The sequence below is a fragment of the Tenacibaculum jejuense genome, assembly GCF_900198195.1.
Classification (GTDB): domain Bacteria; phylum Bacteroidota; class Bacteroidia; order Flavobacteriales; family Flavobacteriaceae; genus Polaribacter; species Polaribacter jejuensis.
This window is the reverse complement of the sequence record NZ_LT899436.1, coordinates 4559730-4614879: the sequence shown is the minus strand read 5'-3', so window position 1 is coordinate 4614879 and position 55150 is coordinate 4559730. Positions and strand designations below refer to the sequence as shown.

The following is a 55150-nucleotide window of genomic DNA, read 5'->3' as shown; positions in this document are numbered from 1 at the left end:
CAAAGAATTATCCACGGATAATATTTCTTAAAAAAATCTTAAGAAAAATGTAACATCTCTTAAATTTTCTCGTCTTTATATAAACTAACTACTACAAAGTGAAAAACTTACGTAAAATAATAATCTTCTTTCTTGTAATATTCATTACAGGAATTATTATTGCTGCAGTAAGTATAAATACAACACTAAGTAAAAAAGATTCCTCAACAGTTGTTTCTTCAAAAAAAGACATTCCTTACTTAATCAAAATTTCTTAGCTGAGTTTTCCTTATTAACAACTTATATTATTATTAATTGTTTTATTTAAAATTTTAAAAAAAAGACAACTGATTATAATAGTGTGTTAATTTGTGGAATTGTTTTCTGAATTTAAATTTGGTTTTATCACTTATTAAATGAAATTAACAATTTGTGAGTATAAAAATAGATTGAAAATCAACTATAAAACATAGTTATTAACAATCAGCTTGAATAGAAATACACTTCTTTTTATGAATAGTTAATTTCTTGTTCACTGTAAATAAATTGTAAATTTTATGTTGATAAATTCAAATTAAAAAACTAAAAAAAAAGTTGCATAATTCATGTAGACCGCTGTATTGTAAAAAAAACTAAGAAAGACAAAAATTCTTTTGATAAACTTCTTAGTAGTTCTTAACAATTTAGAAATATTGGTAAATCGTTTATTTTAAGTTGTTTATTACCCTTTTCAAAAAAAGCATTGTTAATTACTGTTGATAACCGTTAATAACACTATTTTTGTGGCCAACAACACAATTAAAATCAAGAAATTATGACTATTGCTATTGGTAATGATCACGCAGGAACAGAATATAAGTTTGAAATCATCAAATTATTAGAAGAATTAGGTCATACTGTAGTTAATTTTGGAACAGATGATAATGGTAGTATGGATTATCCAGACACAATTCATCCAACAGCTAATGCAGTTGAAAATAATGAAGTCGATTTAGGTATTATTTTATGCGGAAGTGGTAACGGAGCACAAATGACTGCAAATAAACATCAAGGAATTAGAGCTGCATTATGTTGGAACAACGAATTGGTTGCTCTGTCAAGACAACATAATAATGCGAACATATTAACAATTCCGGCTCGTTTTGTTTCATTACAACAAGCATTAGGCTTTGTAAAAATTTTCTTAGCTACAGAATTCGAAGGTGGTCGTCACCAAAATAGAGTAGCTAAAATCGCTTGTAGTTCATAATTAGTTAACCAATGGAATTTTTAGTAAAATCTTTTAATGAGCTCTCTTTAATGGAGCTTTATAGCTTATTACAATTACGTTCAGAAGTATTTGTTGTTGAACAAGATTGTGTGTATCAAGATATCGATGGTAAAGATGAAAAAGCTTTACATGTTTTAGGTGTTAAGAATAATGAAATTATAGCGTATACGCGTTTATTTAAACCATCTGATTATTTTGAAGAAGCTAGTATAGGTAGAGTTATTGTAAAACAATCGGAACGTAAATATGGTTACGGTCACGATTTAATGAAATTCTCTATTGATACTGTTATTAACAAGTTTTCTACAAATACTATTAAAATAGGTGCACAAACCTATTTACAGAAGTTTTACGAATCTCACGGTTTTCAACAAGTTGGTGATGGTTACATTGAAGATGGAATTCCTCATATTCATATGATAAAAAACTAAATAACTTAAAAAGGCTGTGTAATTTACACAGCCTTTATTTTTAAAATATAATTTCCTTACAACTACACAGGTAATTGTCAAAGTAAAAACCACCAGGACAGTCTATTTCAATTTTACATCGTTTTGAAGAGAAACCACCATTAATTTGTTGTTGTGTTTCCTTGTTTAGTACTTTACCAAAATTTAAGATTGAGTTTTTCATATAAATTAGATTTTTGAGAAGTGAAAATCTATTTTTCTATTAATAAAGTCAATGATTATCTCAGAAGCGTATTACTTTTTTTCAAAACTGATTTTGTAAGTCAAAAGAATCTTTTAAATTAATTTTGAAACTTCTTTAACACCTCCAGATGGTAAATCGTTTAAATGTATATTTCCTATTCGAACTCGAACTAAACGTAGTGTTGGAAAACCAACAGCAGAAGTCATTTTACGAACCTGACGATATTTCCCTTCTTGTAATATAATTGAAATCCAAGATGTTGGTCCGTGTCTATCGTCTCTAATTTTCATGGAACGTTCTGGAAAATTAGGAGGATCAATATGCTTAACTTTACAAGGTTTGGTTAAATATTTTTCACCTTTAATTCCAATTTTAACACCAGTTTTTAACAATTCAATTTCTTTGTTAGTAATTGCACCATCTACTTGCACATAGTATTCTTTTTCTACTTTACCACGTGTCGTAATAAAATCACTTACTTTTCCATCTGTTGTTAACAATAATAAACCTTCAGATTTTACATCTAAACGTCCAATAGCCATTGTTCCTTCAGGAAAATCATATAATTCTCCTAACATTTTTTTCTGTCTCTTAGTTTGATTGTTGATAAACTGAGAAAGAAATCCGAAAGGTTTATGAATAATAAAATGACGATGTTCCATAATAAATAGTTAATCTGAAAAAGGAATCAAAATTACACTACTTTTTTCATAACTTAGCATATCTTATTTTATAATAATTTTTACCAATTTTATGGCAACAGATAAAGAAAAAGAAGCGAAATTAAAAGCGCTTCAACTCACTCTAGATAAATTAGATAAGTCTTACGGAAAGGGAACTGTAATGAAATTAGGAGACAAAGTAATCGACGATGTAGATGCGATTTCTTCTGGTTCTTTAGGTTTAGATTTAGCGTTAGGTGTAGGTGGATATCCTAGAGGAAGAATTATTGAAATATACGGACCAGAATCTTCTGGTAAAACAACCTTAACTATACATGCCATTGCTGAAGCTCAAAAAGCTGGTGGAATTGCAGCATTTATCGATGCAGAACATGCTTTCGATCGTTTTTATGCTGAAAGTTTAGGTGTAGATGTTGATAACTTAATTATATCACAACCAGATCATGGTGAACAAGCATTAGAAATTGCGGATAACTTAATTCGTTCTGGAGCTATTGATATTGTTGTTGTCGATTCTGTAGCAGCTTTAACACCAAAATCTGAGATTGAAGGTGAAATGGGTGATTCTAAAATGGGATTACATGCACGTTTAATGTCTCAGGCATTACGTAAGTTAACAGCTACTATTAGTAAAACTAACTGTACAGTAATCTTTATTAACCAATTACGTGAAAAGATTGGTGTTATGTTTGGAAATCCAGAAACTACAACGGGTGGTAATGCATTAAAATTCTATGCTTCTGTTCGTTTAGATATTCGTAGAAGAACGCAAATTAAAGATGGAGATCGTGTTATTGGTAACAGTACAAAAGTGAAAATTGTTAAAAACAAAGTAGCACCACCTTTCCAAACAGCAGAATTTGATATTATGTATGGATTAGGTATTTCTAAAGTTGGTGAAATTTTAGATATCGGTGTAGAACTTGGTATTGTTAAAAAGAGTGGATCTTGGTTTAGTTACGGAGACACAAAATTAGGTCAGGGTAGAGATGCTGTAAAAGGTATTATTAAAGATAATCCTGAATTAATGGAAGAGCTTGAAAATAAAATTAAGGAAGCTATAGAAAATCAAGAATAAACATTAGAAAGAATCTTGTTTAATATAGAAACAGTTGTAGTTTAACTACAGCTGTTTTTTTATTTTTAAAAGAAAAAAGTGATTATAATAAATGAGCAACTAAGTCTAGTTCCTATAACTTCGAGTGATACTGCAATTCTATTCAATTTAATGAACGAAGTATATCCACAAGCGTATGATTATTTTTGGAAAGATGATGGAAACTGGTATGTAAATAGTCAATATTCTAAAGAAAATATAGTAAAAGAGTTGTCAGAGCTGAATTCAGATTATTATTTTGTAGTTGTTGATGGAGAAAAAGTTGGTAACTTAAAAATTAACTGGAATAGTGAATTAGAAAACTTTACTGAGAAAAGAAAAGCAGTAAAACTACATCGAATTTACTTACATTCTAAAACACAAGGTAAAGGTGTTGGAAAACAATTATTACTATGGTTAGAAAATGAAGCAAAGAAAAAACAATATGAAATGATTTGGTTAGATGCTATGGATGAAAAACCACAGGCTTTTGAGTTTTATAAAAAACTAGGCTACCAATACCATTCACATTGCTTTTTACCTTTTGATTTATTGTATGATAAATACAGGAAAATGAGTCAGGTGTATAAAATACTAAATTAAACTCCAGTACTTCCAAACCCACCAGCACCTCTTTCTGTTTCATTTAAAACAGAAACTTCTTGCCAGTTTACACGTTCGTGTTTAGCTATTACTAATTGTGCAATTCGCTCACCATCGTTCACAGTAAATTCATCATTAGAAAGATTTACTAAAATCACTCCAATTTCACCTCTATAATCTGCATCTACAGTACCAGGAGAATTTAAAACAGTAATTCCTTTTTTAGCTGCTAAACCACTTCTTGGTCTTACTTGTGCTTCATATCCTTGAGGCAATGCAATAAATAATCCTGTTTTAATAATTGCTCTTTCTAAAGGTTTTAGAACAACAGGTTCATTTAAATTAGCTCTTAAGTCCATTCCCGCAGAACCTTCTGTTTCATAAGTAGGAATTTGATGCTTAGATTTATTAATTATTTCAACGTTCATTTCACATTTTTTAGCGTTTCAAAGATAAATAATACTAACAATTACGCACTAGATTATAGTTTTATTAATTTAGCATCGTAAAACAAACAACATAAATGAGCGAATTTGAAAAAATAGCCGTTATTGGTGGAGGAAGTTGGGCTACTGCAATTGTTAAAATGCTTTCAGAAAATAAAGCCAAAATCGGTTGGTATATGAGAAGCATATATGCTATAGAACATATTAAGAGAAACAAGCATAATCCGAATTATTTAAGTTCTGCAGAATTACACCCAGAACAATTAGATTTAACAAACGATATCAATACTTTAGTAGAAAATTATGATGTTTTAATTTTCGCTATTCCTTCAGCTTTTTTAAATTCAGAGTTAGAAAAATTAACTATAGGATTAGATAATAAAATTATCTTTTCAGCAATAAAAGGTATTGTTCCAGAAACAGGGTTAATTGTTGGTGAACATTTTCATAAAAACTATAATGTATCTTATGAAAATATTGGAGTAATTGCTGGACCTTGTCATGCAGAAGAAGTTGCTATGGAACGTTTATCGTATTTAACAATTGCTTCTCAAGATGAAAAGAAAGCAAAGGAGCTTAGTAAATGTATTAAAGGAAGATATATAAAAACAAAAGTATCAGACGATATTTTTGGAACAGAATATTCTGCCATGTTGAAGAATATTTATGCAATTGCTGCAGGTATAGCTCATGGATTAGGATATGGTGATAATTTTCAGTCGGTGTTAATGAGTAATGCTATTCGTGAAATGAAACGATACATTAAAAAAGTACACCGAATGAAACGAAATATTAATAACTCTGCCTATTTAGGAGATTTACTAGTAACAGGTTACTCTGTTTTCAGTAGAAATAGAATGTTTGGAAACATGATTGGTAAAGGATATACAGTAAAGTCTGCGATGTTAGAAATGAATATGGTTGCAGAGGGATATTATGCTACAAAAAGTGCCTACAAGATTAATGAAGAAAATGGTGCTAAAACGCCTATTATAGATGCTATTTACAGCATTTTATATGGAAAAAAAGAGGCGAAAGAAGTGTTTGAGAAACTAACAAATATGTTAGATTAATTTTTCAAATTAAAAGTATAAAAACCCTTCAAATAATACCTACAAAATGAAATCAAACATCATCTAACGCCTAAAATTTTACGCCACAAAAGTAAACGAAAAAAAAATTTTAGCAATACAAATAGGTTATTAAATATTTTGGAAAAAGTTAAATAAAAATTAACAAATTTTAATATTTTTACAACAACTAGTATATTTTTAAACAACGATGAAAACAATTCAAGAAGCTGTTGAAATTACTATAAGAAAAACCCCATTTATTGAAGAAGCCTTAAACGAAAAGTTAATCAATGTTTCCTCATTAGCCAGGTTAATTTTACCTGAAGTAGCCCAACAACTTAAAAAAGAAGTAAAAGTTGGAGCTGTAATGATGGCAATTAATAGATTGTCGCCAGCTAATGAATTACGTATTCGAAAGAATATTAAGAAGCTAGCTTTAGATTTAGGAGATGTAATTGTGCGTTCGGATTTATGTGATTTTACTTTTAAAAATTCTCCTACTTTATTTAAAAAGATAGCCATTATTTTAGGAGAATCTGCAGAGAATAACGATTTATTTTTAACCATATCTCAAGGTATTTTTGAAACAAATATTGTAGCCAGTAAAAGCTTACAACCTTTAATTCAAGAAACTTTTTTGAAAGAGATTCTAATTAATAATGTAGACAATTTAGCTTCTATTACTATAAAATTACCAAAAGAAAACTTAGAACAATCTGGAATTTATTATTTCATCTTAAAACAATTTGCTTGGGCAAACATTGCTGTTCAAGAAGTAATTTCAACAACACATGAAATGACAATTGTTGTAAAAGAGAATGATGTAAATGAAACGTTTTCAATCCTAATGGATTTGAAATTAAGCTAACACTTTATGCAAAAACAAGATCCCTACGCGTCTTTACGAATTAAAGAGTTTAATATTTTTTTATTGGTAAGGTTTTTACTTGTATTTGCTTGGTCTATGCAATTTATAATAATTGAGTGGCAAGTATATTCGATAACTAAAGATCCATGGAGTTTAGGTTTAATAGGAGCATTCGAATTCTTACCAGCTTTTTCTATGGCTTTATTTGCTGGTCATATTGTGGATCAGAAAGAGAAGAGGAATCTTTTTGCATTATGTATTGGTTTATTTTCATTAATAAGTTTTGGACTATATTTTTTAACTAATCCAGATTTTATCTCTGGTTGGAGTTCTAATACCGTTTTATATTCAATTTATGCATTAGTGTTTTTTGGAGGATTATTACGTTCTTTCTTCGGACCAACAATTTTTTCTTTAATAGCTTTAATTGTACCAAAAAAATTATATCCAAATGCAGCAACATGGAGTAGTTCCACTTGGCAAATGGCAAGTGTTTTAGGACCAGCTTTTGCAGGATATACTATATATTTAATAGGTGTAAATTTATCTTTATGTATTGTTTTTAGTCTAGTTTTACTTTCTTCTTTTTTAGTATTTCTTATAAAGAGAAAACCAATTATGAATCCTAAAAAAGGTGAGCCTGTTTCTAAAAGTTTAAAAGAAGGTATTTCATTTGTTTTTAAAACAAAAGCTATACTAGGTGCTATAACTTTAGATATGATTTCTGTTCTTTTTGGAGGTGCAATAGCTTTATTACCTGTTTTTGCTCAAGATATTTTACAAGTAGGTTCTAAAGGATTTGGTTTTTTAAGAGCTGCACCTGCCGTAGGAGCTTTTCTTACGATGTTAACTACCGCGTATATACCAATTAGTAAAAATGCAGGAATGAAATTATTAGCTGCGATTTTTGGATTTGGTTTATGTATTATAATTTTTGGTTTATCAACAAGTTTTTGGATATCACTTATTGCTTTATTTTTTAGTGGTGTTACTGATGGAGTTTCTATGGTTATCAGACAAACCATTTTACAGTTAAAAACACCAGACCATATGCGAGGTAGAGTAGCTTCAGTAAACTCAATGTTTGTAGGATCATCTAATGAATTAGGAGCTTTAGAAAGTGGATTAACAGCTAAATTAATGGGAACAGTTACGGCTGTTGTTTTTGGAGGAACAATGACTTTATTAACTGTGATTAGTACAGGAATATTAAATCCAACCTTGAGAAGGCTGGATTTAACTAAAGATATGCAAGAACAGGAAGAAAAAGCTAATTAGTAATTTTCGACCAGTTCTTATCTGCTTGCTCTTTTAATTTTTTAGGATCTTCTTTTAGCCATAATTTTAAGGTATTAGTTCCCCAAGAATTATAGAAAAGATATAATTTTCCGTCTCTTATTTCAAAAGTTTTCGGATTTATGTCTACTTTTTTACCATTAACACCAATAGCGTAAGCACAGTATCCGCCATATTGTGGTGAATATTTATCTGGATTCTTTTTAAAGGCTACTAAATTTCCTTCAGAAGAGAAACGGTAAGTTGCACCGTTATGATTTATACTTAATTGTTTTTTCCCTTTAACGGCAGTGTTATTAAAATAAGCCACAACATCATAACCTTTCGCTACAACTCCTTTTTTAGTGTTAAGATGCTCTTTTTGTCCAAACACAGTAGCTGTTACAAATAGTAAAACGAATAAAAAACGATTCATGTTATTTATTTTGAATTTTTTATCTCTTCCCAGTTTTTATCTCCTTTAGCTTGTAAAGCTTTAGTATCTCCTTCTTGCCAGTCATTTAATTTATTCGCAAAAAAGGAGTTATAAAAAAGATATAATTTACCATCTCTTATTTCATAAACTTCTGGATCTACACCCATTTTAATCTTCTTTTCAGCGACAGCATAAGCACAATATCCCCCATACTGAGGAATATATTTATTAGGGTTATTCGTAAATTCTTCTAAACTTTCTTTATTAGAAAAATAGTACGTTTTTCCATCAATATCTGTGGTAAATGTTTCATTTCCTTTTACAGGTCCATCAGTTGAATAGTAAGAAACTACATCGTAACCACCAACAGCTACTTTATCATCTGTTTTTGGTCCGCATTGATAAAATGTAATAGATGCAAAAATTGTAAATAGAAGAAAGATTGTTTTTTTCATTGGTAAACTATTTTAAATCAGTTTATAAATATATTTATTTGTCTCTTAAAATACCATTAAATTACAACCACGGATATCAGAATTATCAAAACGACCAATAATTTCAAAAGAATTATCGTCGTAAATCTTTCCTAAATCTTGTGTTGCAATAAAAGAGCAAGAATTATAATTGGCTAAATCAATAACGTTTATTCCGCCAGTTTTTTTTGTTTTTGTGATAGTTAATGGATCTTCTGTATCTCTGGTAAGAATTTTCATCCAAGGAGGACAATTAAAAATTCCATCTCCTGTAGAATAACCTTGACTTAAAAGTTCTGTCATACCATATTCAGAATGAATTTTATCAACACCAAATCCACTTTTTAAAATATGGTGAAGTTCTGTTCTAATCAACTCTTTTCTTCTACCTTTCATACCACCAGTTTCCATAATAATGGTATTTTTAAAATTAAATTGATGCATTTCAACTAAATCTAAAAGAGCAAAAGAAACACCAATTAAAAGTACTTTTTTATGTCCATTATCTAAAGAAGTTAGTTTATCAGCAAGTTCATTTAAGTTGTTTAAATAAAACCCACTGTCGGCGTTTTTAGATCTTTTTATAAGGTCGTTCACCATATATATTAAAGATGAACCTTTTCTTTCCAAATAGTTTGGTAAAAGCGCTAAAACAACATAATCTTCTATATTTCCATAAAAATGTTCAAAACCTTCTAAATAACTCTTTTCATATAAAGAAATATCAGAAACATAATGTTTACTAGTAACACTTCCAGTGGTTCCAGAACTACTAAAAGTTTCTTGAATAGGAGCTGTTCCACTTATAACTTCATGTGATTTAAAGAATTGGATAGGTAAAAAAGGAATTTCATGTATTTCTTTTATATCACTAGGATGTGTATATAATAGATCACAAAAAGATCGATATACACGATTATTTTCGAATTGATATGCAAAAGTTTGTAAAGCCTTTGCTTCAAATTCATCAGTAGAATTAATATTTGTGAAACAATTTTCCATAATACATACAAAAATACAAGTTACTCACGCAACCTTTACAAAAAAAGCCCATCTATTAGGTAAATAAAAGAATTAAAAATTAAAGTTAATAGTTAAATTATGAGAAGGGTCTTTTACAGTTTATTCATTAGTCTTTCATTTATGTCTTGCTTGAAAGACGAAAATATTACAAATTTTAATCCAACAAATCCTTTAGAAAGTTTGCAATGGCTAAAAGAGAAAAAGGAAAATTTTGAAAGATTAATGAATTCTGTAAAAGTAGAAATAATTCAATTCAGGTATGAAGATGAGAATGTGTTTTTAATCAATGATTGTATTGATTGCACCGATGCTTTAACAAAAGTGTATAACAGTTTTGGAGATGTAATTTGTGAGTTTGGAGGTATTGCAGGAGTAAATACGTGTACAAATTTTCAAGAAGAAGCAAAGTTAGTTGGAGTAATTTGGAGAAATTATAATCAGTTGATTATTGATAAAGAAAGATATGACTCTACGGATACTAGTAACTATACTATAACTTCGGCTTCTGTAGAAAATAATATTTTAACGCTCGAAATAACTTCTTCAGGTTGTAGTGGAGATAGTTGGATTATGAATTTAATTGATTCGGAACAAATTCTAGAATCTTTTCCTATTCAAAGAAATTTAAGATTAAAGTTTATTAATGAAGAAGCATGTTTAGCAATAGTAACCAGAGAGGTAAAATTTAATATTTCAAAATTACGATCAGCACAGTATGATGAAATGATATTAAATTTAGATCAGTGGAATTCACCAATAAATTATAATTATTAAGAAATAATGAAAAGTAAAGTTTATATAACAGCAATTTTAGTACTTATTTTTAGTTTGGCAGCCTGTAGTGAAGACGAAACTAATGATGAAGTACAGAATGTACTAGAAGGAAGTTGGAATATGGTAATGATAGAAGGAAGTTTGGCGCAACCTACAACCTATACTAAAGGAGAAATAGAATGGTCTTTTAACTTTAAAAATAATACAATAACTATAAATAATTCTGTAGACATTCAAGTAGGTATTCAACCTTTTTTTAGTCAAAATCATACAGGAGTCTATAAATTTACTATCGAAACAGAAAATGGAAACGATATTTTAGTTGTTGAGGATAGGAAAGGAGTTATAGTAATGAATGATAATAAAATTACTATTGATTATGGCATTGCTTTCGATGATGTTCGATATACTTTAATTAGATAAAAATAGCCTTACATGAAAAGTTTTAAATTTATTTTCATTTTATTTTTAGCGTTTATTTCTTGTAAGGATAACGCATCAGATTTAGAAAGAGATCAAGAACAATTACAAGAAATGTTTAATGAAATTAAAGCGTTAGCAAGTAGTAAATCTTGTACAGATGCATCAGAATGGTCATTTACTTCTTATGGTGTAAAACCATGTGGAGGACCTTGGGGATATATAGCATATCCAACGACGATTGATGTAAGTTTATTTTTACAAAAAGTAGCTGATTTTAATGAACTTAATACCGAATTAAATAAGAAAACAGGAGCAATTTCTGATTGTAGTTTAATTACTCAACCAGTTAGTGTAGCATGTGAAGATGGAAAAGCTGTTCTAATTTATTATACAACAAATAATAAATAACTCAATTATTAAAATACATAAACTCATAGAAGAATGTAAGCGCAATAATTTACAAGCGCAATCTCAGATTTATCAAATCTTTGCTGGGAAACTCTTTGCTTTGAGTTTAAAATACTGTAGAAATTATCAAGATGCAGAAGATGTTCTTCAAGATAGTTTTTTAAAAGCTTTTGATAAAATTAATCAATACAAAAACAAAGGATCTTTTGAAGGATGGTTACGAAGAGTTGTGATTACAACAGCACTTCAAAAATACAAAGATAAAACACAACTTTACTTAGTAAAAGAAGAAATAGATGTAAAGGAAGAGGAGGTAAGTTTAGATGAAAGTAACATTGATATTGATGTATTACTAAGTTTAATTCAAGAACTTCCAGACCGTTACCGTTTGGTTTTCAATCTTTATGTATTAGATAATTTTTCTCATAAAGAAATAGCAGACTTATTAAACATTTCTGAAGGAACATCTAAATCAAATCTATCTAGAGCAAAGAAAATTTTGAAGAGTAAATTAGAAGCATATCAGTTAAAATTAGAAAAGGCATAATGATGGAAGATAAAAACATAGACAGATTATTTCAAGAAAAGTTGAAAGACTTTGAAGTAATGCCAAACCCAGAATTATGGCAGAATATTGAAAATAAACTTTCAAAGAAAAAAAAGAAAAGAATCATACCTTTTTGGTGGTTATCTTCTGGAGCCGCAGCAATTTTATTAATTACTTTACTAATTACAAATCCTTTTAAAGACGACTCTAATATTGATTTTTCTACACCAATAAATGATCATTTCCCTGTTGTTGAAACGCAACAAATGAATATTGACACAATAATTTCAACGACAAAAGAAAAAATATCAAAAGAAGAGGTTGTAACCGAGATGGTAAACAATAACATAAATCAAAAGAAAAATAATAGTGTAACAAGCACAAAAATTGAAATTGCTAAATCTGAAACGAATAAAAGTTTCAAAGAGAAATTAAAAACTAAAACTAATTCATCTAAAAAAGAGACAAATAAAATTTTAAAAAAGAAACAAGTAAATGAACTTAAAAACAATGTTTTAATAGCAGATAATAAAGTAGAAAAAACAAAAAGTAAAAAAGATAAAATATCTAAGAAAACAAAAGAAAAAAAACAAGCATTAGTAGCTTTAGTTGATGAAAATTTTAAGGAAGAAGAGAAAATCAAAATTTCAAAAAAATGGAGTGTTACACCCATTGTTGGAGTTACAGGGTCAAGTGCATTTTCTGGTGGATCTTCAATAGATAAAAGCTTAAACTCCAATTCTATTTCAACAGATGGAACTTTAGCATATGGAATAAAAGTAGGATATCAATTAAATGAGAAATGGTCAATTAGAACAGGTTTGCAGTTTCAAAAAAATATTATAAATACAGAGAACGTAGGTTTATTTTCTAGTACAACTTCTGATAATAATTTAAAAGCAGTTAATTTTTCAATTAATGATACATTTACCTTTATTAGTTTAGAACCTACCGAAAAAGACGGTTTATCATTAGGACCAGATAGTCAAGGTACTAATACTGCTCAAATAGGAAATATCGCACAAACATATAGTTATTTTGAAATACCTGTAGAAGTTCAATACCAATTCTATGAAAACAAAACATTTAAAACTCAGTTTGTAACAGGGTTTAGTACTTTGTTTTTAAATGAAAACTCCGTAGCGTTAAACTCAAGTATTTTAAATCAACCTATAGGAGAAGCAAATAATTTAAATGCATTAAATTTCAGTGGAAACTTAGGAATTAATATTGATGTTCAATTATCTAAAAAATTGAATTTAAACTTTAATCCAATGTTAAAAGCGCAGTTAAATACATTTTCAGAAAACTCTAATGGATTTAGTCCTTTTATTTTCGGAATATATTCTGGAGTAACATTTGATTTTTAAAAGTTCGTTTCACATGGAACATTTAATAAAAAAACAATCAAACAAAAAGAGCTATGGTTTATCATAGTTCTTTAGAAGTATAACTAATACTAAAATTTTACTCTTTATAAATTTTCACTTCAGTTTCACCTTTAGCGTTCATAGAAGCTCTATACATTCCTGCGGTATTAAATTCAAAAACCATATTTCCATTTTTATCAACAGCAATAATTCCACCTGTACCACCTAATTTGGTAAGTTTATTCTGAATAACTTCTTTTGCAGCTTCTTTTAACGATAAACCTTTATAATCCATCAAAGCAGAAATATCGTGAGCTACTTGAGCTCTTATAAAATATTCACCCCAACCTGTAGAAGAAACACCACAAGTAGCATTATTTGCATAAGTTCCAGAACCAATAATTGGAGCATCACCAATTCTATTCCAACGTTTGTTAGTCATTCCACCAGTAGAAGTTCCGGCAGTAATATTTCCATCTTTATCTAAAGCAACGCAACCCACGGTTCCGAATTTAGAATCTTTAATAATAGGGTCGTAAAAAGCAGTTTTAGCATCGTGATCTAATTCAGCTTTCATTTTTTCTTTAACACGTTGTAAAGATTTAAATCTATTTTCTGTGTAAAAGTAACTAGAGTCAACAATTTCAATACCTTGAGATTTAGCAAAAACAGAAGCTCCTTTGCCAGAAAGCATTACATGTTCAGAGTTTTCCATTACTTTTCTTGCTAGAGAAATTGGGTTTTTAATATCAGTAACACCAGCTATAGCACCAGCATTTAAATCATTTCCAGTCATTATAGAAGCGTCTAATTCATTAGTTTCTTCATGAGTAAAAACAGCTCCTTTTCCAGCATTAAATAATGGAGAATTTTCTAAAACATGAATAGTTTGCTCAACGGCATCAATACTTTTACCACCATTTTTAAGTATGTCATATCCTACTTTTATTGCTTCTTTCAATTTGTCTTGATATGCTTTTTCTTTTTCAGGAGTCATGTTTTTCTTTAGAATAGTTCCAGCTCCACCATGGATTACAATAGCAAATTCATTAATTTTTTCATTTTGGATTTCTTTTTTTTCTGGTTCTGTTTTACAACTAATTAAAAGAAATACTAAAGATAAACTGGTTAATAAGGTTTTCATGGTAAGTTATATTTTAAACAAAAATTATAGGTTTTGTTTAATTTTAATAATAGTGATTTATTTGTAAATTTGACTTCAATTTAAACAACTAAAACGTAACTACAAAATGACAGATTTTGGTATTAAAGAAGCATTAAAAACCTTAGGGGTTAATGATATAAATGAAGGAACATCTACAGGTTCTAAGTGGTTTTCTAATGGAGAACTTATTGAAAGTTATTCTCCAGTAGATGGAAAACTAATTGCTAAAGTAAAAGCTTCTACTAAAGAAGATTATGAGAATGTAATGACTGCCGCTACTGAAGCATTTAAAACTTGGAGAGTAATGCCAGCTCCTCAACGTGGTGAAATTGTACGTCAGTTTGGAGAGAAATTGAGAGAAAAGAAAGAAGCTTTAGGTAAATTAGTTTCTTATGAAATGGGTAAAAGTTACCAAGAAGGTTTAGGTGAGGTTCAAGAAATGATTGATATCTGTGATTTTGCTGTCGGATTATCGCGTCAGTTACATGGGTTAACAATGCATTCTGAAAGACCAGGACATAGAATGTATGAACAATATCATCCGTTAGGAGTTGTAGGAATTATTTCTGCATTTAACTTTCCAGTAGCTGTTTGGTCTTGGAACACAGCTTTAGCTTGGATTTGTGGTGATGTTTGTGTTTGGAAACCTTCTGAGAAAACTCCATTATGTGGTGTAGCTTGTCAGAACATAATTACTGAGGTTTTACAAGAAAACAATTTACCAGAAGGAATTTCTTGTTTAGTAAATGGAGATTATGTAGTTGGAGAGTTTATTTCTAAAGATACTAGAATTCCTTTAGTTTCTGCTACAGGTTCTACTCGTATGGGTAAAATTGTTGCTAGTGAAGTTGCAGGTCGTTTAGGTAAAAGTTTATTAGAATTAGGAGGAAATAATGCAATTATTGTTACTCCGGATGCTGATATTAAAATGACAGTAATTGGAGCTGTTTTTGGAGCTGTAGGAACAGCAGGACAACGTTGTACTTCTACACGAAGATTAATTATTCATGATTCTATTTACGATAAAGTAAAAAATGCAGTTGTAGATGCTTATAAACAATTACGTATTGGTAATCCTTTAGATGAAAACAATCATGTGGGACCGTTAATCGATAAAGATGCAGTTGCAATGTATAACAAAGCTTTAGAGAAAGTTGTAGCTGAAGGTGGAAACATTATTGTAGAAGGAGGAGTTTTAGAAGGTGAAGGATATGAAAGTGGTTGTTATGTAAAACCTGCTATTGCAGAAGCTGCAAATGATTATGAAATCGTTCAACATGAAACATTTGCTCCAGTTTTATATTTATTAAAGTATTCAGGTGATGTAGAGAATGCAATTAATTTGCAAAATGGTGTTGCACAAGGTTTATCTTCTGCAATTATGACCAACAATTTGCGTGAAGCTGAACGTTTCTTATCGCACGCTGGATCAGATTGTGGTATTGCAAATGTAAACATAGGAACTTCTGGAGCTGAAATTGGTGGAGCTTTTGGTGGTGAGAAAGAAACTGGAGGAGGAAGAGAATCTGGTTCAGATGCTTGGAAAATTTATATGCGTCGTCAAACAAATACAATTAATTATACTACAGAATTACCTTTAGCACAAGGAATTAAGTTCGATTTATAGTATAAAAAGATATTGAAAAAATAAAAAGCCGTCTCATTGAGACGGCTTTATGTGTCTAAATAACTATAGTCCCCCCGAACTATAAACCTTAAATTTTGTTATTCAGAAACTCATTTACTACTTTCTTTCCACTTTAAATTTACTATTAATTCTACTTTTTTTGTTTTAACTATCGACGAATGGTAATTTTATAGAGTTCATAAAGGTTTCAATGTAGATTAACGATAAAAAATAGATTTTTCTAATTGCTAACGTGCTACTCTTTGTTTTATATAAGATTTAGTTACTTATTTTGTTTCACAAATAGTTTATTAGAAATAAAAATGCCACCTATTAACTAAGGTGGCAAAGCACTATAATCTGTATAATCCCCCTTCGAATCATACTATTTATAGTATATATCAAAATTATGAATGATTGTTTTTCTAAGTTTAAAATTATCGATGAATAGCAGTTATATGTAGTTTGAAAACATTGAATTTAGAGATGAAGAATTATTGTTGAATCATAGATAAAAATAGTAGTAAACAAAGAAGTCACCTCAGTAATAAAGGTGACTTCTTTGATTATAAATGATAACGCCCCCCCGAGCTATTATTATCTATATTTTGTTTATATGAAATACTAACTAACACTGTAAAATTAGGAAAAAGAGAAGATTGATCTTTTAAATTATCGATGAATCGTAGTTATATGTAGTTTGAAAACATTGAATTTAGGATAAAGATTATATTTGAATCATAGATTAAAAATAGTAGTAAACAAAGAAGTCACCTCAGTAATAAAGGTGACTTCTTTGTTTATAAATGATAACTCCCCCCCGAGCTATTATTATCTATATTTTGTTTATATGAAATACTAACTAACACTGTAAAATTAGGAAAAATGGAAGATTGATCTTTTGAATTATCGATGAACGGAACTTTATGTAAGTTGATAAATATTTGACTATAGATAAATATCAAAAAAGCATGAAAATCGATGCTTCTTTTATAGATTTGCATTTATAAATTAATGTTTATGATGAATTTTCTTTCCTTAGTTGGTAGAATTTTTGGCCAAAAACAAGAATCAGAAGAAGATATTATGAAGAAATTTTTAATTGTAGGTCTAGGAAATATTGGTGAAAAGTATGATAATACTAGACATAATATAGGCTTTAAAATTGTAGATGCTTTTGTAAAAGAAAACGAAGCTTCTTTTTCTACAGAGAAATTAGGTGATTTAGCACAATTAAAAGTAAAAGGAAAAACTGTTTTTGTATTAAAACCAAACACTTATATGAATTTAAGTGGAAAAGCTGTTTTGTACTGGATGAAGAAAGAAAATATTCAAATTGAAAATGTATTAATTATTACGGATGATTTGAATATAGATTTTGGAAAACTAAGAATAAAAAGTAGAGGTAGCGCAGGTGGACACAATGGTTTAAAGGATATTCAAGAAAAATTAAATACAGGTTCTTATCCTAGATTCCGTTTTGGTGTAGGTTCAGAATATAAAAAAGGAAGACAAGTAGACTTCGTTTTAGGACAATGGAGCGATGAAGAAGAGAGTCAGCTTATAGAGAGAATACCAAAAAGTGTAAACGCGATTACATCGTTTATAAATGCTGGAATTTCAAATACTATGAATGAGTTTAATGGTAAGTAAAAAACAAAAGAGTTCATAAACTAAAAAAGCAGACAATTATTTGTCTGCTTTTTTAATATGATTTAGTAACTAATTTCTATTGTCTCTCAAAAGTAATAGTTATTTCTTCAGTTGTTGTAATTTGATTGTCTGTAGCTTCTGCTTCTTTAGAAAGTACTAAAGTATTCGCACTAAAAGAAGTAATTTCAAAAATTCCATTAATTACACCAATATTAGTATCTGTAAAAGTAACTCTTCTATTTAAAGAATCTAAAGTATAGGTTCCAGAACTATTTTCAGTTTCAATACTAGTTTCTTGTACAGGCGCAGATCCATTATTTAGCTTAGTAACTGCAACTTCTCTATATTCTCCAGAATAGGTAAACGATCCGTTAGCAGAAAGCACTAAATCAACTTGAAATGTATCTCCTTCATAAGATTCAGTAGAAATATCTACAGTTTGACCAGAAGCCGTTGTTGAAGTTTTGTTGGTACCTCTTAATTTTGTTACAGCATAAGTTCCTGCAAAGTTTTCTGTAGTTAATTCGAATACAGGTGCATCGTCATCACCACCACAACTCGCTAATGTTGCAAAAGCAACAAATAAAATAAATGACTTTAATAATTTCATGGCTTATATCTTTTTTAAGTTTTATTGAATATATCTTTTATATATCTAAAGAAAAAAAGAACTAAATATTGTCTGATGCAAACCATTCTGCATAACAACTTTCAGTTTCTTGTAACTTTAATGAATGTAAACGAATTCCTTCTGGTAAATTTCCAGATATTTTTTTAGCAAAATCAATGACCATCATTTCGCTTGACGGCTGATAATCCACTAAAAGAATATGATGTCCAAGTTCCTTAAGATATTCAGCTAATTCGAGATGAGGTGTATTTTTATTGAATAAAGTCGAGTGATCAAACTCATCAACGATTTCTTTATTTACGATCTTTTTTAAATCACCAAAATCAATTACCATTCCGTATTTTGGGTTATTGGTATCAGATATTGGTTCACCGATTACAGTAACAAATAACTTGTAACTGTGTCCATGAATATTTTTACACTTTCCGTCATACCCATATAAAGCATGAGCTGTTTCGAAAGTGAACTTTTTTGTTATTCTAATCTTACTCACTACCTTCTAAATTTTTTATTATTTCTATACTTGTTAACAAAGTATACAACGCCAACAGCTAATGCTAATCCAAGAAATAAAATATTTTCTCCCATAATTTCAATTAAAATATTCCGCAAAAATACAATTTTAATTCACTCGCATTGCATACGTTAATTTAAAAAATTAAAGAGTTAATAATGTAGTGATATAAAAGTTAGAAGATATTTTTAAATTCTTTTTTCAAAACAAATACTTTCTTCTAAACCAGAATACTGTCCGTAATTTTCTATGATTTTATAATTGTTTTTTTTGTAAAGATGAACTGCTTCAACTTGTCTAATTCCAGTTTCTAAAATACATCGATTAAAAGAAAGTTCTTTTGCCCAAATTTCTAATGCTTTTAGTATTTGTGAAGCCAAACCTTTACCTCTTGCTTTTTCAGAAGTAAACATTCTTTTAATTTCCATTGTAGTTGTATCGTATTGTTTAATGGCTCCACAAGCTAAAGGTTCGTTATCAACATAAATAAGAACAACATGTTTGATAAGATCGAGTTTGTTGTATTGATTGTAAAAATCATGATCATCACCATCTGTAACAGCTAAAAAAGCATCCAATTGTTTTACTAAAGCTCTAAAATCTTTGTTTTCTGAATCGGTTCTAACAAGAGATATCATAATTCAATACGATTTAAAACAATCCAAATAACTTTTTACGTTTAGCAATATTAGGTCTAGTTAAATTCAAAACATCAGAAATATTGTGTTTATCAAAACCATTAAAAAGAGATTCAACACCTTTGGTCATTTTAAGATCTAACTCTTCTTGATATAAAGGAATTAATGTGTAAAAATCTATAGATTTATTTTCTAAAGTTAACGTGTGAAATTGTTCATTAAAAACAATAGAAGGTAATAAAACAACAGAACTTAGTTTAGTTTTAGCATCAAAAGGTTGCGCAGGATCTCCATTTGGCATAGTATGTCCGTAAGCTAACCATGTGTTGTATTCATTAGGAAAACATGCTAAAAATTTTAACCATCGAATTGGCCAGTAATTGCTTTCATCTTTAAAATCTTCTTCAGAAATTTTCCAATCTTCAGGTAAACAAATGCTTAATTCTGCATAATTACAACCTTCAATACCTTCTGGAGTATTCATAGGTTTATCGCTCATACCAGAAGTAACTAAAGTGTGAAAAGGTTTTGTTGCAGTTGGTTTAACCCAATGTACATCAATATGTACTTGATCAGAAACAATTTCATGAAAAACCATATCGATTTCTCCTACGTGTTTTTCTATATGATCTGAAATAGCTTCCAGAGAAGATTCTCCAGAAGCTATTTCAAATTTATTTTTATTGTTTTCGTCGTATCTGTAAATTGGCGATCCTGATTTAGACTTTTCCATAGTTTTGTTTCTTATTATTTTTTGAATTTAGCTAGTGCATTTTTAGTAAACTCAGAAAGTACTAATCTTCCTGTAATTTTTGCTCTTTCAACTAATAATTCACTCCAGTTTTCAGTTCCTTCCCAAAGTGTTTTTTTCATTTCAAATAAAGCATCAGGATTATAAGAAGCTAATTTTTCAGCTAACAAGTTCACTTCTTTATCTAATTCAGAAAGAGAATCGAAAACTTTAGCATATAAACCTTTGTCTTTTGCCCAATATGCATTTTTCCAGCTTGTAGCATCTAAAGTTAATTCTGCCAAACCACTTACTCCAATTTTTCGTTCTACTGCAGGAGCAATAACAAAAGGTCCGATACCAATAGTAAATTCAGAAAGTTTAATACTTGCCGCTTCAGTAGCTAACACATAATCACAGGCAGCTGCTAAACCAACACCTCCACCTACAACTTTTCCTTGAACTCTACCGATAACTAATTTCGAACAAGTACGAATCGCATTAATTACATTAGCAAATCCGGAAAAGAATTTTTTTCCATTATCTAAATTATCAATTGCAACTAATTCATCAAAAGAAGCACCAGCACAAAAAGCACGTTCTCCTTCAGATTTTAAAACAATAATATTTACAGTGTTGTTGTTTGATAATGTATTCAATTCTTTTGTCAAGCGATCTAATAATTCACTAGGAAAAGAATTACTGGCAGGATGCCCAAATTCTATTGTAGCTATTTTATTCTCTATATGTGTATATAAACTTCCGTTAAGTCTTGTTGTTGTCATTTATTTAGTTGTTTGTTCAAAAATAGTCTTAATTTTATTTTTTCTGAAAAAAAGAAGCATGAAAAGCATAAAAATGGTAATTATTGAAGGTATTCCTAAAGATACTATTTTAAAGGAACTTTTGCACTTGTATCAAACAATTTTCGATGATGCAAAGCCTGATTTTTTTATTGATAGAATTACAACTAAAACAGATATAATAATTGTATTGACTTATTTTGAAAATTCACCAGTTGGATTTAAAATAGGATATCGATATAATGAAACTACTTTTTACAGTTGGGTTGGGGGAGTGTTACCTGATTTCAGAAGAAAAGGAATTGCACAAGAACTAGCTAAGAAACAAGAAGAATTAGTAAAAAAGAAAGGATATAAAAAGCTTCGAACAAAATCGATGAATCGTTTTAAACCAATGCTGATTTTAAATATTAAAAACGGATTTGATATTGTTCAAGTATACACCAATACTAGCGGACAACAAAAGATTGTTTTTGAGAAAGAGTTATAATTCGTCTTTAGACAATCTTAAAAACTTACTTCTAAACTTAAGAATTAGTGGTAATCCACGAGCAATAATCCAAGCGAAGAAAGCGATCCAAATAGCGTATAATTTATAGTCTAAATAATCGAAAAAAAGCAATGTTGGAATAAATACTAATCCTGTCGATAACAATAATAAATTTCGCAAATATTCCATTTCTCCCATACCTTTAAACATTCCGTCATAAATAAACGCCAAAGAACAGAAAGGTTGCATTAGTAAAATCACCCAAAACACTTCGTAGAAGCTCGTTAAAACTTCGGTTTCTTGTGTAAATAACCTTCCGATAGGTTGATATAAAATAAAACTAATAATTGCCAAAGCTATTCCTAATAAAAACCCATATAAAATCAAACGATTTCCTAGTTCTACTAAAGTTTTATAAGCTTTTGCACCTAATAATTTTCCTGATAAAATATTTCCTGCAGAAGAATATCCGTCCATTATAAATGCACCCATCAACCATAAGTTGAGTCCAATTGTATAGGCAGCGATATATTCGTTTCCGTAAGCTGTAGCATAAGAAGTTCCGAAATACAAAGCTAAATTTAAAGCTATAGTTCTAACAAATAGATTAAGAACCATAGAAATAAATCTCGGAATTTCTTGATTAAATGGTAGTTTAAAACGTAAAGAAATTGAAGTCTTTTTGTATAATAAAACCAAAGCAATTACAGCCATTACAATTTGTGCAATAACACTTGCATAGGCAGCTCCTTCGATATGCATGGCAGGAATATATCCTTCAATTCCGTAAACAAAAGCTAAGTCTAAAACAATGTTTACAACAGTTCCTATAATTGCAATAACCATAGGATAAAACGTGTTTTGTAAACCTCTAAAAGTTCCGTAAACAGCGATTGTAAATAAAGTAAAAGGAAAACCAAAAGCTCTGATTTTATAATAATCAACAGAATACTCTAAAACTTGTCCGGATGCATTATAAAACTGAAAAATTTCTTTTGCAAACGGATAACTTAATCCTAAAATTAGTAAACTAACACCAACAATTATTACTGTGGCTTGTGCAGGTAAATTTTTAATTTCATCGATACGCTGTGCGCCAACATATTGAGAAACAATAGAAGAAATTCCACTACGAGTTTGGCCAAATACCCAGATTAGCATAGATAAAAAAGCACCAACAATTCCAATAGCAGCAATACTTTCGGTAGCATTTTCTTTAATGTTTCCAACAATGGCTAAATCTGTTGTAGATAGCAAAGGTTCTGCAACACCAGTTATTAAAGCAGGAATAGCTAATTTATTAATATATTTAAAACTAATATCGTGTTGCATAACAGTCAGCAAAAATAGTTATTATTGAATCTTGAAAATGAAATTTTAATAAATTGTTTCTATGTTAGAATTTATAGGAAGCATTATATAGATATTCGGTTCTATAGCTTTAGATATACAAGAATTTCTTTTCAGAAGAAAGAGAGAAAAAAGAAGAGCATATGAAAAAGCCAATAATTTACCACCAAAGAAAATGAGATCACCTTATGAAAGAGTTGGTATTTTATTAGGTGTACTTATGGGAGTTATTATTGTACTGAAAATTATATTTTTTTTCTCTGGAAATAGTTTGAATGAAAGCGTGACTAAAAATAAAGTTGTTGAAATAAAAGCGCTCTTAGAAAAGGAAAAAGAAGTTTTTGGTAAATATCCTGATGAGTTAAATATAATCAAAAGAAACAATCCGCTTCGCAACTATTTACTAGCCGATGGTTGGGGAACAACTTTCTCTTATAAAGTTATTGAAGACACATATTTTTTATCCTCAGCAGGAAGTGATAAAGAGATAAATACTAAAGATGATTTAAACTTTAATTAATCGTTACAATTGTCGCAAGTACCAGTTATAAAAATAGCAGTATTATCGATGGTGTAATTTGGAATGTTTGGAATTGAAACTTCTACTGGTAAACAGATTACTTTTTTACATTTTTTACATTCGAAATGCGGATGAATGTCATTATGATGGTCAGAAGTACAGTTATTTTTACATTTTGCATACCATTTTAAACCATTTTTTCCAACGAAAGAATGTACAATACCTTCATCTTCTAAACGATCTAATGCTCGATAAACCGTAGTTTTATTCATTTCATTTTTTAATCGTTCTACTAAATCAACAGCTAAAATTGCTGAGAATTCATTCTCGAATAAATCAAGTAAAATTTTTACTGCTTTTGTTTTCCTAATGATTCCCATATCACAAAATTAAAGCAACGGTGTTGCGAAAGAATAAATTACCGTATTTTTGTCAACCAAATTACAAAATTAAAAAAATAGATGTTATTAAACCAAAAATCAGATGCTTTAGGCGCATTATCGAGCGGTTTATGTTTAATCCACTGTGTTTTTACACCTTTTTTATTTGTTATTCAATCTCATGGAGCATGTTGTGAAGGGACAACTGCACCAATTTGGTGGAAGAGTATTGATTATATTTTTTTAGTAATTTCTTTTTTTGCTATTTTTAAGTCAGTAAGCCAAACATCAAAAGAATGGATGAAATATGCTTTATTTTCGAGTTGGGTATTATTAGCATTCATTATTATAAATGAGAAAATTGCGTTATTCGCTATTCCAGAAGCAGCTATATATGTAGTTTCTTTAAGCTTAGTAGGATTACATTTATATAATAGTAAATATTGCCAGTGCTCAAATGAAACATGTTGTACAGTAAGCTAAAAATCTAATATTCATGGAAAAACACGATCACATAGGAGATAATCATATACTTACAAACATTAAAACCCCAATGGTTCCTAATGCTTTTGATAAGTCTGATGATGAAAAAATAGCTAACATTCAGGTTCATTTTAAAAAGATCATGGAAGAGTTAGGTTTAGATTTAACAGATGATAGTTTATCTGGTACTCCATATCGCTTTGCAAAAATGTATGTGAAAGAGTTATTCTATGGATTAAATCCTGCGAACAAGCCTAAGATTTCTACTTTTGAAAATAAGTACGGATATCAAAAGATGTTAGTCGAGCAAAATATTACGATAGATTCTTCTTGTGAACATCATTTTTTACCAATTACAGGATACGCACACGTAGGCTATATTCCGAAGGATAAAGTTGTGGGATTATCTAAAATAAATCGATTGGTAGACTATTATTCGCATCGTCCACAAGTACAAGAGCGATTGTGTATTCAAATTTTAAAAGATCTTCAAGAAACTTTAGGAACAGAAGATGTAATTGTGGTGGTAAATGCCAAACATTTATGTGTTTCATCAAGAGGAATTAAAGACAAGGAAAGCTTCACTACTACTGTAGAATACGGAGGTCGTTATAACGAAGCAAGTATTCGAAATGAATTTTTTAAGATTTGTGACTTTAAGAATGTAGAGTAAATAACGTCGACCTGAATTTATTTCAGGTTCTCATGAATATTTGTAATCAAGCTTTTTCCTCAAAAATCTTCTTTGGTAATGACAGTATTATTAACCTGTTGCACCCATTTTAAAAAATTAACTTCTGTAACAAACCAATTTTCATCTACTAACTCGTTATTTGAATAACTAAAAATCCATGTTGATCTAGAGTTTTCAAAAGTTACTTTTTCTACAGTATCTATTTTATGGGCAGTTGCAGTTGTTTTGTTTTCAATAGAATAAAAAAAATCTGTTATTTCATCAGTAAACTTTTTAGAAGTTTTGAATAGATTTAGAAAGAAGAAAAATTCTTTAAAAGCATTTTCATCGTCATTTAAATTTCTATTGTGAATTTGCCAATACCAACCTCCAGTTTCGCCAAAATGTTTTGGTAAATGACCGAGTAACCAAACATTAAAAAAGGAAAAATCGTTAAACTCCTCGCTATACCAATGACTATCATCTGCAGTACAACTATAGCCGTTAATAAAAGCATCAAGAGAATTAAAAGAATAATGATTACCTAAATACAAGGCTTTTCTTTTTTCAAGATAATCTAATATTTGATATATGTTTAGTTTTTTGATTGACATGATAATGAGATGCTGAAATGAATTCAGCATGACGATAATATAGAGTTTACTAATAACTGATAATTAATCACCAATAACAGAAAACTGAAATTATTTTTTTACCAACATTCGCTTAATTTCGTTCAATTTCATCAAGGCTTCAATAGGTGTTAACGTGTCGATATCTGTAGCTAAAATCTCTTCTCTTAAATCTTCTAACAAAGGATCATCTAATTGGAAGAAGCTCATTTGCATGTCGTTATTTTGAACATCTTTTAACGTGTCTTCCACATTTTTGTTAGCATGACTTTCTTCTAACTGTTTTAAGATCTTATTCGCTTTTCTAATCACCACATTTGGCATTCCAGCCAATTTAGCAACGTGAATTCCGAAACTATGATTACTTCCACCAGCAACGAGTTTACGTAAAAAGATAATGCTGTCTTCTAATTCTTTTACAGAAACATTAAAGTTTTTAATTCGCTCAAACGTAGTTGTCATTTCATTTAATTCATGATAATGCGTAGCAAACAATGTTTTCGCTTTTGAAGGATGTTCATGTAAATATTCGGTAATTGCCCAGGCAATAGAAATTCCATCGTAAGTAGAAGTACCTCTTCCAATTTCATCTAATAAAACTAAACTACGTTCTGAGATGTTATTTAAGATCGAAGCAGTTTCATTCATTTCTACCATAAATGTAGATTCTCCCATAGAAATGTTGTCGCTAGCACCCACACGAGTAAATATTTTATCTACAATTCCAATTTTCGCTTCAGTTGCAGGAACATAACTTCCCATTTGTGCTAATAAAACGATTAATGCAGTTTGACGTAAAATCGCAGATTTACCCGACATATTCGGACCAGTAATCATTATGATTTGTTGGTTTTCGCGATTTAAAACCACATCGTTTGCCACATATTCTTCACCAATTGGTAATTGTTTTTCAATTACAGGATGACGACCATTTTTTATTTCTAGTATTGTAGAATTGTCAACAACAGGACGCACATAATCGTTTTCTTTTGCCAAGTTTGCAAAAGACAATAAACAATCGAGTTGCGCAATTAATTGCGCGTTGCTTTGTACATCTTGAACATCTTTTACGATGTATTGAATTAGTTCGATAAATAAATCAGCTTCTAACGACTGAATTTTATCTTCTGCACCTAAAATTTTTGCTTCGTATTCTTTAAGTTCTTCAGTAATATAACGTTCAGCATTTACTAAAGTCTGTTTACGAATCCAATCTTCAGGAACTTTATCTTTATGTGTATTTCGAACTTCAATATAGTATCCGAAAACATTATTAAAAGCTATTTTTAAACTCGGAATTCCTGTACGTTCAGTCTCACGAGCCAACATATTGTCTAAATACTCTTTTCCAGAATTTGCTATATTTCTTAATTCATCTAGCTCTTCTGAAACACCATCAGCAATAGCATTTCCTTTATTAATATTTACAGGAGCATCTTCAAATAAAGTTGTGTTTATTTTTTCAATTAAATCATTACAATCTTTCAGTAAAGAACCAATCATTTTTACTGTAGCATTTTTAGTGCTTTCAGCAGCAGATTTTATCGGATGAATCGCTTTTAATGAGTTTTTTAATAAAACAACTTCTCTAGGAGAAACTTTACCTGTAGCAACTTTAGAAATTAAACGTTCTAAATCGGAAATCTGTTTTAGTTGATAGGTAACCGTATCAAAAAATGATTCGTTATCAATTAAAAACTGAACCTGTTCTTGTCGTTGCTGAATTGGTTTTAAATCTTTCAACGGTAAAGCCAACCAACGTTTTAATAAACGTCCTCCCATAGGAGAAATGGTTTTGTCGATAATGTCTAATAAACAAACCGAGTTTACAGAATTACCACCGTACAATTCTAAATTCTTAACCGTAAAACGATCCATCCAAACATATAGATCTTCAGCAATTCGTCCTACAGATTGAATATGTTCTATTTTATTTAGTTGTGTTTCAGATAAATAATACATTACTGCACCAGCAGCAATAATACCATCTGTAATTTCTTCAACACCAAAACCTTTTAAATTCTGAACTTTAAAATGATTGATTAATGTTTCGTAACCATAATCTTTTTGAAAAACCCAATCTTCTAAATAAAAGGTGTGAAAATCGTTAGTAAACGCTTCTAAAAAACGTTGTTTATTTTGTTTTTGCACCAAGATTTCACTTGGCGAAAAGTTTTGTAATAATTTATCGATGTAAGCTTCATCTCCATGAGCTACTAAAAATTCACCTGTAGAAACATCTAAAAAAGAAACGCCTAATCGTTTTTTTCCGAAGTGAATTGCAGCTAAGAAATTATTAGTTTTCGATTGTAATACCTCATCATTTAAAGAAACTCCTGGAGTTACCAATTCTGTTACACCACGTTTTACAATCTTTTTGGTCATTTTCGGGTCTTCTAATTGATCGCAAATTGCAACACGAAGTCCAGATTTTACTAACTTAGGTAAATAGGTATTTAACGAATGATGCGGAAAGCCAGCCAAGGCCGTTTCACTTTCACTTCCATTTCCACGTTTGGTTAATACAATACCTAAAACTTCTGAGGCTTTAATAGCATCTTCACCAAAGGTTTCGTAGAAATCACCCACACGAAATAATAACATGGCATCCGGATATTTCGCTTTAATTCCGTTGTACTGTTGCATTAATGGGGTTACCTTTTTTGCCTTCGTTTTTGCCAAGTTTATCTATTTTAAGTTAGTTTTGCGAAGATAGAAAAAATACTTAGTGCTCACTTTACAATGAACAATTATCAGTAAGTAATAAAAGAGTAATTTTGAAGGCTGATAATTGATATTTGATCACTGATTATTGTTAATCGAAGAAATGAGAAAATTAAGAAATAGCGAGTTAGGAAGAATTTCCGTTGAGGAATTTAAAACAGCGGCAAAGACACCAATTATTGTGGTGTTAGATAATATTAGAAGTTTAAATAATATCGGATCTGTATTTAGAACTTCGGATGCTTTTCTTATTGAAAAAATATATTTATGTGGAATTACAGCAACTCCGCCAAGTAAAGAAATTCATAAAACAGCTTTAGGTTCTACAGAATCTGTGTCTTGGGAATATGTTGAAGATACTTTAGAGTTAGTAGAAAGATTAAAATCTGAAAATGTAAAAGTATTGTCAATTGAACAAGCAGAAAACAGCACCATGCTGAATGAATTTACACCAGAAACAAATCAGAAGTATGCTGTAGTTTTTGGAAATGAAGTAAAAGGAGTACAGCAAGAAGTAGTTTCTGCATCAGATAAATGTATTGAAATTCCTCAGTTAGGAACCAAACACTCATTAAATATATCGGTAAGTTGCGGTGTTGTTTTATGGGATTTGTTTAGCAAAATGAGTAATTAATAAATACGCTTAAAATATAATGAAAACCGTTACTTTTTAGTAGCGGTTTTTTGTTTTCCTTTCGAGAACCTCAGGGAACGATAATGAGATGCTGAAACCAGTTCAGCATGACGAATAAAAATAACAAGTAACGTCATTCTGAATTTATTTCAGAATCTCACAAAATTATAGTTTGAATAATTCGGTGGCTGAGCACAGTCGAAGCCAGAATTATGATAATATATATTACTACCCGTTGTGCATTTAGAAGCATAAATAATCTTAAACTGTCAGTTCGAGTGCTTTTGAGGTACGAAAAAGTGTATCGAGAACTATGTTTTGGTGTTCAAAATTGCCTTTCTCGATACAATTTTCTATCGAAAATCACTCGAATTGACAATTTTGAGAATTTCAATTAATAATAATGAGATGCTGAAACCAGTTCAGCATGACGAATAAAAATAACAGGTAACGTCATTCTGAATTTATTTGAGAATCACACAAAACTATAGTTAGAATAATTCGGTGGCTGAGCCAAGTCGAAGCCAGAATTATTTTATGAATTATCGTTACATTTTATTTGTAAAAGTGTTTATTTTTGTCACTAATCTTATGTGAAAAGGACATTTATCGTTGTAAATACGAAGTTCAACGATATAAAAGCTATAAAAAATAAAAGAATAATATCTTAGGAGTAGCATTTTTCACAATGAAAAAGATGCAGTTAGCCAAAAAATCTAGTAAACCTTGTATTACCTTGCAGAATTACAATAAAAGAGCTAATTTTAAAACGCTAACAATATATTATTTTACTAATTTAAAAAAGACAGTGTATGAAAATTTTTACTCAAACTCAGATTTTAGAAAACATTAAATTCCCAGGAGGAGATAGCGATACCGATGGAGGTGGAGGAACTGTTGGCGGAGGCGGTGGAAGTGGTAGTAACGGAGGAGGAGACAAATAATAAGAATCTTTTATATCCACAGATAAGATAAAAACTACTATTTTTGAAATAGTAGTTTTTATTTTTTTAAATATGATCCGACAAACACTACTATTTTTCTTATGCTTTCCCTTTTTTGTTAAAGCTCAATTTGGTTATAATGATAATTATGATTCTATTAAACAGGTTATTATTGAAAAGGGAAGACAGGCGTATTTTGATAAAGACTTAGATAAATTAGAAAGTAGTACAGAGAAAGTCTTTTCGATGTACACGAAAGATAAAGATTCTGCCTTATTGGCTAAATATTATCATTTTAAAGCATTACAAAAGAAGCTTGTATACCAGAATGATAGTGCTTTTTTTTATTATCATAGATCAAAAAACATATCAAAAAAAACAAATGATTCAATACAGGTAGGTAGGCGTTTATTAAGTATTGCAAACTTACAAAGACAAGTTAGGGATTTTTTAGGTAGTGAAATAAGTTCAATTGAAGCATTAAAGTTTTTAGAACCAAAAAAATCGTATGTCTTTTTAGTTTATGTTTATAATAATTTAGGTTTAGTTTCTGAAGAGTTAAATCAATTAGAAGATGCTAAAAGTTATTATTACAAAGCCCTTGAGTTCAATAAACTTATAGATGACCAAAGTCAAAGATCATCAATAAACAATAATTTGGGGTTATTGTATCAAAGATCTAACGATCATAAAAAAGCTGTATCATTTTTTAAAAGAGGTTTAGATTCTATAAATTTAGATGATTACATAAAAATTGATTATGCCACTCTCTTAGAAAATTTAACTTTTAGTGAGTATAAACTAGGTAAAAAAGATTTTATTATAGATAGATATGAAGAAGTTCTGAAAATAAGAAAAAAGTTTAAAGAGAATAATGAACTGTGTACAACACATCTAAATATTGCTAATTATTATTTTGATAATAAAGAGAGTACTAAAGCAAAACATCATGCTGAGCTAGGTTTAAGTTATGCTAAGCAAACTCACAATAATCAAAGGTTGTTAGAAGCATTATATTTGCTATCAGGTTTAAGTTCTGGTAACGAATCAAAAGAATATTTAGAAGAATACATCACTTTAAACGATAGTTTAATTACTCAAGAAAGGCAATTAAAAAATCAGTTTGCAAAAATTCGTTACGAAACAGATAAAAAAGAAAAAGAAAATACTTTCTTAAAGTCAGAGAATGAAAAACGATTGGCAGAAGTAGAGAAGCAGCGTCAGCAAAAAACTATTGGTTGGCTGGTGGCTACATTAAGTATTTTAATTTTAGGTTCTAGTGTTTCCTTCTTTTCATTCCGTAGAAAAAAGTTGTTATTTCAAGCGCAGTTACAAAAAGTAGAAGCCAGAGAAAAGGAACGTAGGCAAATAGCAAAATCGTTGCACGATGAGGTTGCGGGAGATTTACGTTTATTGCATCAAAAATTAGCACAAACAAACTTATTGGTAGAAGCAGAAAAGTTAGAATTGGTAAAAGATAATGTTCGTAATTTATCGCATCAATTAAGTAGTGTTAGTTTCGAAAAAGTAAATTTTACCGATCAAATCATTAATTTAATTAGCGATTATTTTGCGCCAAATTTTATCATTAGAGCACATCATTTAAAAGATATTAATTGGGAAGAGGTTGATAATCCAATAAAAAGAGTTTTGTACCTAAGCATTCGTGAAAGTATTCAGAATTGCGAAAAATATGCTCAAGCCTCAAGAGTAGATATCAGTTTTAAAGTCCATAAAAAATCAGTACTTTTGAAAATACAAGACAATGGTATTGGTTTCGATACTACGACTTCTAAAAAAGGTATTGGTTTACAAAACATGCAAGAACGCGTTGAAGAGCTACAAGGTAAGCTGATAATTTCTAGTGAAGTTCAGAAAGGAACCAATATAGAAATTCAAGTGCCATTAAATGCCTGAAACAACTAAAATACTTATTGCTGATGATCATCAGCTCATTATAGAAGGAATACTTTCTTATTTAAAAGGAATTGATAACTTAGAAATAGAAACCACAAATTCTTGTGATGATGCCTATGCTAAGATAAAAGTTGCTCTAGTAGATGAACCTTTTCAAATTTTATTTACCGATTTAAGCTTCGATAATGTTGATGAAACCTGTAAGATTGATAGTGGCGAAAACTTAATTAAAACAATTAATAGAGAAGAAATTCCTATTAAAGTAGGTGTTATTACAGGCCATTCTGAAACGAATAGAATTTTTAATGTAATTCAAAATTTAAATCCGTCTGCATATTTATTGAAAGGAAAATGCAACACAAACGAATTGAATTTTGCCATTCAAAAAATGTTGTCAGATGAGATTTATTATACTCATGAAATCCATCAAAAACTATTAAAAAGAGCTTTAATAGAAATTCAAATGGATGATGTAGCAATTCAAATTTTAAAAGAATTACCGAATCATCCTAAAATTAGTAATCTAGAAGGAATCATTACAAAAGATGATGGCAGTTTACTAAAAATTCGATCGATTGAAAATAAATTAGCAAAATTACGAACAGATTTGCAAGCGAATAACAATACCGATTTAGTGTTGAAAGCTAAAGAGTTAGGTATTTTAGATTAATCTGCTGCGGAAAACCACATTTTTGTTTACAGATATCCCTTTTTCAGATTTAAGCTCCTTAATTATCTTTGAATCGAATTAATCAAATAATTCAAAATTAGGGAAGAATTCCTGAAAAAGATTAGAAAGAAGAATATGCCCTTTAAGCTTAGCTTAAAGGGTTTTTTTGTGGGGAAAAGTTTTATAGTAAAATTGAATACCTGAACTAGTTTTAAATTACGATCAACTTCTGATTATACGTTATGGATGATCATGAAGTTTTTTCTTCATTTTTATTTTTAAAAACTAGTGACTCCTAAAAAATCTTTTATCAAAGACTCTTATTGTTAGAAGTTACTTTTTTAAAAAAAAGTAATAATAATCGTACAGAACTGTATATCAGTTAAAAAGAAGATTAGTTTTTTGTTTTATCAGGTATAATAAGCTTTTCATGAGCAAATGCTATAAAATACAGATGCATAAATCCACATTTCTAATTGCGGAAATTACCTTTAGTAAAGTGTGACCTTGTAGTACATTTGTCATGTGATCATCATCGATGTAACAAAGAGGGTGAAAACATTTAGGGGATTATATATGAGAGGTTGATCACTACGTCAGCCTCTTTTTTTATGAATACATATTTTTAATTCCAGTAACTTTTTTATTCAAATTACCAAGTATACAAATATGTATTTAAAAGTTAATCGTGATTGATATGGAATTGTTTTGCGGAAATCCGCACTTTTAATTACAGAAATCCCTTTTCTATAAATTTTTGATTCTAGTTTAAATTATATCACACTTCTCAATATGTAATTTCAATAGATTTTTTGCTCTCTACTGAAGTTTTTTAAGATGTTTTACAAAAGGAATTTAAGTTTTGATTTTTAGTGTTTTAGTAGAGTTTTTAAAGGTTTTTTATGAGAGAAAATCTGGCATGCATAAATCCACATTCTTAGCTGCGGAAATCCCCTTTAGTAAAGTGTGACCTTGTATTACATTTGTAATGTGATCATCATCGATGTAATAGATCGGGTGAAAACATTTTAGGGGATTATATGAGAGGTTGATCACTAAAAATCAACCTCTTTTTTAACAGAAACTTACTACTTATTCTATATAAAAAAAGCGACTAGTTTAAAACATTAACTAGTCGCTTTTTAATCAAATAAATTTATATTTCCTTTCGTTTTTTTCTTACTTTAAGATTGTTAAAGGCATTTTATATGTTTGACCAATAACTTTAGCTTCAGAAGTAACTACTTTATAGTTTAATTTATTTTTTACATATGAATTAACATTGATATCATCAGTATCAACAGTTAATACGATGATTTCACCTTTGTTGTTGATAGTAAATTCTATGTTAGTAGAAATATTTCTAGTATAATCAAAATCAGCTTTTCCTAAAAGCTTAACGATTTCAGTTCTTAAATCAGCCTTAACAGTTTTTCTTGTTGGCTTTTCTGTGTTAGCAAATGCTGAGAAGTTAATTAATGTTACTACGATTAATGTTACTAGCTTTTTCATTGTTCTGGTTTTTTTTCGGGTTTTAAATAATTTTTTTTATTAAATTTTGATACTCCAAAAGTAGTTCAGCCTTCTTTATTTTTGACTATGAAAAATGTTAATAAAACGTCTATTTTAGGGTAGTTTTTGTTAAAGTTCTCTAAAAATTTACATTTAGGAAACATTGAATAATTCTCATAAAAAATATGTCTTCGTTGAATAAAAATTACCAAAAACATTAAAAAAGGCTATTTTAATATTGAATATTCAATTTAAAAAAATAAAAAATTCAAAAAACACTGTTAATTTAAGGTGTTTTTAGGTGAAAAAATGGACGTCAGATTTGTGCGTGAAGTTTAAAATTTGTGTCAATTTTCAGCATTAAATTTCATCATGAAATTTGATTTAAAAGTTCTTCCTACCGGTATACAAATTTTACCGATATGAATTTCGTTTCCGGCTATTTTATCGATGTGATTTAAATTGACAATATATGATTTGTGAATTTGAACAAAATGTTGAGGAAGTTTGGTAATCCAATTTTTTAAAGAATCTATAAAAACGTATTTCTTTTCGTGAGTTATAAAGGTTAAGTAATTTCTGTCTGACTCTACATATAATATCTCATGAAGTAAAACTTTATGTAAAGTTTTATCGATATTTAAAAATATACAGTCATTTGGTTCTGTTTCTATTTGTTTTACGCGTTGTTCTATTTTACGAATCGCTTTTAAAAACCGATCGAAAGAAAAAGGTTTTACTAAATAATCTACAATAGTTTCTAAATCAAAACTATCTAAAGCATAATCTGGATACGCTGTAGTGATAATTATAAAAGGTGGATTGATTAGCGTTTTCATAAAATCAATTCCCATAATATCAGGTAAGTTTATATCTAAGAAAACAAAGTCGACAGTATTTGTTTGTAAAAAACGGTGAGCTTCTTTTGCTGTTTGAAAACTAGCTAATAATTCTATGTTTAATGTTTTGTTTAAAAAACTCTTTAAAACCTTCTGAGCTGGAAGTTCATCTTCAATAATAATACATGTAATCATACCAACTTTAATTTTAAAGAAACAAAATATGTTTTCGATTTATCTATTTTTAAACTGTAACGGTTTTCATATAGAAGATGTAATCGTTTCTCCATATTTTGTAATCCAATACTTTGATTTACTTTGTCTTCAGAAGTTTTATACTCGTTTTCACAAGTACAAATTAAGTTTCCTTCATTAACATCAATAGTAATATGAATATCGCTATTTATTGTACTATGCTTAAAAGCATTTTCTATTAGTGTAATTAATAGCAACGGAGCAATTGTGTATTGAGAAGAATGTATTGATTTTTTGTAGTACACCTTTTTAATTCCTTCTGTTCTAATTTTTTGAAATGCAATATAATTATCAATATAATTTAATTCTTTTTCCAAAGGAATGTAATCAGCATTACTTTCGTACAGAACATGCTTTAAATTCTCAGATAATTTTAAAATCAAATCTGGAGTTTCTTCAGGTTTTTCTATGGCGTAAGCATATACTGTATTTAAGTTATTAAAAAGTACATGTGGATTAATTTGAGATTTTAAAAACTTTAACTCCATAGCAGTTTTCTCTTCTTGCGCTTTACGAATTTCTTCTTCTTTGCTTAAATATTTAAATAACAACCATATAAAAGAAAAAAAGATAAGTGGAACAATAGTTTGCCATAAATAATTACTTAAACATTTCATTATAGTGCAGCCACAAGAAGTAAATACGTTACAGTAAAATTGTGTTGCAAAGAAAGAAACTGAAGCAAAAAGTATAGCATATAACAAATACCATTTTCGCTTTACAAAGAAAGGAAGCAAAAAGAAATGATTCGTATAAACTATAATTAATAGTATAAATACATATTGTAAAAAAGGATTTTCAGACCAATAGTATTGTGAAAAAACAAATAGGGAAATAAAACAAAAGAGTGTCCAAAAAAGTAAATGAACAATTGTTTCGGTGATATGTTTTTTAATCATTTCCATATGAACAGATGAAAATACATATTAATATAACATTTCGCAATGCAAGCGTATAAAATGCATAAATGTAGGTATGAACTACGTAAACTACTAAAAAATAGTTGTTTGTACTTGTTTAAAGGTAGAACGTTTATTTCATTTTTTATCACTTTTAAAAGCGTGTATGTTTGTGAAAAACAATGTGTTAATTATGAAAAAACAGATTTTAATTTTAATAAGTTTCTTTCTTTTTAATGTTGGCTTTACTCAACATACAAAAGGATTAGTTACAAATGAAAAAGGGAAATCTATGTTGTTAGGAGAAGTAAATAGAGCTTCTTTTAATCACAAAGATTTTGATTGGTTTTCTAAAAATTACGATGCTTATTTATCGAACGATAAGATTATTAATCTTTTAAAAGATGAACTTCAATCATATAAAATAAAAGTGTTTTTTGGTTCATGGTGTGGAGACAGTAAACGTAATGTACCTGTTTTTTTAAAGATTTTAGATGAATCGAATTTATCAAAAGAGCATATAGAAATTATTGCTTTAGATAGAAAAGATGAGGCTTATAAACAATCGCCAAATAGAGCAGAAAAAGGATTAAACATTCATCGTGTACCAACTTTTATTTTTTATAAAGACGGAAAAGAAATTAATCGAATTGTAGAACATCCAAAAGAAACATTTGAGCGTGATATATTAAAAATAATACAGGGAAAAAAGTATGTTTCAAAATACAAGGCTGTTAAATTGATTGATACATTGTTAAACAATCAAAGAGAAAGTTTAGAAACTCAAGAAAAACAATTGATTCGTTATTTACCAGAAATAGCTGAAGGAGTGAAAGAATTAAACACATATGGTTTTGTTAAACTCTACGCTAATGAATTAGAAAAAGCAAGATATGCTTTCGAATTAAACGCGAAAGTTTATCCTAATCACTATGTAACACATTTTAGTTTAGGAAAGTTTTATTATCAGGAAAAGAACTACAAAAAAGCGCTAGAGTCATTATATAAATCTTTGAGTTTGAATTCAAAAAATGAAAAGGCAAAAGAGTTAATAAAAGAAATAGAACATCACATTTAAAATAATAAATTATGAACGTAAAAATCACATTAGTATTTGTATTTCTTTCAGGAATACTATTACACAGTCAAGAGTTTAAGTTTGAGAAAGAATTAATCAATTATGGAAAAATAGCTCAGGGTTCCGATGGAGTACGAGTTTTTGAGTTCACTAATATTGGTGACGCTCCATTAATTATAAAACACATTAAATCCACTTGTGGATGTACAGTTCCTCAGAAGCCAGAAAAACCAATTATGCCAGGTGAAAAAGGAAAAATAGCTATTTCTTATGATACGAAAAGACCGGGTAATTTTTCAAAAGCTATTACTGTATTTTCTAATGCCAAACAAGAGCGAAAAATGCTTAAGATAAAAGGCTTTGTAGCAAAAAAATCAAGCAAAGAAGTACAATTATAAAATTTAGAAGATGGAGGTTATTAAATAATTTCCATCTTTTTTAATAAAAAGCTAGCATTCATATTTTGACAAATACCTTTCTTGAAACGATAATCGAAATAAAGTTCATCATTAATAATCTCTGCATCAAAGTAGAAATTCTTTACTTCGTCTAACTTTTTCTCAATTTCACACAGACTTAAATCATGTGTAGCTATAATACCAGTTGAGTTAGACTCTACCAGTTTCTCGACAAATTTTTGTGATCCAATAGCTTTATCTGTGCTGTTAGTTCCTTTTAAGATTTCATCAAGAATAATAAAATAAGGAGTTTCTTTAATTTGATCTACTATAAACTTTAAACGTGTTAATTCCGAAAAGAAATAAGAACTATCTTCAACCAACGAATCACTGGTTCGCATACTTGTAATCAACTTAATAGGAGAGTATCTACATGATTTAGCACATACAGGTAAACCGATATTTGCCATAACAATGTTAAGTGATACAGTTCTTAAAAAGGTACTTTTACCAGCCATATTTGCACCAGTAATAATAAAGAATTGCTCCTTATCGATAATTATGTCGTTGTCTACTCTTTTATCTTTTTTAAGTAAAGGATGTCCTAAGCTTTCCGTTTGAAGGATTGTTTTACTTTCTTTTATTTCTGGGAATATGTATTCAGGATGATTGAAAGTATAATTACCTAAACTATTGTATGCATCAAAAAATGTAACAACATTAAACCAATTTTCAACTACGTCTTTATATGAATTAATCCATTGCTCAACACGATAACTGTTTTTAATATCAAATAGAAAAAAACCATTTCCTAGAATAGCAATAATAATATTGTTTCTATTATCGAGAGCATCAAGTGCTTTAGTGAAGGTGTTAAAAATAGTAGAAGCCTTCTCAGCTTCTGATTGTATATCAGATTGTTTTTCCTTTAATAAAGAAGAAGTAAATGTTTCGTTTTCAATTTCATTTAATAATTGAGAATATTGACGAAAAGTTTCTTTGATTTTATCTGAGTTCTGGGATAAGTTATTAACCTTCTTTAGGTATCGACCAGTTATACTTAGTCCTAAAATCATCCAATAAAGAAGAATGTTAGTATTCACAAAATCTAAAAGAACGCAAGCGAATAATGTAACGGAAATCAAAGAAAATCCAAAAGATAACCACTGCATTTTATGAGGTACAAAGGGCTTATATTGCTTTAACCATCCAACAATGTTAGCCGTAGAAGTTTCTGTCTTAATCAGGCTAGAAATAGCCTGATATTTCTGACTCCAATTAGGTTTTGTTGCTAGCTCTTTTATAGCTTCTTGACGTAGCTTAATATCTTTAATATGATTAGCAGTTAAAAGATTGGCTAATTTTAATTTGCTTTCTTGTATTTTGGTTCTGTTTATAAATTGAAAAAAAGAACCAGGTCCGAATAAATCAATATCTAAACTGTAGTCGTGTTTAGGGTCTTTAAAATCTATTCCATCTTCTTTATGGTAGTAATCTCCATAAATGATATGAAGCTCTTCTTTATTTATCGATGCTAAAGTTGAAAGTAACTCTTGTTTTCTTTTTGTTTTAGTGTACTTTAATAGTAAAACAACAAAAATTAGTATTCCAACTGTTGCTATACCAATGGATACTTTCCATAAATCTAAAGAAAGATATATTCCAAAAGCGGTAGCTAAGAATATGAGTAATCTTAATATGCTTAAGTTTGATATTTGTTTCTTAATTAGTTTAAGTTCTTCAAGGTGTTTTTCTTCTTGTGCTTTATAAAAGTCTATATGATTTATCATGTATACTATTTGATAGTGTAAAGAAACAAAAAACCCAAGACTAAGCCTTGGGTTTTTAAGTATATGAAAGTTTATTTTTATCCTTTTAAACTTGCTTTTAAGTATTCTGTATTCATACGAGCAATGTTTTCTAAAGAAATTCCTTTCGGACATTCTACTTCACAAGCTCCTGTATTTGTACAGTTACCAAAACCTTCTTCATCCATTTGTTTTACCATGTTTAATACACGATCTGCAGCTTCAACTTGACCTTGTGGTAATAAAGCAAATTGAGAAACTTTTGCAGAAACATATAACATTGCAGATGAATTTTTACAAGTAGCAACACATGCCCCACAACCAATACAAGTCGCTGCATCAAATGCTTTATCAGCATTTTCTTTGTTTACAGGGATTGAATTTGCATCTTGTGTATTTCCTGATGTATTCACAGAGATAAATCCTCCAGCATGTTGAACTCTATCAAAAGCAGATCTATCTACAGCTAAATCTTTAATTACTGGAAAAGCTTTAGCTCTAAATGGCTCAATAAAAATTGTATCTCCATCTTTGAATTTTCTCATGTGTAATTGACAAGTAGTTACGCCCCTATCAGGACCGTGTGCCTCACCATTAATGTATAAAGAACACATTCCACAAATACCTTCACGGCAATCATGATCAAAAGCTACTGGCTCGTCACCAGTTTCAATTAGTTGTGTATTTAATACATCTAGCATTTCAAGGAAAGACATATCTGGCGATACTTCATTGATTTTATAATCAACCATTTTTCCTTTAGCGCTTGCGTTTTTCTGACGCCATATTTTTAACGTTAAATTCATAATTTTTTCCTTATTTATATGAACGTTCTTTTACTTCTATATTTTCATAAACCAAATCTTCCTGATGCAATACTGCATCTTTTGGCTCTCCTTTGTACTCCCACGCAGAAACATATTGGAATTCTTTTCTACGTTTTGCTTCACCTTCTTCTGTTTGGTACTCTTCTCTAAAGTGACCACCAGCAGATTCTTCTCTTTGTAATGCGTCTTTAGCAAATAACTCTCCTAATTCTAGGAAATCAGCTACTCTACCAGCTTTTGCTAATTCTTCATTAAATTCATTTGCTTCACCAGGAACTCTAACATCACTCCAGAATTCAGCACGTAAAGCAGAGATTTCTTCGATAGCTTCTTTCAGTTCTTTTTCGTTACGAGCCATTCCACATTTATTCCACATGATTTTTCCTAAACGTCTGTGGAAATAATCAACAGATTTTGTTCCATTGTTATTTACTAATTTGTCAATAGACTCACGAACATTTTTTTCAGCTGCTTCAAATTCAGGAGTTTCAGTTGAAATTGGTCCTGTACGGATATCATCAGCTAAGTAATCACCAATAGTGTAAGGTAAAACAAAATAACCATCAGCTAAACCTTGCATTAAAGCAGAAGCACCTAAACGGTTGGCTCCGTGATCAGAGAAGTTAGCTTCTCCAATAGCATATAATCCTGGAACAGTTGTCATTAAGTTGTAATCTACCCAAATTCCACCCATTGTATAGTGAACAGCAGGGAAAATCATCATTGGAGTCTCGTATGGATTCTCGTCAACAATCTTCTCGTACATTTGGAATAAATTCCCATATTTTGCACGAACTACATTTTGACCTAATTTTTTAACTAAAGCAGCATCGTTTACATTTAAACCTTTTATAGTTGCTTGTTCTTTACCATAACGTTCGATAGCAGAAGCAAAATCTAAATATACAGCTTCTCCAGTTGCATTTACTCCGTAACCAGCATCACATCTTTCTTTAGCTGCACGCGATGCAACATCACGAGGAACTAAATTACCGAATGCAGGATAACGACGCTCTAAATAGTAATCTCTTTCATCTTCAGAAAGTTCTGTAGGTTTCTTTTTACCTTCACGTATTGCGATTACATCATCCATATTTTTAGGAACCCATATACGACCATCATTACGTAATGATTCAGACATTAACGTTAATTTAGATTGATGATCTCCAGATACAGGAATACAAGTTGGGTGAATTTGTGTATAACAAGGATTTGCAAAGTAAGCTCCTTTTTTGTGAGCTTTCCAAGCAGCTGTTACATTACTTCCCATTGCATTAGTAGATAAGAAGAATACGTTTCCATAACCTCCAGTTCCTAGTACAACAGCATGAGCAGAATGACGCTCAATTTCTCCAGTAACTAAGTTTCGAGCAATAATTCCACGAGCTTTACCATCAACAATTACAACGTCTAGCATTTCGTGACGGTTATACATTTTGATTTTTCCACGACCGATCTGACGGTTCATTGCAGAATATGCTCCTAATAATAATTGCTGTCCAGTTTGTCCTTTTGCATAGAAAGTTCTAGATACTAAAACTCCTCCAAAAGAACGGTTATCTAATAATCCACCATAATCACGAGCAAAAGGAACACCTTGTGCTACACATTGGTCGATAATATTTGCTGATACTTCAGCTAAACGATAAACGTTTGCTTCACGAGAACGATAGTCACCACCTTTTACAGTATCGTAAAATAATCTGTAGGTAGAGTCACCGTCTCCTTGATAATTTTTTGCAGCGTTAATTCCTCCTTGTGCAGCGATAGAGTGCGCACGACGTGGAGAATCTTGAAAACAAAACGCCTTTACATTATATCCTAACTCAGCTAAAGTTGCGGCAGCAGAACCTCCTGCCAAACCTGTACCAACAACAATTACGTCAATTAAACGCTTGTTTGCTGGGTTAACTAAGTTAATTTTATTTTTATGATTAGTCCATTTATCAGCTAATGGACCTTGTGGTATTTTTGAATCTAAAGTTGCCATACTTAAAGTGTATTAGTGGTGATTGAAATGGTGAAATAAAGCAATAATGATAAACCCTAATGGAAGACCAATTGCATAAATTTTACTAAATGTTTTCAACCCTTTAGTGTATTTATTATTTGCTCCTACTGATTGGAAAGCAGAATTAAATCCATGTAATAAGTGTAATGCCAAAAAGACAAAACCTAAACAGTATAATGCCACACGCCAAATTGGAACAAATTTTTCTTGTAATTCATGGAAATATCTAAATTCTCCATTATGCATTCCAGAAAGATCTCCTTGAACATATTTTATATTCATTTCAGGAATCCAAAAATCAATAAAGTGAATGATTAAGAAGATTAGAATAAATAATCCACTATAAATCATGTTTCTACTCATCCAAGTAGAATTTGCAGCTCCATTGTTTTTAGCGTATTTTACAGTACGAGCAGCATTGTTTTTAATTTCTAATACAAACCCCATTGCAAAATGGAAGATTACACCAAAAATTAAAACAGGCTGTAATAAATACTGAACTGCCCAGAATGTTCCCATAAAGTGAGAAGCTTCATTAAAAGCATCAGGACTGAATACCGATAAAATGTTAATTGCAAAATGTTGTAGTAAGAAAACCATTAGGAAGAGTGCCGAAAGTGCCATAGCAAACTTCCTTCCTATAGAAGATTTTAATAATCCGCTCATTATTTTTAATTGTTGAATGAAATAATTACTAGCAAAGTTAAGACCTATGTACTGTTTGTACAAGGATTAAATATTCTTTTGTTTTATATTTAGAATGGGTTTAAATAAAAGATTGGCTAAGTTTCATAAAACTATGTTGTTTTTTTTTCATCATAAAATGATTTTTTTTGTTAGGAATACTGCATTAATTATTACAAATTATTGAATATCTTTTATTATGAAAAAAGTAACAGCTAAAATTTCTGAATCGGCTACATTACCATCTGATTTTTACTTTGATACTAAAATTTGGGAAGCAATGAAGGAAAAGGTATTTGCTAAAAGTTGGCAATACATAGGAGATGAACAAGAGATTTTTAATGTTGCTGTAAATACATATCCATTTTATCTTTTAGAAAAATATATTGAAGAACCTTTAGTCTTAACAAAGCAAAAGGATGAAGTTCGATGTTTATCAAATGTATGCACACACCGAGGTTTTATTATTTCCCATCACCCAGGAAAGAACAGAAAGTTGGTATGTTCTTATCATGGAAGACGTTTTGATTTAGAAGGAAAGTTTGAGTTTATGCCAGAGTTTAAAGAAGTAGAAAATTTTCCCAGACCCTGTGAGCATTTACATCAATTAGAGTTAAAAAAATGGTCGAAATTTTTATTTACGAGTTTGGCACCTCAGCAGGATTTCTCTAAAATTTTAAATGAATTAGAAAGTAGAGTAGGCTTTTTAAATGCAGACGATTTTGAGTTTGCTCCAGAATATTCAAAAACTTATAATGTGCAATCACATTGGGCATTGTATATCGATAATTATTTAGAAGGATTTCATATTCCATTTGTACATCCTGCTTTGAACAGTATTTTAGACTATGGAAGTTATGATACAATTTGTGATGGAGATATGGTATTACAAATTGGTTATGGAGAAAATGGAGCTGAAGTCTTCAAATTCCCTGAAGATCATCCAGATTACGGTAAAAATATTTCGGCATATTATTATTGGTTTTATCCGAATTTCATGTTGAATTTTTATCCTTGGGGAGTACAATTAAATATCGTAAGACCTTACACGGAAAATTTTACAAAGGTTGAATTTCTATATTACATTAAAGACAGAGAAATCTGGGAGCGAATGAGTGGAGAACAATTAGGAGAAAAAACACAACAAGAAGATGAATGGGTGGTTGAAGGTGTACAAAAAGGATTACGTTCACGCTTTTACACAGACGGCCGATTTTCAGCAACTAGAGAAACTGGAGTTCATCATTTTCATAAGATGTTAAAAAGAGATTTAGAACAATAAAAAAAGCCTGATTAAAAGGCTTTTTTTAATTTTTCAGATTTGCTTGTTCTTGCAATAAAGCAATTTGAGTTTCTAAATCATGCAGACGATCATAAATATCTACTGGTTCTGGCATTTGTTTAGAAGCATACATCGTTACATACCAAACTTCCATTATTTCATCTGCATTTATGGTGTAAGTTGGGTAGTTTCCATTTTTATTATCACTTTTCAATATAAGTTTACCTCTTTCTTGAATTCTGTTAATTACACGCTTTAAAACAATTCCATCATTTTTACTAACAATTATATATACTCTTCCATCTTTAATATCATATAAATCTTCAACATACTGACCGAAGACTAAATCACCATCAAAAAAAGTACGAACCATTGAATTTCCTTGAACTTCAAAACAGCGAAAAGATCCATGACGTAAATGGGGCATGTGAAAGGAAGGAAGATTTTGAATGTATTCAGAATCTCCATATCCATTTAAGTATCCAGCTCGGGCTTGAGTAGGAACAAAAACGATATTTTCATCTCCAGAAGAATTAGTTGCTACGACTTTAGGTGTTCCGCTATAATTACTGTTTGGAACATCTTCGTAAAGCATAATATCACTTTTACCAAATAAATAATCAGGATTAATATTAAATTCATTGATAATAGAAGTTAATACATCGTAACCAGGTTTTGTTTTTTTTCGAGTACCATCTGGCTGTGGGCGACCATTTACAATACTGTCTACAGTTGTACCAGTTACACCAATTCTTTTAGAAAACGACAAATTGTTTAATTTGTGAAAATCTCTAATCTCAGCTATTTTTTTTGAAATATCCATACTTGTCTTTTTAACATAAAATTAAAAACAGAACAATTGTTTTTATGTAAAATGTTTGTATTTTTGTCTCGTGTTTAGATGCAAATATAGTAAATTCTAAACATATGTGAAAAATTGCTAATCTTTTAGAAGTATTAATTTGCTATGAATCATTTTTTTAGTGCTTCTATTTTAAAATTTCACAACACTTATTTTACTGATTTAAACTTTATATGCTTGTTGTTTTGCTGTTAAATAAGCTAAACAAGAAGGCAACACTAGCTTCTTAAAGTTTAAAATTTATAAAAAAAAGTATTTACATGGAAAAAAAGCCCATTACATCAAGTCTATTTAGATTTGTAACATTGCGTACGCCACAATTGGCAGATGAAAGAAAAAGAGAATTTTTATTTGTTAGCTATCCTAAGGAAAAAGAATCCGAGAGTATAGCTCACAGATCAGTAGCGAAATTAGCACCAACAGAAGAAAAAGAAAGAGTAGAAGCTCTGGCTAATGCATATACAACTGAAAACTTTCAAGCTATTGAAAACAGACAATATTTGAAAAATGAATATGCAAAATTATATGATTTTTCAAATTGGTTAATGCGGAATAAGAATTATTTCACAGCTCAAAGTATTTTAGAGAATATTAATGTAATTCTTTATTCTGGAAGTAGAACTTCAGAAGTAACACCTACCATAGAAAATAGTTTGTTGTTGAATAGTGATGATGAAGTTTTATTGTGGAATAATTTATTTTATCAAACAATACATAAAATTTCAACTCCTGTTCGTGAAACAATAGTTCAAATGTTAATTGCAAACCGTTTCTTAAAAGCTTTTAACGAAGTTTATGTTGTATTTCAAGATGCATCAGGTAATTCTGGTGAAAGAACAGAAAATATAACAAGAGTTGAAGATGCATTGACAGGCCAGAGAGTTATAAAACAGTCTTCAGAAGCTACTATTGTATTTACTGAGCAAGAAAAAAAAGAATTTGTTTTAAGAGCCAATGCTAGTGTTATTATTCCTAAAGAAGTATTGTATAGCCCAAAAAATGAAAATATCAATACTACCGAGAATCCTAATTTAACTTTTGATCAAAAGAATTTCTTGGAAAAAGCAACGAAGGTGGATCAGGCAAAGTTGCTTTTAGAAACTTATGAGACTGCTTTAGATGAAGTGAATAGAGCAGAATTAGTATATAATAAAGAGGAGGCAAAAAAATACGAACAAGCTGTTATTGACCATCAGAGAAGAGTTGCTAATAGTCAAGCTTCAATAACAATAGATGGTTTAACAAATCCAGATAACACCTCATCAGATGTAGTTTCAACTGAAGATATTCCAGGTGTTACACCGAATGAATACATAAGGTTTGATTATGTTAAATCTCCTGAAATTATAAGACCTACCGAAGGAGTAACACTTAATGCATCAGAAGCTAAAATATTAGCGCAAATGTCTACAGCTACATTAGCATTAATTAATTCTTCAGAATTTGAAATTTATGATACGTTTGCAGAGGTTAAAACTTTATTAAGAACTAAGATTGATAAGGAAAATAGAGTTATTATTGATAATACTCAAAGACCTACGCAGAATACAAATACTAGCGGAATAGCTAATACAACTAATAGTGACGTTTCACCTAGTTACGCGTTTTCAATCGTTGCTAATAACATAACTTTTCAAACCCTAACAACATTCGATTTAAATATAAATGTGAATGATATCTCTAAGAAAATCACAGGGGTATCTTACGAAATTAAGAATGATGAAAATAGTTTTAAAGCTTCTAATAGTGAATTTAGAGTTTTAAATCCACGTTATGAAGAGGATGAGAAGATCAAAATTTTCCCTAAAGGACTTACAGTACCTGTAGGAACGTACAATTTTAAAGGGGAAGTTACATTTTCTGATGGTACCATAGTTGCATTTGATGCAGATATTACCTTAGCTTTTAAAAACTCAGTTTTAGATGGTGCTACAATTGGACTTGCAAGAATCATAAATTCTGGAAATACTTCAGTAGATATTGAAACACCAGAACAAGACAATACAATTTATGGAGTAACACAATTAGGTATAGCTGATTTTAGACGAGTAGAACAAGAGGTTTGTTGCTATGTTCCAGGAGAGGTTTCTCATATTGAGAATGTTATGGCTCGTGAATATAAGGAAAGAAATACTCGAAATTTAACATCTTCAGAAAATATTACAGAGCAAAATTCTGAAAGAGAAGCAGAAGTATTAACAGATACAACTTCTACAGAACGAAACGAACTACAAAATGAAGCTTCGTCTATTGTTAATGAAGATAATGCTACAAATTTTGGAGCAAACGCTAGTGTAACTGGAGGTATAGGAACTACTTTTAGTTTTGGTTCAAGTGTTAATACGTCATCGAGTAATGCTACTTCCGATTCAAATCTTAGAGCACAAACTTATGCCCAAGAAGTAACAGAAAGAGCTTTAGAGCGTGTGGTAGAGAAAGTTAGTAAAAAACGTACTACTAGAGTTTTAAAAGAGTACGAAGAGAATATAACTCACGGTTTTGATAATAGAAAAGGAGATGAGCATGTAACTGGAGTGTATCGATGGGTAGATATTATTTATAAAAATAAGTTAGTTAATTATGGTAAACGTTTAATGTATGAATTTACAATACCAGAACCAGCTAAATTTTATGTTGAAAGTATTTTTAAGAATAATGAAAACAACGATCAAAACAATAGTAGAAACAATTTAATTTCATTTACAAAGCCTATAAACCCTAAAGATTTAGTGTTGATAGGATTAACGGAAGGATTAAAAAACGCATCGCAAATAAATGAAGCAAATTATCAAAGAATAGCATCTACATATAATGCTGAAGTTGCCCCATTCCCTAAGCAACTTATTACAGTTGGTAAATCTTTTAGTTTAAGTTATACTAAATCAACATCAACAAATGAATCTGCAAACTTAAATGGTAAAGTAGAGTTGCCTGAAGGTTATAAGTCGACTCAAGCTACTGTTGGTTATAGTGCTACGGATAATGGAGATTCATCTCGAAAAGGTTTTTATATTCATATAGGAAATAAAAAAATCGGAGAGGCTGGTAGTAGTTCACCTCTTCATAAAGATGGAATTCCAACAAATATAGATAATTATATCAATGAAGTTCCAGTTTCTGCTGTTTTATTCAACTACTTTGAAGGAGCTTTAAATGTAAGTGTTAATTGTGTAAGAACAAACGAGTACTATCAACAATGGCAAAACGAAACATTTAATGCCATCATGAATGCATATTACGATCGTGTTCAAGAATATAATGAATTCAGACAAGCACAAGAAGTTTCACCAGAAGAAAAAGAAAAACAAAAAGAATTTAGCTCGCAATTAAATAGAGGAATTGAAAAACGTGAATTGAAACGTATTGCAATTGATTTAATGACGGCACCTTTTATTAAGAAATTTACAGTGAGTCAAAATCATTACCAAAATGATAATATTACTATTAATAATCGTAAAGTACTGAATGATCACGGTTCAGTTGTTAAGTTCTTTGAACAAGCTTTCGATTGGGAAATAATGGCATATACCTTTTATCCATATTTCTATAAAAATCAGTCAGATTGGGGAGACAACTTTGAATATTTAGATACTAACGATCCAATATTTAAAGCATTTTTACAAAGTGGAATGGCTAGAAGTGTTGTGCCTGTACAACCTGGTTTTGAAGATGCTGTAAACTGGTTTATGAGTACTGGTGAATTATGGGGCGGACAAGGAATGATAACTGATATAGAAGATGATTTATATGTTTCTATTTCTGAAGAAATGACAGAGCCTGAAGGTGTTGTTGAAGGTGAACCGTGGGAAACTCGTGTACCTACAGCCTTAACAATTCTTCAAGCAGACTCTGTTGTGTTGAAAGAAGGAGGACTTCCGTGTAATTCAGATTGTAATGAACATCACTTATTTGAAACAAGTACATATAAGCTTGGAGACGGAAACTCTGGTTCCACACCTTCTTCTAAGGGTGTAGATTTTGATATTGTTGGTGAAACAAATACCATCCAATAACCCATTAACTTTTATCGAAATTTTGAGTGCTGTCTAAAAGTATTTTTTAGGCAGCCTCTTTTATAAAATTTATTGTTTTCTAGAAATTAGTAAAACCTCTTTTTTAAATTAGGTTAGTATTTCTATGGAATCAATGTAAAGAAAAAGAAAAAATGTTATGTACGCACATGAATATGGGTTGAAAAACTTTAAACATAAAACCAACTTTAACAACTTGGTAGTGTTTTCAGATACACAACAAACTAAAATAAAAGATACTTTACCCTCAAGTAAAAATATTTATTTAGAAATTGAAAAAGGAGTAAATACTCCAAATAAATGGTTTATTCATTTTAATAGTAGACTTTCTGGTGAATATGGTGATTTCTATATAGAAAACAACGATCCTTTTGGTACAATTACAGACGGTTTCGAATCTATTAATACAGAAGAATCTATTGCTTTTATCGATACATATATTGCAGATTTTAGTGGTCAAGAAATTCCATATTATCAAATTAATGAAAATTTTTACATCAAAATTGACAATAATCTTGATTTAGATGAAATTGTTATTCAAGCAAAACCTTCTCCAAAACCAAGACCAATTCAAAGTATAGAATATGATGCATTTATCACTTTACTAATTTCTGATAATGGTGCAAAACTTGAAGCAGCATATCAAAGAATTACTGATGTAAGCGCACACCAGATCGTTATTTTCATAGAGGCTAATGGAGGTACAAATGCTTTCGGAACTGTTTTTCGATTAAAAAAGGGAAAAAATGTGAAAACATTGCTAGAAGTAGATCGAATTACATTAAGCCAGATTGCTAAGGCATATGGAGTGGAAATAAATAGTTACGAATTAACCACAATGGTTCAAGAAGAATTAAAAGACGACGATAGTCAGTTTTATCTTGTTGCTAAAAAAGCATTATCCTATGGTGGAAAAGTGATTCGTTGGACTTCCGATGAAATTTTTACTGGTGTTTCTTCAGGAGTACAATCGATAAGTAAAGAGATAGATGCTTTAAAGTTAGGTGATACCTATTGGCGAATGGAAATAGACGGTAAAGAAAACCCAAAATTTAATCCATTATTACCCAAACTTAAAGATGAAACAAAAGGAATAAATACCGAGGCGTTTATAAAATCGGTATATAGCAACTACATATTTCCACTTACAGAAAAAGCCACAAAAGTAACACAGGAAATATTGAGTAATAAAGTTTTAGCTAGACTGGTTCCTTTTGACTTAAATAGAATAATTAAAGTACTTGATACAATTCCAGAGTTATTACAAGAATTCTTTGAAACTGTAATTGATAGCTTAGCCGATCTCTACCATTTTATTAATGGACTATTAGTTGGGCTTATTAATAGTATTATCGATTTTATCAAATCTTTTTTTGATATTTTAGCCATGCTGTTTGATGTCTTAAATGGTATTATACAAGGCACCAAGTTCTTTGAAAGTCCAGGAAGTTATTTGAGCTTATTTGCTGAAAACTTTGAGAATTTAATCGACACTTTTGTAAATATTTTTACGCTTAAAAACTTAAAACAATTCTTCGTTTTTATTGCAAGTTTACCAAAGTTCGCCTACACTGCTGTAGTTGCTATTATCAATACACCGATTTCAATTAATATTGATCCTAGTGCTATAGGTTATTATCTTGGTTTTTTCGTTGGTTTTATAGCTTCTGAAGTAGCCACGTTTTTTGCCTCAGGAGGAACTGGAAACATTACTAAAGCCTTAAAAGCAGTACTAAAATCGTATCGAGAAATACTAACGATTCCAAGTACAGTAGTTAAGAATACGGCTAAAGTTGCAAATGCCACCGTAAAGTTTGGCATGGATACTTTTGCACGATTGTGGGATATTATTATTGAATTTTCTAAAAATATACCGCAGCATATTAAAACTTTAGAAAAGTTAATAGGCGATTTTATAAGGAATTTAAGGAAAATAGCTAGGCCTTTTTCAGATGATGTGTATACTATTTTTGAAAAATTAGGTATTGGCATCAAAAAAGCACCTAAACAACCTATTCTGGCTAGTGGTATTCCCATTCCTGTCGGAGACGGTTTATTTGCTTTAATAAAAGATGGTAAGGAAATATTTAGAGGCACCAAAAAACAAGTTCAAGAATTAAGTAAAGTTTTAGAAAGATTAAACGATAAGTCTAAAAGTAAATTAATAAACAGAATCTTAGATAAATCAAACGGAACTTTAAAGCTTTCGAGAGTAGGATTATCTAAACTTGATACTTTTGTTGATGAAGCTTTACAAATACCAAAAGAAATTAGAACAGGTGCGGCGGCTGTCTTAGAAGGAACAATTAATGGAAAGTTAGAAGTATTGGTGAATTATACATCTAAGGGATTAAAAAAATCTCAAATTAGAGGTAGAAGGCATAAATTAGTTGATAACTGGTTAGAAATCATAGCGAAAAGAGATTACCCTCATTTATTTCAAAGGCGTAATCATGGAAGATGTGCAGAACCAATTAATATTTCTGAATGGCTCTTTAAGTCAGAAGAATCTTTAGGAATTAAAAAAAATGGTATGACAATTGATCAAGCTAGGGTAATTTTTTCGGATGTAGTTTCTAAGGCAAAGTCAATTGAAAATTCTGGTGTTGACAAATTATCACATGGTTTGCACAAAAATGCTTGCAGAACGTGCAATCCCTTATTAAGTTATTTTAATATTAAACAAGTTTTTTAACTATGAAATTTAAAACAGAAGTAGAAGAGTTATTTAAAAAAAGTGGCTGGTTTGAAGGAAGGAATGTCAGAGATATTTTTGATAAGATACCTCGATTTCATGAGTACCCCGACTTTTTAAAAGATTTTTTATATGAATATGGAGATTTGAATGTTGAAACATATAAATATGACAAAAATGATATTACTGCTTATTTAGACTTAACTATATTATCAGGTAAAAGATATAATCTAAATGAATTTTTAGATTCACCTAGAAAAGATTTTGGAAATAATCTTTATACGTTTCCATTAGGATATTATCATCTAGATGTTTCTTTATTACAATGTGATAAAGAAGGAAAAGTATATATGGTTGGAGATTTTCCAACTTTAGTTTCTGATGACTTTAAAACAGGGATAGAAAAAATTTTAATGGAAGATTATAGTGATACAAAGGAATGGCATCCAGACATAAAACAATGGAAAAAAGAAGAATATTAAATTTTACACTAGCGTTTGACCTAAATAGTACTGATTTATAATCCGTGAAAAATAATAACATTTACAATTATAGCTTGGAAATTTCCAGGCTATATTTTTTTAAAGTAACATTTTCCATTTCAGCTAGGTTGTTCATAGTGATGAAAGTATAAAAACAGGACAAAACTTATTTGATAAATTAAAATAAAATATGGAATTTATTTATTTACAAAAACTTTTAGAAAATAAAGATACTTTAGAAAAGTATCCAACAATTTCTAGGAATCCAGAGGGAAATTCAATGGAAGAAATATCGGAATATGAAAATAAATTTAATGGAGGAAAAGAGCTACCCAAAGCATTAAAAGAGTATTTATATATATCAGGCAAGTTTTGTCCTTTAGGATTTGATGTTATTGATGGAGATTATATAGGTCTTCGAAAATTTTATAATAAAAAACTAGTTGAAAGAGGGGTTAAGATTGAACGACCTTTTATGATTTTTGACAATTTTGAAGGAGATAGCTTTATGTTTATTTAGATGAAGGAGATGACCCACAACCTTGGAATTGCTCTGTAGATGAAGATTATGATTTTGAAGATGGAGAAATGATTTGGAAAGTTCCTCACCCAACATTTAGTGATTTAGTAAATACTATGGTTGATAGAGCCCTTAAAGGTTTACAACCATGGTGATTCAAATAACGGATTTGTAATCCGTAATAAATAATAGCATTTATAATTATAGCTTGGAAATTTCCAGGCTATAATTTTTAAAGTAAAGAGGGAAAAGTATTTTCGCGCCAGCGGGAGATTTATTTGAAGCATTGGTAGGGAAGGAAATATTTTGAGCTTACGAAAAATTTTAAGATGAGGTTACGGATTTTTCAAATAATGTATTTTCTAAAACAGCTAGAGGTAAGTTTAAAATAAAAAATGGAGATATAGGTTGTGCTACCAAAAAATATATTTTTGAAGCAAAGCCAAATTTAAGTTCTGAAAAAGAACTAATAAAGTTGGCTAAACAAATAGAGAAATATATACCAACGAATTCTAGCAGCTCATTGAAGTATATGAATCCATTGAGTAAAAAAGTAGTAATTTTTATAGATGGAATTGAAAAATTAAAAAAATTATATTAACAATGAATAATAAAACATTAATTTCAAAAAGATATGTTGATAAAAAAGAGTTAATAGATAAAGCAAAAGAAATTGCTGAAAGCTTAAACTTTCAAATTTTAACTGAAAATTTGTATACAGAGTTAGATGATTTAAATTTCTATATTGATATAGATGAAGAGGCTACTTATTTAATTACATTTTGGAGTATGGAAGAAAATGAGTTCAAAAGAGATGAAATTGTAATTAATGGTCAAAAATATTTCATTGTCATAGATTTAGATCACGATTCTGAAGCATTACCTTATTTAAATAAATTTTTAAGGGAATTTTTAAAGATATATCCAGAAATGTTGGTAGGGGATGAGTCTTTAGATGATTTTTATTCTATAAGAGAAATAGAAAATAAAGATAATTTACCAAACTGGTTATTGGTTTAGTTGACTTTAGTTCGTTTAAAATAATAATAGATAAAATTATAGCTTGGAAATTTCCAAGCTATAATTTTTTAAAGTAAAGCACGGAAAGTATTTCCGCGCCAGCGAAGGTTAATTCTAGTATTGATACAAATTTGATAGAAAAAATAGTTGTTTAATAAAAGTATAATTAATATGGATAATAAAAATGTTTTAATAATACCATTATGGTTATTATATAATGTCAAATCAATTGACAATGTAAATTTTGACACAATCTTAGTGGAAAACATGAAAGAATATAATATTGTTGATAGACAGTATCTTTATTCCGTGATTAACTCTATTGATAAAAATTATGATTTCAGTAGTGTTTTGGAAAATATACCTAATAGTAAGGAGATCAGCTTTTCCAATGATGAAATTTATATATACTTAATGAAGTTTAAATCTTTTATGGAAAATGAAGAGTATGAATTATTGAAAAATTAAATTTTAACAGCTATGTAACCCAGCTAGCGCTCGACTCCTGTCGAATGAAAAATAAGTTAAAATAATAAAATCAGTGTTTTAAAAAACATATTACCACAACATTTTTAATAAGTGTTGTGGTTTTTTATATTTTAGTATTGCTGTAAGTAGAAGTTATAAATTTCATAATACATCAGGAGTGTACTTTGTGAGCTTTACAATTGTATACTGGATTGGTGTTTTCACAAGACAGTCTTATTTTAATGTTTTAGTGGATAGTATTAACTATTGTAGAAAAGAAAAAGCAATGCAGTTATACTACTCTATTTTATGCTTAATCGATCTCCCCATGGGTATTGAAGTTGCTCTAGGAGCAAACATAAAACCCAAATTAAAACTAACATGGCATCACCTTGATGACTTAGATACTGATGTCAAAAGTTCACTTGAATTAGTTCATTCCGTTGTTCATGATCAGACATTTCAGCATCTTGGAAGTTTCTTCCAATTAGAGAAATTATTAACATTAGTAAAATAAAAATAATATGATAGAATTTGAAATAGAAAATGAGTTAATTACAGAAGAAGAATTAAATAATTTTGAAATAAAACTTAATGGTTTAAAACTACCTGATGACTATAGAAATCATATGCTTAAATACAATGGGGGTGGTACATTAGAATTTTATGAATGGTATTTAGATGATGATATAAAGTTTTCGTATTTTCTCCCAATAAAGTTCGAAGATGATAATATGGAAAATGCTTTAGTTGCTAAAGAAAATATCTTACCTAAAACAGATATATATAGGCGCTATAAGAGGAGGCAAATTATGTATGTCTCTTACAAAAAAAGGAGATAATGGATCTATTTATGCTTTTTTCCCAGACGGAAATCGTTTAGATTTAGCTAGCTCTTTT

At 29.7% G+C, this 55150-nt stretch carries 58 protein-coding genes (1 of these 58 running past the window's edge); 34 read left to right on the top strand and 24 right to left on the bottom strand.

Annotated features, from left to right (window positions below; all coding sequences use genetic code 11):
* Positions 1-793 precede the first annotated feature (793 nt).
* Positions 794-1228: a ribose 5-phosphate isomerase B gene (rpiB, locus tag AQ1685_RS20315; RefSeq protein WP_095074965.1), complete on the top strand. Its 435-nt coding sequence runs from the start codon at positions 794-796 to the stop codon at positions 1226-1228.
* 11 nt (positions 1229-1239) lie between these two features.
* Positions 1240-1680 carry a GNAT family N-acetyltransferase gene (locus AQ1685_RS20310; RefSeq protein ID WP_095074964.1) on the top strand — a complete coding sequence of 147 codons (441 nt, stop codon included), beginning with the start codon at positions 1240-1242 and terminating at the stop codon, positions 1678-1680.
* 40 nt (positions 1681-1720) lie between these two features.
* Here the strand turns inward: AQ1685_RS20310 and AQ1685_RS20305 are convergent, their stop codons facing one another.
* Positions 1721-1882 carry a hypothetical protein gene (locus AQ1685_RS20305; protein ID WP_157730308.1) on the bottom strand — a complete coding sequence of 54 codons (162 nt, stop codon included), beginning with the start codon at positions 1880-1882 and terminating at the stop codon, positions 1721-1723.
* A 113-nt stretch (positions 1883-1995) separates the two neighbouring features.
* Positions 1996-2565: a pseudouridine synthase gene (locus AQ1685_RS20300; RefSeq protein WP_095074963.1), complete on the bottom strand. Its 570-nt coding sequence runs from the start codon at positions 2563-2565 to the stop codon at positions 1996-1998.
* Between the two features lie 91 nt (positions 2566-2656).
* On the opposite strand from AQ1685_RS20300, the gene recA reads away from it, so the two are divergent.
* The gene (gene recA / locus AQ1685_RS20295; protein WP_095074962.1) at positions 2657-3664 is read left to right on the top strand and encodes a recombinase RecA; all 1008 of its coding nucleotides are present in this window, start codon (positions 2657-2659) and stop codon (positions 3662-3664) included.
* Positions 3665-3742: 78 nt separating this feature from the next.
* A complete protein-coding gene (locus AQ1685_RS20290; RefSeq protein ID WP_095074961.1) occupies positions 3743-4285 on the top strand; it encodes a GNAT family N-acetyltransferase in 543 nt (180 codons plus the stop codon).
* On the opposite strand, the gene dut is transcribed toward AQ1685_RS20290, so the two are convergent.
* The gene (dut, locus tag AQ1685_RS20285; RefSeq protein WP_095074960.1) at positions 4282-4713 is read right to left on the bottom strand and encodes a dUTP diphosphatase; all 432 of its coding nucleotides are present in this window, start codon (positions 4711-4713) and stop codon (positions 4282-4284) included. The genes AQ1685_RS20290 and dut overlap by 4 nt on opposite strands.
* 95 nt (positions 4714-4808) lie before the next feature.
* Between dut and AQ1685_RS20280 the strand changes: the two genes are divergently transcribed.
* From AQ1685_RS20280 to AQ1685_RS20270, 3 genes are all read left to right on the top strand, one after another.
* Positions 4809-5804, top strand: a complete 996-nt coding sequence (locus AQ1685_RS20280) for an NAD(P)H-dependent glycerol-3-phosphate dehydrogenase (RefSeq protein ID WP_095074959.1) — start codon at positions 4809-4811, stop codon at positions 5802-5804.
* A 208-nt stretch (positions 5805-6012) separates the two neighbouring features.
* Positions 6013-6672: a hypothetical protein gene (locus tag AQ1685_RS20275; RefSeq protein WP_095074958.1), complete on the top strand. Its 660-nt coding sequence runs from the start codon at positions 6013-6015 to the stop codon at positions 6670-6672.
* Positions 6673-6678: 6 nt separating this feature from the next.
* The gene (locus AQ1685_RS20270; RefSeq protein WP_095074957.1) at positions 6679-7950 is read left to right on the top strand and encodes an MFS transporter; all 1272 of its coding nucleotides are present in this window, start codon (positions 6679-6681) and stop codon (positions 7948-7950) included.
* Here AQ1685_RS20270 and AQ1685_RS20265 read toward each other — a convergent pair.
* The 3 genes from AQ1685_RS20265 to AQ1685_RS20255 are packed head-to-tail and all read right to left on the bottom strand — an operon-like array spanning position 7943 to position 9858.
* Positions 7943-8383 carry a YHS domain-containing (seleno)protein gene (locus AQ1685_RS20265; protein WP_095074956.1) on the bottom strand — a complete coding sequence of 147 codons (441 nt, stop codon included), beginning with the start codon at positions 8381-8383 and terminating at the stop codon, positions 7943-7945. The two genes, AQ1685_RS20270 and AQ1685_RS20265, sit on opposite strands and share 8 nt — an antisense overlap.
* A 5-nt stretch (positions 8384-8388) precedes the next feature.
* A complete protein-coding gene (locus tag AQ1685_RS20260) occupies positions 8389-8838 on the bottom strand; it encodes a YHS domain-containing (seleno)protein (RefSeq protein WP_095074955.1) in 450 nt (149 codons plus the stop codon).
* Between the two features lie 45 nt (positions 8839-8883).
* On the bottom strand, positions 8884-9858 hold the full coding sequence (locus AQ1685_RS20255; protein ID WP_095074954.1) for a long-chain-fatty-acid--protein ligase: 975 nt from the start codon (positions 9856-9858) through the stop codon (positions 8884-8886).
* Between the two features lie 99 nt (positions 9859-9957).
* On the opposite strand from AQ1685_RS20255, the gene AQ1685_RS20250 reads away from it, so the two are divergent.
* The 5 genes from AQ1685_RS20250 to AQ1685_RS20230 all read left to right on the top strand — a co-directional run bounded on the left by AQ1685_RS20250 (position 9958) and on the right by AQ1685_RS20230 (position 13401).
* The gene (locus AQ1685_RS20250) at positions 9958-10653 is read left to right on the top strand and encodes a DUF6970 domain-containing protein (RefSeq protein ID WP_157730307.1); all 696 of its coding nucleotides are present in this window, start codon (positions 9958-9960) and stop codon (positions 10651-10653) included.
* A 6-nt stretch (positions 10654-10659) separates the two neighbouring features.
* Complete coding sequence (locus AQ1685_RS20245; protein ID WP_095074952.1) at positions 10660-11076, top strand: hypothetical protein; 417 nt, start codon at positions 10660-10662, stop codon at positions 11074-11076.
* Positions 11077-11088: 12 nt separating this feature from the next.
* Positions 11089-11484: a hypothetical protein gene (locus AQ1685_RS20240; RefSeq protein ID WP_095074951.1), complete on the top strand. Its 396-nt coding sequence runs from the start codon at positions 11089-11091 to the stop codon at positions 11482-11484.
* Positions 11485-11584: 100 nt separating this feature from the next.
* Positions 11585-12031, top strand: coding sequence for an RNA polymerase sigma factor (locus tag AQ1685_RS20235; RefSeq protein WP_394341869.1), 447 nt, complete (start codon positions 11585-11587; stop codon positions 12029-12031).
* 2 nt (positions 12032-12033) lie between these two features.
* Positions 12034-13401: an outer membrane beta-barrel protein gene (locus AQ1685_RS20230; protein ID WP_095074949.1), complete on the top strand. Its 1368-nt coding sequence runs from the start codon at positions 12034-12036 to the stop codon at positions 13399-13401.
* Between the two features lie 97 nt (positions 13402-13498).
* On the opposite strand, the gene AQ1685_RS20225 is transcribed toward AQ1685_RS20230, so the two are convergent.
* Entirely contained in the window at positions 13499-14545 is a 1047-nt protein-coding gene (locus AQ1685_RS20225; RefSeq protein WP_095074948.1) for an isoaspartyl peptidase/L-asparaginase family protein, read from the bottom strand.
* A gap of 106 nt (positions 14546-14651) precedes the next feature.
* Here AQ1685_RS20225 and amaB point away from each other — a divergent pair, with 106 nt between their 5' ends.
* A complete protein-coding gene (gene amaB, locus AQ1685_RS20220) occupies positions 14652-16193 on the top strand; it encodes an L-piperidine-6-carboxylate dehydrogenase (RefSeq protein WP_095074947.1) in 1542 nt (513 codons plus the stop codon).
* A 1020-nt stretch (positions 16194-17213) separates the two neighbouring features.
* Positions 17214-17846, top strand: a complete 633-nt coding sequence (pth, locus tag AQ1685_RS20215) for an aminoacyl-tRNA hydrolase (RefSeq protein ID WP_173862375.1) — start codon at positions 17214-17216, stop codon at positions 17844-17846.
* A 76-nt stretch (positions 17847-17922) separates the two neighbouring features.
* On the opposite strand, the gene AQ1685_RS20210 is transcribed toward pth, so the two are convergent.
* The 5 genes from AQ1685_RS20210 to AQ1685_RS20190 form a co-directional block, all read right to left on the bottom strand.
* Positions 17923-18456 (bottom strand): hypothetical protein, encoded by a 534-nt coding sequence (locus AQ1685_RS20210; RefSeq protein WP_095074946.1) that lies wholly within the window; start codon positions 18454-18456, stop codon positions 17923-17925.
* A 61-nt stretch (positions 18457-18517) separates the two neighbouring features.
* Entirely contained in the window at positions 18518-18970 is a 453-nt protein-coding gene (locus AQ1685_RS20205) for a 6-pyruvoyl trahydropterin synthase family protein (protein WP_095074945.1), read from the bottom strand.
* A gap of 209 nt (positions 18971-19179) precedes the next feature.
* Positions 19180-19629 carry a GNAT family N-acetyltransferase gene (locus AQ1685_RS20200; RefSeq protein WP_095074944.1) on the bottom strand — a complete coding sequence of 150 codons (450 nt, stop codon included), beginning with the start codon at positions 19627-19629 and terminating at the stop codon, positions 19180-19182.
* A gap of 13 nt (positions 19630-19642) precedes the next feature.
* On the bottom strand, positions 19643-20362 hold the full coding sequence (locus tag AQ1685_RS20195) for a suppressor of fused domain protein (protein ID WP_095074943.1): 720 nt from the start codon (positions 20360-20362) through the stop codon (positions 19643-19645).
* Between the two features lie 14 nt (positions 20363-20376).
* Entirely contained in the window at positions 20377-21144 is a 768-nt protein-coding gene (locus tag AQ1685_RS20190) for an enoyl-CoA hydratase/isomerase family protein (RefSeq protein WP_095074942.1), read from the bottom strand.
* Positions 21145-21202: 58 nt separating this feature from the next.
* Here AQ1685_RS20190 and AQ1685_RS20185 point away from each other — a divergent pair, with 58 nt between their 5' ends.
* Positions 21203-21652, top strand: coding sequence for a GNAT family N-acetyltransferase (locus AQ1685_RS20185; RefSeq protein WP_095074941.1), 450 nt, complete (start codon positions 21203-21205; stop codon positions 21650-21652).
* Here AQ1685_RS20185 and AQ1685_RS20180 read toward each other — a convergent pair.
* Positions 21647-22984 (bottom strand): MATE family efflux transporter, encoded by a 1338-nt coding sequence (locus AQ1685_RS20180; protein WP_095074940.1) that lies wholly within the window; start codon positions 22982-22984, stop codon positions 21647-21649. The two genes, AQ1685_RS20185 and AQ1685_RS20180, sit on opposite strands and share 6 nt — an antisense overlap.
* A gap of 193 nt (positions 22985-23177) precedes the next feature.
* Between AQ1685_RS20180 and AQ1685_RS20175 the strand changes: the two genes are divergently transcribed.
* Positions 23178-23522, top strand: a complete 345-nt coding sequence (locus tag AQ1685_RS20175) for a hypothetical protein (RefSeq protein ID WP_095074939.1) — start codon at positions 23178-23180, stop codon at positions 23520-23522.
* On the opposite strand, the gene AQ1685_RS20170 is transcribed toward AQ1685_RS20175, so the two are convergent.
* Positions 23519-23902: a Fur family transcriptional regulator gene (locus AQ1685_RS20170; RefSeq protein WP_095074938.1), complete on the bottom strand. Its 384-nt coding sequence runs from the start codon at positions 23900-23902 to the stop codon at positions 23519-23521. The genes AQ1685_RS20175 and AQ1685_RS20170 overlap by 4 nt on opposite strands.
* A gap of 81 nt (positions 23903-23983) precedes the next feature.
* Here AQ1685_RS20170 and AQ1685_RS20165 point away from each other — a divergent pair, with 81 nt between their 5' ends.
* Positions 23984-24385: a MerC domain-containing protein gene (locus AQ1685_RS20165; RefSeq protein WP_095074937.1), complete on the top strand. Its 402-nt coding sequence runs from the start codon at positions 23984-23986 to the stop codon at positions 24383-24385.
* 13 nt (positions 24386-24398) lie between these two features.
* Positions 24399-25058 carry a GTP cyclohydrolase I FolE gene (gene folE, locus AQ1685_RS20160; RefSeq protein ID WP_095074936.1) on the top strand — a complete coding sequence of 220 codons (660 nt, stop codon included), beginning with the start codon at positions 24399-24401 and terminating at the stop codon, positions 25056-25058.
* A gap of 59 nt (positions 25059-25117) precedes the next feature.
* Here folE and AQ1685_RS20155 read toward each other — a convergent pair whose 3' ends face one another.
* Both AQ1685_RS20155 and mutS read right to left on the bottom strand, forming a co-directional pair.
* Positions 25118-25672 carry a hypothetical protein gene (locus AQ1685_RS20155; protein ID WP_095074935.1) on the bottom strand — a complete coding sequence of 185 codons (555 nt, stop codon included), beginning with the start codon at positions 25670-25672 and terminating at the stop codon, positions 25118-25120.
* A 90-nt stretch (positions 25673-25762) separates the two neighbouring features.
* Positions 25763-28372, bottom strand: coding sequence for a DNA mismatch repair protein MutS (gene mutS / locus AQ1685_RS20150; RefSeq protein ID WP_095074934.1), 2610 nt, complete (start codon positions 28370-28372; stop codon positions 25763-25765).
* Positions 28373-28517: 145 nt separating this feature from the next.
* Between mutS and AQ1685_RS20145 the strand changes: the two genes are divergently transcribed.
* The 4 genes from AQ1685_RS20145 to AQ1685_RS20135 all read left to right on the top strand — a co-directional run bounded on the left by AQ1685_RS20145 (position 28518) and on the right by AQ1685_RS20135 (position 32579).
* Positions 28518-29048, top strand: coding sequence for an RNA methyltransferase (locus AQ1685_RS20145; protein ID WP_095074933.1), 531 nt, complete (start codon positions 28518-28520; stop codon positions 29046-29048).
* Positions 29049-29860: 812 nt separating this feature from the next.
* A complete protein-coding gene (locus AQ1685_RS20610) occupies positions 29861-29992 on the top strand; it encodes a hypothetical protein (protein WP_262509586.1) in 132 nt (43 codons plus the stop codon).
* A 72-nt stretch (positions 29993-30064) separates the two neighbouring features.
* Entirely contained in the window at positions 30065-31909 is a 1845-nt protein-coding gene (locus AQ1685_RS20140) for a tetratricopeptide repeat-containing sensor histidine kinase (protein ID WP_095074932.1), read from the top strand.
* Positions 31902-32579 carry a response regulator gene (locus AQ1685_RS20135; RefSeq protein WP_095074931.1) on the top strand — a complete coding sequence of 226 codons (678 nt, stop codon included), beginning with the start codon at positions 31902-31904 and terminating at the stop codon, positions 32577-32579. Before AQ1685_RS20140 ends, AQ1685_RS20135 begins: the two co-directional genes overlap by 8 nt.
* Positions 32580-33758: 1179 nt before the next feature.
* Here AQ1685_RS20135 and AQ1685_RS20130 read toward each other — a convergent pair.
* From AQ1685_RS20130 to AQ1685_RS20120, 3 genes are all read right to left on the bottom strand, one after another.
* Positions 33759-34091 (bottom strand): hypothetical protein, encoded by a 333-nt coding sequence (locus tag AQ1685_RS20130; protein ID WP_095074930.1) that lies wholly within the window; start codon positions 34089-34091, stop codon positions 33759-33761.
* 347 nt (positions 34092-34438) lie between these two features.
* Positions 34439-35125: a LytR/AlgR family response regulator transcription factor gene (locus AQ1685_RS20125; protein ID WP_231970223.1), complete on the bottom strand. Its 687-nt coding sequence runs from the start codon at positions 35123-35125 to the stop codon at positions 34439-34441.
* Positions 35122-35802, bottom strand: a complete 681-nt coding sequence (locus AQ1685_RS20120) for a sensor histidine kinase (RefSeq protein WP_231970222.1) — start codon at positions 35800-35802, stop codon at positions 35122-35124. Before AQ1685_RS20120 ends, AQ1685_RS20125 begins: the two co-directional genes overlap by 4 nt.
* A 475-nt stretch (positions 35803-36277) precedes the next feature.
* Between AQ1685_RS20120 and AQ1685_RS20115 the strand changes: the two genes are divergently transcribed.
* A complete protein-coding gene (locus AQ1685_RS20115) occupies positions 36278-37162 on the top strand; it encodes a thioredoxin family protein (RefSeq protein WP_157730306.1) in 885 nt (294 codons plus the stop codon).
* Between the two features lie 11 nt (positions 37163-37173).
* Positions 37174-37560, top strand: coding sequence for a DUF1573 domain-containing protein (locus AQ1685_RS20110; protein WP_095074927.1), 387 nt, complete (start codon positions 37174-37176; stop codon positions 37558-37560).
* A gap of 20 nt (positions 37561-37580) precedes the next feature.
* Here the strand turns inward: AQ1685_RS20110 and AQ1685_RS20105 are convergent, their stop codons facing one another.
* The 4 genes from AQ1685_RS20105 to AQ1685_RS20090 all read right to left on the bottom strand — a co-directional run bounded on the left by AQ1685_RS20105 (position 37581) and on the right by AQ1685_RS20090 (position 42872).
* Entirely contained in the window at positions 37581-39350 is a 1770-nt protein-coding gene (locus tag AQ1685_RS20105) for a MutS-related protein (protein ID WP_095074926.1), read from the bottom strand.
* Positions 39351-39427: 77 nt separating this feature from the next.
* Positions 39428-40174, bottom strand: coding sequence for a succinate dehydrogenase/fumarate reductase iron-sulfur subunit (locus tag AQ1685_RS20100; protein WP_095074925.1), 747 nt, complete (start codon positions 40172-40174; stop codon positions 39428-39430).
* A gap of 10 nt (positions 40175-40184) precedes the next feature.
* Positions 40185-42185, bottom strand: coding sequence for a fumarate reductase/succinate dehydrogenase flavoprotein subunit (locus AQ1685_RS20095; protein ID WP_095074924.1), 2001 nt, complete (start codon positions 42183-42185; stop codon positions 40185-40187).
* Between the two features lie 12 nt (positions 42186-42197).
* Positions 42198-42872 (bottom strand): succinate dehydrogenase cytochrome b subunit, encoded by a 675-nt coding sequence (locus tag AQ1685_RS20090; RefSeq protein ID WP_095074923.1) that lies wholly within the window; start codon positions 42870-42872, stop codon positions 42198-42200.
* Between the two features lie 217 nt (positions 42873-43089).
* Here AQ1685_RS20090 and AQ1685_RS20085 point away from each other — a divergent pair, with 217 nt between their 5' ends.
* Entirely contained in the window at positions 43090-44172 is a 1083-nt protein-coding gene (locus tag AQ1685_RS20085) for an aromatic ring-hydroxylating oxygenase subunit alpha (protein WP_095074922.1), read from the top strand.
* A 25-nt stretch (positions 44173-44197) separates the two neighbouring features.
* On the opposite strand, the gene AQ1685_RS20080 is transcribed toward AQ1685_RS20085, so the two are convergent.
* Positions 44198-44995, bottom strand: a complete 798-nt coding sequence (locus AQ1685_RS20080) for an XRE family transcriptional regulator (RefSeq protein ID WP_095074921.1) — start codon at positions 44993-44995, stop codon at positions 44198-44200.
* Positions 44996-45294: 299 nt separating this feature from the next.
* Here AQ1685_RS20080 and AQ1685_RS20075 point away from each other — a divergent pair, with 299 nt between their 5' ends.
* From AQ1685_RS20075 to AQ1685_RS20605, 9 genes are all read left to right on the top strand, one after another.
* On the top strand, positions 45295-49047 hold the full coding sequence (locus AQ1685_RS20075; protein WP_157730305.1) for a hypothetical protein: 3753 nt from the start codon (positions 45295-45297) through the stop codon (positions 49045-49047).
* A gap of 157 nt (positions 49048-49204) precedes the next feature.
* Entirely contained in the window at positions 49205-51760 is a 2556-nt protein-coding gene (locus AQ1685_RS20070; protein ID WP_095074919.1) for a YwqJ-related putative deaminase, read from the top strand.
* A 2-nt stretch (positions 51761-51762) separates the two neighbouring features.
* Positions 51763-52242 carry an SUKH-3 domain-containing protein gene (locus AQ1685_RS20065; protein ID WP_095074918.1) on the top strand — a complete coding sequence of 160 codons (480 nt, stop codon included), beginning with the start codon at positions 51763-51765 and terminating at the stop codon, positions 52240-52242.
* A 190-nt stretch (positions 52243-52432) separates the two neighbouring features.
* On the top strand, positions 52433-52762 hold the full coding sequence (locus tag AQ1685_RS20060; RefSeq protein ID WP_095074917.1) for a hypothetical protein: 330 nt from the start codon (positions 52433-52435) through the stop codon (positions 52760-52762).
* 603 nt (positions 52763-53365) lie between these two features.
* A complete protein-coding gene (locus AQ1685_RS20055) occupies positions 53366-53782 on the top strand; it encodes a hypothetical protein (protein WP_095074916.1) in 417 nt (138 codons plus the stop codon).
* 171 nt (positions 53783-53953) lie between these two features.
* Positions 53954-54250 carry a hypothetical protein gene (locus AQ1685_RS20050; RefSeq protein ID WP_095074915.1) on the top strand — a complete coding sequence of 99 codons (297 nt, stop codon included), beginning with the start codon at positions 53954-53956 and terminating at the stop codon, positions 54248-54250.
* 187 nt (positions 54251-54437) lie between these two features.
* On the top strand, positions 54438-54767 hold the full coding sequence (locus AQ1685_RS20045; RefSeq protein WP_157730304.1) for an HNH endonuclease: 330 nt from the start codon (positions 54438-54440) through the stop codon (positions 54765-54767).
* Positions 54768-54774: 7 nt separating this feature from the next.
* Positions 54775-55092 (top strand): SMI1/KNR4 family protein, encoded by a 318-nt coding sequence (locus AQ1685_RS20040; RefSeq protein ID WP_095074913.1) that lies wholly within the window; start codon positions 54775-54777, stop codon positions 55090-55092.
* A protein-coding gene (locus AQ1685_RS20605) for a hypothetical protein (RefSeq protein ID WP_262509585.1) crosses the window boundary here: on the top strand, positions 55067-55150 show its 5' portion. The gene runs 39 nt beyond the window's last position; the window shows 84 of its 123 coding nt (coding positions 1-84); it begins with the start codon at positions 55067-55069; its stop codon lies off the right edge, out of view. Before AQ1685_RS20040 ends, AQ1685_RS20605 begins: the two co-directional genes overlap by 26 nt.

Coding starts and splice junctions, on each gene's coding strand:
- rpiB (WP_095074965.1), top strand. CDS start 794: ATGACTATTGCTATTGGTAATGATCACGCAGGAACAGAATATAAGTTT.
- AQ1685_RS20310 (WP_095074964.1), top strand. CDS start 1,240: ATGGAATTTTTAGTAAAATCTTTTAATGAGCTCTCTTTAATGGAGCTT.
- AQ1685_RS20305 (WP_157730308.1), bottom strand. CDS start 1,882: ATGAAAAACTCAATCTTAAATTTTGGTAAAGTACTAAACAAGGAAACA.
- AQ1685_RS20300 (WP_095074963.1), bottom strand. CDS start 2,565: ATGGAACATCGTCATTTTATTATTCATAAACCTTTCGGATTTCTTTCT.
- recA (WP_095074962.1), top strand. CDS start 2,657: ATGGCAACAGATAAAGAAAAAGAAGCGAAATTAAAAGCGCTTCAACTC.
- dut (WP_095074960.1), bottom strand. CDS start 4,713: ATGAACGTTGAAATAATTAATAAATCTAAGCATCAAATTCCTACTTAT.
- AQ1685_RS20280 (WP_095074959.1), top strand. CDS start 4,809: ATGAGCGAATTTGAAAAAATAGCCGTTATTGGTGGAGGAAGTTGGGCT.
- AQ1685_RS20275 (WP_095074958.1), top strand. CDS start 6,013: ATGAAAACAATTCAAGAAGCTGTTGAAATTACTATAAGAAAAACCCCA.
- AQ1685_RS20270 (WP_095074957.1), top strand. CDS start 6,679: ATGCAAAAACAAGATCCCTACGCGTCTTTACGAATTAAAGAGTTTAAT.
- AQ1685_RS20265 (WP_095074956.1), bottom strand. CDS start 8,383: ATGAATCGTTTTTTATTCGTTTTACTATTTGTAACAGCTACTGTGTTT.
- AQ1685_RS20260 (WP_095074955.1), bottom strand. CDS start 8,838: ATGAAAAAAACAATCTTTCTTCTATTTACAATTTTTGCATCTATTACA.
- AQ1685_RS20255 (WP_095074954.1), bottom strand. CDS start 9,858: ATGGAAAATTGTTTCACAAATATTAATTCTACTGATGAATTTGAAGCA.
- AQ1685_RS20250 (WP_157730307.1), top strand. CDS start 9,958: ATGAGAAGGGTCTTTTACAGTTTATTCATTAGTCTTTCATTTATGTCT.
- AQ1685_RS20245 (WP_095074952.1), top strand. CDS start 10,660: ATGAAAAGTAAAGTTTATATAACAGCAATTTTAGTACTTATTTTTAGT.
- AQ1685_RS20240 (WP_095074951.1), top strand. CDS start 11,089: ATGAAAAGTTTTAAATTTATTTTCATTTTATTTTTAGCGTTTATTTCT.
- AQ1685_RS20230 (WP_095074949.1), top strand. CDS start 12,034: ATGGAAGATAAAAACATAGACAGATTATTTCAAGAAAAGTTGAAAGAC.
- AQ1685_RS20225 (WP_095074948.1), bottom strand. CDS start 14,545: ATGAAAACCTTATTAACCAGTTTATCTTTAGTATTTCTTTTAATTAGT.
- amaB (WP_095074947.1), top strand. CDS start 14,652: ATGACAGATTTTGGTATTAAAGAAGCATTAAAAACCTTAGGGGTTAAT.
- pth (WP_173862375.1), top strand. CDS start 17,214: ATGATGAATTTTCTTTCCTTAGTTGGTAGAATTTTTGGCCAAAAACAA.
- AQ1685_RS20210 (WP_095074946.1), bottom strand. CDS start 18,456: ATGAAATTATTAAAGTCATTTATTTTATTTGTTGCTTTTGCAACATTA.
- AQ1685_RS20200 (WP_095074944.1), bottom strand. CDS start 19,629: ATGATATCTCTTGTTAGAACCGATTCAGAAAACAAAGATTTTAGAGCT.
- AQ1685_RS20195 (WP_095074943.1), bottom strand. CDS start 20,362: ATGGAAAAGTCTAAATCAGGATCGCCAATTTACAGATACGACGAAAAC.
- AQ1685_RS20190 (WP_095074942.1), bottom strand. CDS start 21,144: ATGACAACAACAAGACTTAACGGAAGTTTATATACACATATAGAGAAT.
- AQ1685_RS20185 (WP_095074941.1), top strand. CDS start 21,203: ATGAAAAGCATAAAAATGGTAATTATTGAAGGTATTCCTAAAGATACT.
- AQ1685_RS20180 (WP_095074940.1), bottom strand. CDS start 22,984: ATGCAACACGATATTAGTTTTAAATATATTAATAAATTAGCTATTCCT.
- AQ1685_RS20175 (WP_095074939.1), top strand. CDS start 23,178: ATGAGATCACCTTATGAAAGAGTTGGTATTTTATTAGGTGTACTTATG.
- AQ1685_RS20170 (WP_095074938.1), bottom strand. CDS start 23,902: ATGGGAATCATTAGGAAAACAAAAGCAGTAAAAATTTTACTTGATTTA.
- AQ1685_RS20165 (WP_095074937.1), top strand. CDS start 23,984: ATGTTATTAAACCAAAAATCAGATGCTTTAGGCGCATTATCGAGCGGT.
- folE (WP_095074936.1), top strand. CDS start 24,399: ATGGAAAAACACGATCACATAGGAGATAATCATATACTTACAAACATT.
- AQ1685_RS20155 (WP_095074935.1), bottom strand. CDS start 25,672: ATGTCAATCAAAAAACTAAACATATATCAAATATTAGATTATCTTGAA.
- AQ1685_RS20145 (WP_095074933.1), top strand. CDS start 28,518: ATGAGAAAATTAAGAAATAGCGAGTTAGGAAGAATTTCCGTTGAGGAA.
- AQ1685_RS20610 (WP_262509586.1), top strand. CDS start 29,861: ATGAAAATTTTTACTCAAACTCAGATTTTAGAAAACATTAAATTCCCA.
- AQ1685_RS20140 (WP_095074932.1), top strand. CDS start 30,065: ATGATCCGACAAACACTACTATTTTTCTTATGCTTTCCCTTTTTTGTT.
- AQ1685_RS20135 (WP_095074931.1), top strand. CDS start 31,902: ATGCCTGAAACAACTAAAATACTTATTGCTGATGATCATCAGCTCATT.
- AQ1685_RS20130 (WP_095074930.1), bottom strand. CDS start 34,091: ATGAAAAAGCTAGTAACATTAATCGTAGTAACATTAATTAACTTCTCA.
- AQ1685_RS20125 (WP_231970223.1), bottom strand. CDS start 35,125: ATGATTACATGTATTATTATTGAAGATGAACTTCCAGCTCAGAAGGTT.
- AQ1685_RS20120 (WP_231970222.1), bottom strand. CDS start 35,802: ATGAAATGTTTAAGTAATTATTTATGGCAAACTATTGTTCCACTTATC.
- AQ1685_RS20115 (WP_157730306.1), top strand. CDS start 36,278: ATGAAAAAACAGATTTTAATTTTAATAAGTTTCTTTCTTTTTAATGTT.
- AQ1685_RS20110 (WP_095074927.1), top strand. CDS start 37,174: ATGAACGTAAAAATCACATTAGTATTTGTATTTCTTTCAGGAATACTA.
- AQ1685_RS20105 (WP_095074926.1), bottom strand. CDS start 39,350: ATGATAAATCATATAGACTTTTATAAAGCACAAGAAGAAAAACACCTT.
- AQ1685_RS20100 (WP_095074925.1), bottom strand. CDS start 40,174: ATGAATTTAACGTTAAAAATATGGCGTCAGAAAAACGCAAGCGCTAAA.
- AQ1685_RS20095 (WP_095074924.1), bottom strand. CDS start 42,185: ATGGCAACTTTAGATTCAAAAATACCACAAGGTCCATTAGCTGATAAA.
- AQ1685_RS20090 (WP_095074923.1), bottom strand. CDS start 42,872: ATGAGCGGATTATTAAAATCTTCTATAGGAAGGAAGTTTGCTATGGCA.
- AQ1685_RS20085 (WP_095074922.1), top strand. CDS start 43,090: ATGAAAAAAGTAACAGCTAAAATTTCTGAATCGGCTACATTACCATCT.
- AQ1685_RS20080 (WP_095074921.1), bottom strand. CDS start 44,995: ATGGATATTTCAAAAAAAATAGCTGAGATTAGAGATTTTCACAAATTA.
- AQ1685_RS20075 (WP_157730305.1), top strand. CDS start 45,295: ATGGAAAAAAAGCCCATTACATCAAGTCTATTTAGATTTGTAACATTG.
- AQ1685_RS20070 (WP_095074919.1), top strand. CDS start 49,205: ATGTACGCACATGAATATGGGTTGAAAAACTTTAAACATAAAACCAAC.
- AQ1685_RS20065 (WP_095074918.1), top strand. CDS start 51,763: ATGAAATTTAAAACAGAAGTAGAAGAGTTATTTAAAAAAAGTGGCTGG.
- AQ1685_RS20060 (WP_095074917.1), top strand. CDS start 52,433: ATGGAATTTATTTATTTACAAAAACTTTTAGAAAATAAAGATACTTTA.
- AQ1685_RS20055 (WP_095074916.1), top strand. CDS start 53,366: ATGAATAATAAAACATTAATTTCAAAAAGATATGTTGATAAAAAAGAG.
- AQ1685_RS20050 (WP_095074915.1), top strand. CDS start 53,954: ATGGATAATAAAAATGTTTTAATAATACCATTATGGTTATTATATAAT.
- AQ1685_RS20040 (WP_095074913.1), top strand. CDS start 54,775: ATGATAGAATTTGAAATAGAAAATGAGTTAATTACAGAAGAAGAATTA.